Raw genomic sequence first — 56,490 nt, forward strand, 5'->3', positions numbered from 1 at the left:
CAGGCTGGTCTGGCTGCGAGACTCTCCTTGGATGTAAGCCATAACGAAAAATGCTCCGTATCTTTCGATACGGAGCATTTTCATTGAGCGCTGCGCAGATTGCTAGGTTTTCACACAGTCTGCGAAGCCGGTTTTTTTGTGCCTGCGATCTTAGAACGAAGCGTTCTGCAGACCGTCCAGGTAACGCTCGGTGTCCAGTGCCGCCATGCAGCCGGCGCCGGCCGAGGTGATGGCCTGACGGTAAACGTGGTCAGCCACGTCACCGGCGGCAAAGACACCTTCGACGCTGGTTGCGGTGGCATTGCCGTCACGGCCGCCCTGCACTACCAGATAACCGTCCTTGAGGGTCAACTGGCCTTCGAACAGCGAAGTGTTCGGCGTGTGGCCGATGGCGATGAACACGCCGTCGACTTTGATCTCGTCGAAGCTGCCATCGTTGTTCTTCAGACGCGCACCGGTCACGCCCATGTTGTCGCCCAGCACTTCGTCAAGGTTGGCGTTCAACTTGAGGATGATCTTGCCTTCGGCCACACGGGCGTTGAGCTTGTCGATCAGGATCTTCTCGGCGCGGAAGGTTTCACGGCGGTGGATCAGGGTCACAGTGCTGGCGATGTTGGCCAGGTACAGCGCCTCTTCAACAGCGGTGTTGCCGCCGCCAACCACTGCAACAGGCTTGTTGCGGTAGAAGAAACCGTCGCAGGTCGCGCAGGCCGAAACGCCTTTGCCCATGAACGCTTCTTCCGATGGCAGGCCCAGGTAACGAGCGCTGGCGCCGGTGGCGATGATCAGGGCGTCGCAAGTGTAGGTCGCGCTGTCGCCGGTCAGGCTGTAGGGCTTGGAAGCGAAATCAACGGCGTTGATGTGGTCGAACACGACCTCGGTTTCAAAACGCTCGGCGTGCTCGCGCATCCGCTCCATCAACACAGGACCGGTCAGGCCGTGGACGTCGCCCGGCCAGTTGTCGACTTCGGTGGTGGTGGTCAGTTGACCGCCGGCCTGCATGCCGGTGATCAGCAGTGGCTTGAGGTTGGCACGGGCCGCGTATACCGCAGCGCTGTAACCGGCAGGGCCGGAACCGAGAATAATCACTCGCGAATGACGGACTTCAGACATGACCTGCTCCTGTTGACCGGGCCGAAAAACTGGCACGGTTCGCCGGACTGCCGGCGGGAATAAAAAAGGACCGTGGAAAACCTTGGGGAAGGCTTGAGCTCGACAGTCCTGTAAAAAGTTGGGTGCAGCGTATCGAGGGGGGCAAGATTAAGGAAATACGGTTTAACAATCCAGCTCATAGGTGGTCTCTATGCCGACCCACTGACGAGATGGACGTCTTTGTTACAGTGAATGTCGATCGCTCTGCCGCGCTTTCGCACATCTTGCAAAGTCGGTAAGGTCGGCGCGTTTTCCCTTGCTCGGAGCCCCTTATGCCCGCCCCTGTTCTGTCCGGCCCGCAATACCTGCGCGAAGGCCTCAAACTGGTTCTCAGCCCGGGCCTGCGCCTGTTCGTGTTGTTGCCGCTGGCAATCAACCTGGTGCTGTTCGTCGGATTGATCTATCTGGCCGGCCATCAGTTCAGCCTGTGGGTCGATACGCTGATGCCGTCGCTGCCCGACTGGCTGAGTTTCCTCAGCTACATCCTCTGGCCGCTGTTCGTGGTGCTGGTGGCGTTGATGGTGTTCTTCACCTTCACTATGCTCGCCAACGTGATTGCCGCGCCCTTCAACGGCTTCCTCGCGGAAAAAGTCGAAGTGGTCGTGCGCGGCAGCGATGACTTCCCGGCGTTCAGCTGGGGCGAACTGATCGCGATGATCCCGCGCACCCTCGCCCGGGAAATGCGCAAGCTCGGCTACTTCCTGCCGCGGGCCATCGGCCTGTTCATCCTCTCGTTCATCCCGGTGGTGAACATCGTCGCCGCCCCCCTGTGGCTGCTGTTCGGCGTGTGGATGATGGCGATCCAGTACATCGACTACCCGGCGGACAACCACAAACTGGGCTGGAACGAAATGCTCGCCTGGCTGCGGCAGAAGCGCTGGCAGAGCATGAGTTTTGGCGGGATCGTTTACCTGGTGCTGCTGATTCCGGTGGTCAACATCCTGATGATGCCGGCCGCCGTGGCCGGTGCGACGCTGTTCTGGGTACGCGAGCGCGGGGCCGAGAATCTGGTGACGCAGCGCTGACCCCGTCACAAATCCATCATCCGACCGTCACAAGCGCGACATGGCCTCAGCCGACACTGAGGTCATGACGACAGCTCTACACATCACTCTGATCAGCGAAACCTTCCCGCCGGAAATCAACGGGGTGGCCAATACCCTTGGTCGCTTGTGCGATGGATTGCGCGCGCGCGGCCATCAAGTTGACCTCGTACGGCCGCGTCAGGGCTGTGATCCGCAACGCAGTGACGACGATGCTGTGTTGTTGTGTCGTGGCTGGCCGTTGCCGGGTTATCCGGGGCTGCAATGGGGCCAGTCGTCGATGCACAAACTGCTGCGGCGCTGGAAGCAACAGCGCCCGGACGTGCTGTACATCGCCACTGAAGGCCCGCTCGGTTTGTCGGCGTTACGGGCGGCGCGGCGTCTGGGGATTTGCGTGGTCAGCGGTTTCCACACCAATTTCCAGCAATACACCAGTCAGTACGGCCTCAGTCTCCTGACCCGGATGCTGACGCATTACCTGCGCTGGTTTCACAATCGTTCGGCGCTGACGCTTGTGCCCAGTGTCAGCCAGCGACTGGAGCTGGAGCGCCGGCATTTCGAGCGATTGGCGTTGTTGTCCAGAGGCGTGGACAGCCAGTTGTTCCACCCAACCAAACGCATGAACGCTTTGCGTGAGCAATGGGGGCTGGGTGAGCGTGACATTGCTGTGATTCATGTAGGAAGACTCGCGCCAGAAAAAAACCTCGGCTTGCTCAAACGCTGCTTTGAAAAGCTGCGCAGCACTTATCCACAGCGCAATCTGAAGCTGATCGTGGTCGGCGACGGGCCGCAACGTATGGCCCTGGAAAAAGATCTGCCCGAGGCAATTTTCTCTGGGGCGCAGCGCGGTGAAGCGTTGGCGGCGCACTATGCGTCCGGTGATGTGTTCCTGTTTCCGAGCCTGACGGAAACCTTTGGCAATGTGGTGCTCGAAGCACTGGCTTCAGGGCTTGGCGTGGTGGCTTACGATCAGGCTGCGGCGGCGCAGCATATTCGCCATGGCTATAACGGCGTACTGGCGATGCCGGGCGATGAAGAGGCGTTCTGTGATGCGGCGACGTGGTTGCTGGAGGCGCATGAGACATTGCGTTGCGTGCGCCTGAATGCACGGCAACATGCGAGTCGCCAAGGATGGGCGGCCGTGATCGAACAGTTTGAAAGTCACTTGCGTGGGGCATGCCAAGGGGAGCAGTTGGTGCCGAATGCGCCGACATTGCCTTGATTACCGCTGACTTTGAGCCGTCTTCGCGAGAAAGCCCGCTCCCACATTGGAATGCATTTCAATTGTGGGAGCGGGCTTGCTCGCGAAGGGGCCTATGAAGGCGCCCGTTAAACCAGCGTCATCAACGCCTCACGGCTGAACGGCAGAATCTCCTGCTCACGTCCTTCGCGCACTTTCTGCGCCCAGTCCGGGTCCACCAGCAGCGCACGGCCTACTGCCACCAGATCAAATTCCTCTTTATTCAAACGCTCCAGCAGGTTCTCCAGACTGGCCGGTTGGGCGACCTTGTCGGTGTTGACCATGAACTGCAGGAATTCGCCATCGAGCCCGACGCTGCCGACAGTGATGGTCGGTTTGCCCGTTAGCTTACGCGTCCAGCCTGCCAGGTTGAGCTCGGACCCGTCGAACTCCGGCTCCCAGAAACGCCGCGTCGAGCAGTGAAAAATATCCACACCCGCATCGGACAACGGCTTGAGAAACTCGCCCAACGCTTGCGGGGTTTGCACCAGACGTGCGGTGTAATCCTGCTGCTTCCACTGCGAGAAACGGAAGATGATCGGGAAACCTTCGCCGACCGCCGCGCGTACTGCCTGAACAAGTTCGATAGCGAAACGCGAACGGTTGGCCAGGCTGCCACCGTATTCGTCGGTGCGCTGGTTACTGCCTTCCCAAAAGAACTGGTCGACCAGATAGCCGTGGGCGCCGTGGATTTCCACGCCATCCATGCCGATGCGTTGTGCATCTTTGGCCGCCTGAGCGAAAGCGGCGATCACGTCCTGAATGTCTTGTTTGCTCATGCCGTGAACCACGACCTGACCGTCCTTGAGTTTTTCCGACGGACCGTAACCCGGCACGCTGGCGTCCGGCTCGGTGCCGATACGGCGTACGCTGCCGACGTGCCACAGTTGCGGAACAATCTTGCCGCCTTCAGCATGGACGGCGTCGACGACTTTTTTCCAGCCGGCCAATGCGGCCTCACCGTAGAAGTGCGGCACGTTCGGATAGCCGTTCGAGGCCTTGTGGCCGACGGTGGTGCCTTCGGTGATGATCAGGCCGACACCAGCGGCTGCGCGACGGCGGTAATACTCGATGACTTTGGAGTTCGGTACGCCGCCCGGAGAAAACGAACGGGTCATTGGCGCCATGACCACGCGGGTCGGCAGTTCGAGGGCACCGAGGTGGAACGGTTTGAACAGGGCTTGAACGGGCATCACAAGGCTCCACGAAAACATTATCGACAGGGCATAAGCCATATGACGGCGATAATATGAATAGTGACGCCAGCGCGGAAGCACTATTGATCTGAATGATTAAGGGTCAAAAGGCAGGCAAAAAAATCGCAGCGCGATGGCTGCGATTTTCAGGTTTCAGCTCAGCGCTTTTTCAATCGCATGAACAATGGTCGGATCGTCTGGCGCCGTGCGTGGCGAGAACCGGGCCAACACCCGGCCGTCCTTGCCGAGCAGGAACTTCTCGAAATTCCAGGTGATGTCACCGGGAAATTCCGCTCCCTCGCCCGCCAGCAGGCGGTAGAGCTGGTGACGATCGTGACCGTTGACTTCGAGCTTGCTCGACAACGGGAACGTCACGCCATAGTTGAGGCTGCAGAATTCCTGAATTTCCTGTTCGGTGCCTGGTTCCTGACCGGCAAACTGGTTGCACGGCAAGCCCAACACACTGAAGCCTTTGCTTTTGAACTGCTGGTAAAGGTTTTCCAGCGCCGCGTACTGTGGGGTCAAGCCGCATTTGGAGGCGACGTTGACCACCAGCACGACGAGGCCCTTGAAGGGCGCCAGCGGTAGCTCCTGACCATCCAGGGCTGTCAACTTAAGGTCGTGAAAAGCACTCATGACGAACTCCAGGATTCCCGTGTTCTACTCGAAACGGCCACTTGGCGAAGCTACCAAGGACAGCCGCGGACTAAAAAGGCGCCCGCAGGCGCCTCTCCAGTTCTCGAAAGCTTAGCGCAGAAAATCAGTGCTGATGGCCGCCTTCGCCATGGACGTGACCATGAGCGACTTCTTCCTGGCTGGCGTCACGGATAGCAACGATCTTCACTTTGAAGTTCAGGCGCTGACCGGCCAGTGGGTGGTTGCCGTCAACAGTCACATCGTCGCCGTCCAGGTCACGGATGGTCACGATCTGCATTTGGCCGTCCGGCGCCGAAGCGTGGAACTGCATGCCCACTTCCAGCTCGTCAACACCTTCGAACATGCTGCGGCTCAGTGTGCTGACCAGTTCGGCCGAGTATTCGCCGTAAGCGTCTTCAGGCTCAACGGAAACTTCCAGCTCGTCACCAACAGCTTTGCCTTCCAGGGCTTTTTCCAGGCCCGGGATGATGTTACCTGCGCCTTGCAGGTAGACCAGCGGAGCGCCGCCGGCGGAGCTGTCGATGACCTCACCAGCGTCGTTGGTCAGGGTATAGTCGATGGAGACAGCCTTATTGGCGGCGATCAGCATGGGGCGAGACCTTTTGCATAAGAATTTAGAAAGGCGAAGTTTAGCGAAGCAATCGCGCGAAAGCGAACACAACCCGGACAAACGGGATTCGACGATTACGGGCTTCCATCTGGACGAAGAGGATCACTGGGTGGTCGAGCTTTCCTGCGGCCACACTCAGCACCTGCGTCACCAGCCACCCTGGCAATCTCGGGCGTGGGTGCTGGATCCGGCGCAACGTATTGAAAAAATAGGCCAACCCTTTGCCTGCGGTTGGTGCGCACAAGGCTCGGTTAGCGATAACCTTGGCGACTGAATTTCGGCAGATCGTCAGAGAAAGATGATCGCCATTGCCATGCACCCTTAGAGAATTCGCATGCAAACTTTTTTTATCGCGCCCACCGATTTTGGCGTGGGTCTGACCTCCATAAGCCTCGGGCTGGTGCGCATGCTTGAGCGAGCCGGGTTGAAAGTCGGTTTCTTCAAGCCGATTGCCCAGCCGCACCCGGGCGACACCGGCCCTGAGCGCTCCACCGAACTGGTGGCCCGCACCCATGGTCTGAAACCGCCACAACCGTTGGGCCTGGCCCACGTTGAGCGGATGCTCGGCGACGGCCAGCTCGATGAGCTGCTCGAAGAAATCATCACCCTTTATCAGCAGGCAGCCGTCGGCAAGGACGTGCTGGTCGTGGAAGGCATGGTGCCGACCCGCAGCGCCAGTTACGCCGCGCGGGTGAATTTGCACCTGGCCAAAAGCCTCGATGCCGAGGTGATTCTGGTCTCGGCACCGGAAAACGAAGTGCTCGCCGAACTCTCCGGCCGTGTCGAATTGCAGGCGCAATTATTCGGCGGCCCGAAGGACCCGAAGGTTCTCGGCGTGATCCTCAACAAGGTCAAGACCGACGAGAGCATGGAGGCCTTCGCCGCACGTCTGAAGGAGCACTCGCCATTACTGCGCAACGGCGATTTCCGCTTGCTCGGCTGCATCCCGTTCCAGCCCGAACTCAACGCGCCACGCACCCGTGACGTGGCAGACCTGATGGGCGCGCAAGTGCTCAACGCCGGCGACTACGAAACCCGGCGCATGAGCAAAATCATCATTTGCGCGCGGACCATGCGCAACACCGTCGAGCTACTCAAGCCCGGCGTGCTGGTGGTGACGCCGGGCGACCGCGACGACATCATCCTGGCCGTCAGCCTCGCGGCGATCAACGGCGTGCCACTGGCCGGCCTGCTGCTGACCAGCGACACCCTGCCCGATCCGCGCATCATGGACTTGTGCCGTGGTGCCTTGCAGGCCGGTCTGCCGGTGTTGTCGGTGAGCACCGGCTCCTACGACACCGCCAACCTGCTCAATGGCCTGAACAAGGAAATCCCCATCGATGACCGCGAGCGTGCGGAAATCATCACCGACTTCGTCGCCAGTCATCTCGATGCCAACTGGCTGCACCAGCGCTGTGGCACGCCACGGGAAATGCGCCTGTCGCCAGCGGTGTTCCGCTATCAATTGATCCAGCGCGCCCAAGCCGCCAACAAGCGCATCGTCCTGCCCGAGGGTAGCGAGCCGTTCACCGTGCAGGCAGCGGCGATCTGCCAGGAGCGCGGCATTGCCCGTTGCGTGTTGCTGGCCAAACCCGAAGACGTCGAAGCCGTGGCCCGCGCCCAAGGCATCGTCTTGCCGCCAGGGCTGGAAATCCTCGACCCGGACCTGATCCGCGAGCGCTATGTCGAGCCGATGGTCGCCCTGCGCAAGACCAAAAGCCTCAACGCGCCGATGGCCGAACAACAATTGGAAGACACCGTGGTGATCGGCACCATGATGCTGGCACTGGATGAAGTCGACGGGCTGGTTTCCGGTGTCATCAACACCACCGCCAATACCATCCGCCCAGCCTTGCAACTGATTAAAACCGCGCCAGGCTGCACGCTGGTGTCGTCGGTGTTCTTCATGCTGTTCCCCGAAGAAGTGCTGGTCTACGGCGACTGCGTGATGAACCCGCACCCAAGCGCCGCCGAACTGGCCGAGATTGCCCTGCAAAGCGCTGACTCTGCCGCCGCGTTCGGCATCACCCCGCGCGTGGCGATGATCAGTTACTCCAGTGGCGAATCGGCCACAGGCGAGGAAGTCGAAAAAGTCCGCGAAGCCACCCTGCTCGCCCATGAGCAACAGCACTCGCTGCTGATCGACGGCCCGTTGCAATACGACGCCGCCGCCAACGAGAACGTGGCACGGCAACTGGCGCCTAACAGTCCGGTCGCCGGACGCGCCACGGTGTTCGTGTTCCCTGACCTGAATACCGGCAACACCACCCATAAAGCCGTACAGCGCAGCGCCGATTGCGTCAGCCTCGGCCCGATGCTGCAAGGCCTGCGCAAACCGGTGAACGACTTGCCACGCGGTGCACAGGTCGACGACATCGTCTACACCATCGCCCTCACGGCGATCCAAGCCGCCAACCGACCTATGGATGTGTAAATGCTGGACTTTCTACCTGCACCACTGCGCGGCGTGATCGCCTCGCTGCTGTTGGCGCTCAATACGATAGTGCTGTGCTCGTTTCTGTTCTGCGTGGCGCTGGTCAAGGCCTTGCCGTTCGCCGTCACTCAGCGCATTGCCGGCTGGCTGATGCGCCACACCCACCAAGCCTGGATCAGCAACAACAAAGGCTGGATGAACCTGGTGCGCCGCACGCGCTGGCACCTTAGCGGCCTGCAAGGTCTGGACTATCAACACTCGTACCTGATCACCAGCAACCACCAGAGCTGGGTCGATATTCTGGTGCTGCAATACGTCCTCAACCGGCGCATCCAGCCACTGAAGTTCTTCCTCAAGCAGGAGCTGATCTGGGTGCCGGTGATTGGTCTGGCCTGGTGGGCGCTGGGCTTTCCGTTCATGAAGCGCTACTCCAAGGCGTATCTGGAAAAGCACCCGGAGAAGAAAGGCAAAGACCTGGAAACCACCCGCAAGACCTGCGCGAAGTTTCGCAACAACCCGGTGGGAATTTTCAACTTCGTCGAAGGCACGCGCTTCACTGAAGGCAAGCATGCTCAACAGCAATCGCCGTTCAAATACCTGCTCAAGCCCAAGGCCGGCGGCATTGCGTTTGTGCTGGATGCGATGGGTGAACAGCTGGAGTCGATCGTCAACGTGACGATCCACTATCCGGCCGGACGTCCGGGTTTCTGGGACCTGCTGTGTGGGAATGTGCGGGATGTCGTGGTGCACTTTGAAGCGCTGAAGATCCCGCCGCAATTCATCGGCAAGAACTACGACCAGGACGGCGAATATCGCCTGCAGTTTCAAGGCTGGATCAATCAGCTGTGGCTGGACAAGGATGCGCTGCTGGAACAGATGCACCGCGAATATCCAGACCGCCATTGATTCCTGTGGGTGCGGGCTTGCTCGCGAATACGGTTTACCATTCAACGCTGATGCTGGCTGATCCACCGCTTTCGCGAGCAAGCCCGCTCCCACAGTTGACCGGGTTGGCACGAAATAAAAAGCCCGCCGATGATTGCTCATCGGCGGGCTTTTTGGTTTGCAGCTAACGCTTAAATCGCACCACGCTTGCGCAGCAGATCCAGCACTTGCTTGACGCTTTCTTCCAGCGACAGCGCCTGGGTGTCGATCACCAGATCAGCATTGAGCGGCACGTCATACGGGAAGGATTCGCCCGGAATGTTGTCGCCACCCGCCGCATACAACCCTTGCGGATCACGCTCGGCGCACACAGTCGGCGAAGCCTGGACGTAGACCGTCAGCAAACGTTCCTTGCCGATCAGGTCCTTGGCCTGCTCACGCCCCTCTTCGCTGGGTGCCACGAATGCCGCCAGCGTCAGCAGGCCCGCTTCGTTGAACTGACGCGCAACATGCGCGGCACGACGCCAGTTTTCGGTGCGACCGACGCGATCATGCGCCAGACCTTTGTTGAGGTCGTGACGCAGGTTCTGACCATCCAGTACAAACACCGCACGGCCCATGTCGAACAGCTTGCGCTCAACGGCGTACGCCAGCGTGCTCTTGCCCGCGCCCGACAAACCGCTGAACAACACGGTGGCCGGTTGCTGGCCGAAACGCTGAGCGCGTTCTTCGGTGGCAACATGGGCCAGTTTGCCGTGGTGCGTCGCGGTGCCGTGAGTCACGGGCTGCGCGACGATCATGCCGGCGCCGACGGTGCCGTTGGTCAAGCGGTCGATGACGATGAAGGCGCCAGTGGTGCGGTTGCTCTCGTAACCGTCGAGGGCGATCGGCGCGTCGAGCGCGATCTTCACCTTGCCGATTTCGTTGAGCTGCAACGCGCTCGCCGGGCCTTCTTCGAGGGTGTTCACATCCACTTTGTTGACGATGCTGGCGATGGAGCCCGGCACGTAACTGGTGGCGCGTTTGATGTCGTATTTCTTGCCCGGCAGCATCGGCTCTTCAGCCATCCACACCAGCATCGCTTCGAAGCTGTCGGTGACCGGCGGCACGTTGTCGGCATGCACCAGCAGATCGCCGCGAGAGATGTCGATTTCGTCTTCCATGGTCAGCGTCACGGCCTGACCGGGGCCTGCGTGCTCCAGCTCACCTTCGAAGGTGACGATGGATTTCACGCGGCTGCTCTTGCCCGACGGCAGCACCACGACTTCGTCACCCTTGTGCACGATGCCGCTGGCGAGCGTGCCGGCAAAACCACGGAAATTCAGGTTCGGACGGTTGACGTATTGCACCGGGAAACGCAGATCGGTGAAGTTACGGTCGCCCGCCACTTCCACGGTTTCGAGAATCTCCATCAGCGACTGGCCGGTGTACCACGGCGAACGCTCGGACTTGTTCACCACGTTGTCGCCCTTCAGGGCCGACATCGGCACGAAGTGCATGCTGGTAGGCTTCATCTTCAAGCCTTCGGCGAACTTCAGGTAGTCGGCCTTGATCGACTCGAACACGCCTTCATCGAAATCCTTGAGGTCCATCTTGTTGATGGCGACAACGATGTGCTTGATGCCCAGCAAGGACGCGATGAAGCTGTGGCGACGGGTCTGGGTCTGCACGCCGTAACGGGCGTCGACCAGGATGATCGCCAGGTCACAGGTGGACGCACCGGTGGCCATGTTGCGGGTGTACTGCTCATGGCCGGGGGTGTCGGCGATGATGAATTTGCGTTTGGCGGTGGAGAAATAGCGGTAGGCGACATCAATGGTGATGCCCTGCTCACGCTCGGCCTGCAGACCGTCGACCAGCAATGCCAGGTCGATATCGTCACCGGTGGTGCCGACTTTCTTCGAATCGCGGGTGATGGCTTCCAGGTGATCTTCGTAGATCATCTTGGAGTCGTGCAGCAGGCGCCCGATCAGGGTGCTCTTGCCGTCATCGACGTTACCGCAGGTCAAAAAGCGCAGCAGCTCTTTACGTTCGTGCTGGCCCAGGTAGGCGAGGATGTCCTCGCTGATCAAATCAGATACGTGCGACATGACAACCCCTTAGAAATAACCCTGACGTTTCTTGTCTTCCATGGAGCCGGCGCCATCGTGGTCGATGACACGGCCCTGGCGCTCGGAAGTTCGCGTCAGGAGCATTTCCTGAATGATGTCCGTCAGGCTTTCAGCCTCGGACTCCACCGCGCCCGTCAACGGGTAGCAGCCAAGGGTACGGAAACGCACTTTCTTTTTGACGATGCGCGCTTTGTCCTCATCGGACAGGTGCTCGAGGATTCGGTCGTCGTCGATCATGATCAGCGTGCCGTTCTTCTCGATCACTTCGCGCTCGGCGGCAAAGTACAGCGGCACAATCGGGATGCCTTCGAGGTAGATGTACTGCCAGATGTCCAGTTCGGTCCAGTTCGACAACGGGAACACGCGGATGGATTCGCCCTTGTTGACCTTGCCGTTGTAGACGTTCCACAGCTCTGGACGCTGGTTTTTCGGGTCCCAGCGGTGCTTGCTGTCGCGGAACGAGTACACGCGCTCTTTGGCGCGGGATTTCTCTTCATCACGACGGGCACCGCCGAACGCTGCGTCGAAACCATGCTTGTCGAGCGCCTGCTTCAGGCCCTCGGTTTTCATGATGTCGGTGTGCTTGGCGCTGCCGTGGGTGAACGGGTTGATGTTCTGCGCCACGCCGTCCGGGTTGATGTGGGTGATCAGGTCCAGGCCCAGTTCTTCGACCATCTTGTCGCGGAACTTGTACATCTCCTGGAATTTCCACCGGGTGTCGACGTGCATCACCGGAAACGGCAGTTTGCCCGGGAAGAACGCCTTGCGTGCCAGGTGCAGCATCACGGCGGAGTCTTTACCGATGGAGTACAGCATCACCGGGTTGTCGAACTCGGCGGCCACCTCGCGGATGATGTGGATGCTTTCCGCCTCCAGCTGTTTCAGATGCGTCAGTTTGTCGACCATGGCTACTCACGAAAGCTTTCTTATGAACGGCCAGCGGGCCGTGTTCGAGCGGGGAATCCTAGCACAGCGAGCTTCTTCTAATCAGGACGCCAACTAGATCGAAAGAGCATATGAATATGCCCACTCGTTTGGGCAGCAAGCGCTCTTCTGTGGGAGCGGGCTGGCTTGCGAAAGCGCAGGGTCAGTCGAAATCATTTTTGAATGACACACCGCATTCGCGAGCAAGCCCCCTCCCACCTTGGATCGATGTGATACGTCAGATCGGGTTCGGGCAATCGATGAAGATGTGTTCGAGGGCGAAGCGTTTGGCCAGGTAATCGCCCAGCGCCTGCACGCCGTAGCGTTCGGTTGCGTGATGACCGGCGGCGATGAAGCTGATGTCGTTTTCCCGGGCGCTGTGGAAAGTCTGCTCAGACGCTTCACCGCTGAGAAACAGATCGACACCCGCCGCCACCCCGTGATCGATATAACCCTGACCGCCTCCGGTGCACCAACCGACCCGACGGATCATCGCGCTGCCTTCGACCAGCAACGGCTCGCGCCCCATGACGTCCTGCACCTTGCGGGCGAAATCACGCGCAGTGACAGGTTCGTTCAGCGAGCCGACCAGACCGACGACTTTCAGATTGTCCGGATCCAGCGGGCCTTCAACGGTGATGTCCAACTGGCGCGCCAACTGCACGTTGTTGCCGACCTCGCAATGCAGATCCAGCGGCAAGTGGTAGGCGAGCAGGCTGATGTCGTGCTTGAGCAATGTCTTCAGGCGACGCTGTTTCATGCCAGTGACGCACGGGTTCTCGCCCTTCCAGAAGTAGCCGTGATGCACCAGCACCAGATCGGCTTCGGCCTCGACGGCGGCGTCGAGCAACGCCTGACTGGCGGTGACGCCGCTGACAATGCGCATCACCTGCGGACGGCCCTCGACCTGCAACCCGTTGGGGCAATAGTCGGCGATTTTTGCACTGCCCAGGTAACGATCGGCTTCTTCGACGAGGGTGCTGAGGGCGACGGCCATGAAAGACTCCTAAATATCCCGTTCAGAGGCGCGCGCGGCCTCGTATAATGCGCGACATTATGGGCGGTCTGACCCCGCCTGCAACTTTTCCAGGACGTGCTTAATGTTCAAGGCGCTACGTTTTATGGGCTGGCCGCTGTTGGCCGGTGTGCTTATCGCTCTGTTGATTATTCAGCGTTACCCGCAATGGGTCGGGCTGCCGAGCCTTGACGTCAACCTGCAACAGGCCCCGCAGACCACCAGCGTGCAGCAGGGGCCGGTGTCCTATGCGGACGCGGTGACCACTGCCGCACCGTCAGTGGTCAACCTGTACACCACCAAAGTCATCAACAAACCGGCGCATCCTTTGTTTGAGGATCCGCAGTTCCGCCGCTTCTTCGGTGACAACTCGCCCAAGCAGAAGCGCATGGAATCGAGCCTCGGTTCCGGCGTGATCATGAGCCCGGAAGGCTACATTCTGACCAACAACCACGTCACCAGCGGTGCCGATCAGATTGTCGTCGCGCTGAAGGATGGTCGCGAAACCCTCGCCCGTGTGATCGGCAGCGACCCGGAAACCGACCTCGCCGTATTGAAGATAGACTTGAAAAACCTGCCGTCGATTACCGTCGGGCGCTCCGACAACATCCGCATCGGCGACGTCGCGCTGGCCATCGGCAACCCGTTCGGCGTCGGCCAGACCGTGACCATGGGCATCATCAGCGCCACCGGGCGCAATCAGTTGGGCCTGAACAACTACGAAGACTTCATCCAGACCGACGCGGCGATCAACCCGGGCAACTCCGGCGGCGCGCTGGTCGATGCCAATGGCAACCTGACCGGCATCAACACGGCAATCTTCTCCAAATCCGGCGGCTCGCAGGGCATCGGTTTTGCCATCCCGGTAAAACTCGCGATGGAGGTGATGAAGTCGATCATCGAACACGGTCAGGTGATTCGTGGCTGGCTGGGCATTGAAGTGCAGCCGCTGACCCAGGAACTGGCGGAGTCGTTCGGTCTGTCAGGGCGCCCGGGGATTGTTGTCGCCGGTATCTTCCGTGACGGTCCGGCGCAGAAGGCCGGCCTGCAACTGGGCGACGTGATTCTGAGTATCGATGGCGAACCGGCCGGCGATGGTCGTCGCTCGATGAACCAGGTCGCGCGGATCAAACCCACCGACAAGGTGACGATTCAGGTGATGCGTAACGGCAAAGAACTCAAGCTCACCGCTGAAATCGGCCTGCGCCCACCACCGGCACCGGTGCAGGAAAAAGAACAGTAGGACTTTGTTCGCGCCGATGGCGCGAATAACAGACATTCTCAAAAGGCATGTTATATTGTTTCAATTTAGCCATTGGAACAACATAACATGTCGTCTCGAACAAAGGCCTCTCTACTGGGCCTGACTCTCGGTCTGCCCCTGGGTTTATTGGGCGATCCGGCCTTCGCCGAAGATCAGATTCCGCTGGAACTCGACGCCATCAGCGTCACCTCCGATTACGAATCCCCCACCGGCCCGGTCAAGGGCTACCGCGCCACACGCTCCTCCAGCGCGACCAAAACCGATACCGCGATCCGCGACATCCCCCAAGCCATCAGCGTGGTGCCCGCCAGCGTGCTCAAGGATCTGGGCAGCACCAGCGTCGAGCGCGCACTGGAGTTCGCCGGCGGTGTGTCGAAGCAAAACAACTTCGGCGGCCTGACCCTCTACGAATACAGCGTGCGCGGTTTCACCACGTCGGAGTTCTACAAGGACGGTTTCAGCGCCAATCGCGGTTATCCAAGCACGCCGGACGCGGCCAATATCGAGCGCATTGAAGTGCTCAAAGGCCCCGCCGCCAGCCTCTATGGCCGTGGTGATCCCGGCGGCACGGTAAACATCGTCACCAAGAAACCGCAGGCTGAAGCCTTTAGCACCCTGCAAACCAGCGCCGGCAGTTGGGATCGTTATCGCACCGCGCTGGACATCAACACGCCGCTGGATGATCAAGGCGATGTGCTGTCGCGCATCAACCTCGCGGTCGAAGACAACAATAGCTTTCGCGATCACGTCGACAGCCAGCGCGTATTCGTCGCGCCTTCGATCAGTTGGCAGTTGAACCCGGACACGTCGCTATTGGTAGAAAGCGAAATCGTCCGTCACAGCTCCACCTTCGATCGCGGCATTGTCGCGCCGAACAATACATCGAGTGGAGTGTCGCGCTCGACCTTCCTCGGTGAACCGAACGACGGCAACATCGACAACCACAACAACCTGCTGCAGGCCACGCTTGAGCATCACCTCAATGACAGCTGGAAACTACGCCTGGCCAGCCACTACAAGGAAGGCAAACTCTGGGGCTTCGCCTCCGAAAGTCGTGCGCTGAATGCCGACGGCCACACCGTCAACCGCCGTTACCGCGAGCGCGACAATAACTGGCATGACAGCATCACCCAACTGGAACTGCGCGGCCTGTTCGACCTCGGCCCCTGGCAGCACGAACTGCTGATCGGCACCGAATACGAAAACTATCGCAAGAACGAACGGGTCACGACCCTCGCCGGCAGCCCGTATGCCATCGACATCTACCGGCCGATCTACGGTCAGCCAAAACCCGATGGCGCACGCTCAGGCACTGACTTCTTCGAACACGTCGAAAGTCACGCACTGAACCTGCAGGATCAAATCGTCTTCACGGACAAACTGCGCGGGATGATCGGCGCGCGTTTCGAACATTTCGACCAACGCATCGACGATAAAACCCGCAGTGCCAGCAGCCGACAGAGTCACGATGCCCTCACCCAGCGCGCCGGCCTGCTCTATCAGTTGACGCCCGATACCGGCCTGTTCGCCAACGCCTCGACCTCCTTCAAACCGAACAACGGCCTCGACGCCGCCGGCAAATCCTTCGCCCCGGAAGAAGGCGTTGGCTACGAAATCGGCATCAAGAACGAACTGTTCGACGAACGTCTGAGCAGCACCCTCGCCTTCTTCCACATCGACAAGGAAAACGTCCTTGCCCTCGACCCGGGCACCGACACCAGCCGTGCGATGGGCAAGGCGCGTAGTCGTGGCTTCGATCTGCAAGTGACCGGGCAAGTCACCGATGCCGTAAGGGTGATCGGGGCATTTGCCTACATCGACGCCGAAGTGACCAAGGGCGACGCGGTGATTGCCACTGGCAGCCGAATTCTCGGCGTGGCCAAGCGCAGCGGCAGTTTGCTCGGTGTTTACGAATTTCAGGATGGTCACCTGCGCGGCTCGGACGTCGGCGCAGCGTTTACGTATGTCGGTGACCGCTCGGGTGAGTCAGGCAGTGACTTCGAATTACCGGCCTATCACACCGTCGATCTGCTGGCCCATTACAAGGCCAGCGACAACGTCACCGTTGGCCTGAACCTGAACAATCTGTTTGACGAAAAATACGACGAGCGCTCGTACAGCAACTACTGGGTCAACCCCGGCGAACCGCGCAATTTCACCGTCAGCCTGACACTCAACCTGTAAAAGGACGTCACCATGCAATACCGTAAAACCCTCCTGATCCTCGCCGCGCTGTTCGCCACACAAGCCACAGCCCATGGCCTGTGGACAGAACAACGCCGCGGCAACATCGAAGTGATCTACGGCCACGGCGCCGAAGACAATGCCTTCAAGGCCCAGAAAATCAGCGGCGCGTGGGCCTATGACGCGGGCGGCAAGATGATCCCGGTCAGCGTCGAGCGCCTTGCCGATCACGCCCGCCTGAAGCCGCTGAAAACGCCGGCGGTCATGGCGGTGGCGCTGAACAACGGGATGTGGTCACAAACGGCTGACAAGAAGTGGATCAACGAAGGTCGCAGCAAAGTGCCCGGTGCAATCGAAGCGACGCAGACGTTCAAATACAGCCTGGCGATTTATCAACCGGGAGCGAAGTTGCCCAAGCTCGATCAGATCAAACTGCTGATTTTGCCGGAGGTCGATCCGCTAACCGTCGGGCCGGGGAATTCATTGCCGGTACGGGTTTTGCTCGATGGCAAACCGGCAGCGGGCGTGAAGTTGATCGGAGATTATCGGAGCGCGCCGAATACGCTGAGCACCGAGACCGACAAGGACGGGCGCGCGCAGGTGTTGGTACGAAATGAGGGGTTGAATGTGATTGCCGCGCAGGTTGAGGTGCCGGTGAAGGACAGTGTTGATGTGAACAGTCGAGGGTTGTTCAGTTCGCTGACGTTTTTGGGGGAGCCACATCACGAGTAAGGCTCAGGATTCGCGGCGCTGCATTCGCGAGCAAGCCCGCTCCCACATTTGATCTGTGTCGTGCACAAATCCACTGTGGGAGCGGGCTTGCTCGCGAAAGCGGTTCAGAGGTCGCCGAGCCCGTCGATCAACGCCTGATTCTGCTCCGGCGTGCCGATGGAAATCCGCAGGAACTGCGCAATCCGCGCCTGCTTGAAGTGCCGCACGATCACGCCTTGCTCACGCAATTTGGCCGCCAGCCCTGCGGCGTCATGTTGCGGATGCCGGGCGAAGATGAAGTTCGCCGCCGACGGTAGCACCTCAAAGCCCTTGGCCCGCAACTGCGCAATCACCCATTCACGGCTCTCGATGACCAAGCGACACGTCTTGTCGAAATACTCGCGATCTTCGAACGCCGCTGCTGCACCGACATTCGCCAGACGATCGAGAGGATACGAGTTGAAGCTGTTCTTGATCCGCTCCAGCGCCTCGATCAGGTCCGGATGCCCCACCGCCAGACCGACCCGCAGGCCCGCCAGTGAACGGGATTTGGACAGGGTCTGCGTCACCAGCAGGTTCGGATAGCGACCCACCAGGCTGATGGCCGTCTCGCCGCCGAAATCGATATAAGCCTCATCGACCACCACCACCGAATCCGGGCTGGCCTTGAGGATTTGCTCGACCGCGTCCAGTGCCAGCAGGCAACCGGTCGGAGCGTTCGGATTGGGGAAAATGATCCCGCCGTTCGGCTTGGCGTAGTCCGCCGGATCGATCTGGAACTGCGCGTCCAGCGGCACCGCATCGAACTTGATGCCGTACAACCCGCAGTAAACCGGATAGAAGCTGTAGCTGATGTCCGGGAACAAGAGCGGCAGATCGTGTTGCAGCAAACCGTGGAAGATGTGCGCAAGCACTTCATCCGAACCGTTGCCCAGGAACACCTGATTGCTCTGCACGCCGTAGTAGTTGGCGACCGCGTTTTTCAGCAGGTCGCTGTTCGGGTCCGGGTACAGACGCAGGTTGTCGTTGAGCTCGGTCTGCATCGCCGCCAGGGCTTTTGGCGACGGGCCATAGGGGTTTTCATTGGTATTGAGCTTGACCAGTTTGGTCAGCTTCGGCTGTTCGCCCGGCACATAAGGCACCAGATCCTTGACGAACGGGCTCCAGAATTTACTCATGCTCAGTTCCCCTGCTTGTCGTCAATGATGCGGTATTCGGCGCTGCGCGCGTGGGCACTCAGCGATTCGCCACGGGCCAGCACGGATGCGGTTTTACCCAGCTCCGACGCGCCGGCCTCGGAGCAGAAGATGATCGACGAACGTTTCTGGAAGTCATACACGCCCAGCGGCGAGGAGAACCGCGCAGTGCCGGAGGTCGGCAATACATGATTGGGGCCCGCGCAGTAGTCGCCCAGGGCTTCGCTGGTGTGACGGCCCATGAAAATCGCACCCGCGTGGCGGATCTGCGGGAGCCAGGCTTGCGGGTCAGCGACCGACAACTCCAGGTGCTCCGGCGCGATACGGTTGGCGACTTCGATCGCCTGCGCCATGTCACGCACATGAATCAGCGCACCGCGACCATTGATCGAGGTTTCGATGATGGTCGCGCGATCCATGGTCGGCAGCAGTTTGTCGATGCTCGCGGCAACCTTGTCGAGGAACTCGGCGTCGGGGCTGACCAGAATCGCCTGGGCGTCTTCATCGTGTTCGGCTTGGGAAAACAGGTCCATGGCGATCCAGTCCGGATCGGTCTGACCGTCGCACACTACGAGAATTTCCGAAGGGCCGGCGATCATGTCGATACCGACCTGACCAAAAACGTGGCGCTTGGCTGTCGCTACATAGATGTTGCCCGGGCCGACCACTTTGTCGACCTGCGGCACGCTTTCGGTGCCATAGGCCAGCGCGGCAACGGCTTGTGCGCCGCCGATGGTGAACACCCGGTCGACGCCCGCGATGCACGCCGCTGCCAGCACCAGCTCGTTGATTTCACCACGCGGGGTCGGCACGACCATGACCACTTCGGTCACACCGGCGACCTTGGCCGGAATCGCGTTCATCAACACCGACGACGGGTACGACGCCTTGCCTCCCGGCACGTAGAGGCCTGCGCGATCGAGCGGCGTGACCTTCTGGCCCAGCACCGTGCCGTCGGCTTCGGTGTAGCTCCAGGAATCCTGCTTCTGTTTTTCGTGGTAGCTGCGCACCCGGGCTGCGGCTTTTTCCAGGGCTTCGCGTTGCGCCACGGTGATGCGGGTCAGGGCCAGTTCCAGGCGCTCGCGCGGCAGGATCAGGTCAGCCATCGAGGCCACTTCCAGACCGTCGAACTTCTGGGTGAACTCGACCAGCGCCGCGTCACCGCGCTCGCGCACAGCCTTGATGATGTCCAGCACGCGCTGATTGACCGAGTCGTCAGACACACTTTCCCAGCTCAGCAGATGATCCAGATGATGCGCGAAATCCGGATCAGCAGCGTTGAGTCGGCGAATTGCAGTCGGTGCGGTCATAGCGAGAGCCTCATAGGAATGGCAAAAACTCAGGCGCCCTAACTTAGCAGTCGTTTCCGCTTGGGCACCTGAGATTCTGGCTATGAGGCGGATAGACGGGCGCGGCTCAAGGTCGCGCTGGTAGATCAGCCGCGGTGTCGCGATTCCACTGCGTTGCGCAGGGTGTCGATCAACGCCTGGATGCGGGCGTGTTGCATTTTCATCGAAGCTTTGTTGACCACCAGACGCGAGCTGATCGTGGCGATCAGTTCCTGAGGTTCCAGGCCGTTGGCGCGCAGGGTGTTACCGGTGTCGACCACGTCGATGATCTTGTCGGCCAGACCGATCAGCGGTGCCAGTTCCATCGAGCCGTAAAGCTTGATGATGTCGACCTGACGGCCCTGCTCGGCGTAGTAACGCTTGGCGACGTTGACGAACTTGGTCGCCACGCGCAGACGGCCCTTGGGCTCGACCGCGCCGATCTTGCCGGCGGTCATCAGTTTGCACTGGGCAATCTGCAGATCCAGTGGCTCGTACAGGCCCTGGCCGGTGTATTCCATCAGCACGTCTTTACCGGCCACGCCGAGGTCGGCCGCGCCATGTTCGACATAAGTCGGCACGTCGGTGGCGCGCACGATCAGCAGGCGTACGTCTGCCTGCGTCGTGGGGATGATCAGCTTGCGGCTCTTGTCCGGATTCTCGGTCGGCACGATGCCCGCTTCAGCGAGAAGCGGCAGGGTGTCGTCAAGGATGCGGCCCTTGGACAGTGCGATGGTCAACATGGGAAACGTCAGTCCTTATCAAGGTACTCATGTCCGGTCGCAATCGGCGCCGGACACACATCGAGCCGGCAACCGGCTCGACTCAAAACGAATTCAACGGGCACATCCTTGTGCCCATGCAGCAGCTATTAGCCCGGAACGCGACGGATCTTGGCGCCCAGCATCTGCAGTTTTTCTTCGATGCACTCGTAACCACGGTCGATGTGGTAGATGCGGTCGATCAGGGTATCGCCTTCGGCAACGAGCGCCGAAATCACAAGGCTGGCCGAAGCACGCAGGTCGGTTGCCATCACTGGCGCGCCTTTGAGGACTTCAGTACCGGTGACGATGGCGGTGTTGCCTTCGACCTGGATCTTGGCGCCCATGCGGTGCAGTTCGTAGACGTGCATGAAGCGGTTTTCGAAGATCGTCTCGATCACTGCGCCAGTGCCTTCGGCAATGGCGTTGAGCGAGATGAACTGTGCCTGCATGTCAGTCGGGAACGCCGGGTACGGCGCAGTGCGCACATTGACCGCTTTCGGGCGCTTGCCATGCATGTTCAGCTCGATCCAGTCTTCACCGCTGGTGACCTCTGCGCCGGCTTCACGGAGTTTTTCCAAAACCGCCTCGAGGATGGTCGGATCGGTATCCTTGACCTTCACACGACCGCCGGTCACTGCAGCGGCCACCAGATAGGTGCCGGTTTCGATACGGTCAGGCATGACTTTGTAGAAACACGAACCCAGACGCTCGACGCCATCAATGGTGATGGTATCGGTGCCAGCACCGGAAACCTTGGCGCCCATGGCGTTGAGGAAGTTCGCCAGGTCCACCACTTCAGGCTCACGCGCGGCGTTCTGCAGCACGCTGCGGCCCTTGGCCAGAGCAGCAGCCATCATGATGTTTTCGGTACCGGTCACACTCACGGTATCGAAGAAAAAGCTCGCGCCGCGCAAGCCGCCTTCAGGCGCCTTGGCCTTGATGTAGCCACCTTCGACGTCGATTACCGCGCCCATGGCTTCCAGGCCACGGATGTGCAGGTCGACCGGACGCGAGCCGATGGCGCAACCGCCAGGCAGGGCGACTTCGGCTTCACCGAAACGGGCAACCATCGGGCCCAGCACCAGGATCGACGCACGCATGGTTTTCACCAGTTCGTACGGAGCGATCAGGGTCTTGATGGTGCGCGGGTCGATTTCGACGCTGAGTTTCTCGTCGATCACCGGCTCAATGCCCATGCGACCGAACAGCTCGATCATCGTGGTGATGTCGTGCAGGTGAGGCAGGTTGCCAACGGTCACCGGGCCATCGCACAGCAGGGTGGCTGCCAGGATCGGCAGGGCGGAGTTCTTTGCCCCGGAGATGCGGATTTCGCCATCAAGACGAACGCCGCCGGTAATAATCAGTTTATCCATAAGAATCTCGACGCCCTTAGGCTCAGGTGCGCTCGGCCCAGGCCGCGCTGCTGAAAAATTTCATAGTGACCGCATGGATGCTGCCATCGGTGATCCATGGGTTCAAATGGGCATAGATCTGCTGCTGACGCTTCACCGGGCTCAACGCCGCCAGTTCATCGCTAATCACGTTCAGCTGGAAATTGCAGCCTTCGCCCTCAACTTCTACCAACGTTCCGGGCAGCTTTCCTTCAAGGAAGCTCTTCACTTCTACGGCCTGCATGCTCAACCTCAATCGGCGCCCTGTGCGCACGGGTCGGACATCATACAAAAAAGCCCCGCGCCTGCGAACCCCGCATGGCAGGACTCTGACGGGGGGCTTCTTTATCGATGCGAATTCAGTGTAGCGCCAGCACTTCGGTCAGCTCGCTGACCTGAGCGATTTCGCGCATGTCATCGGGCAGTGCCCGGATGCTGACAGCCTTGCCGGCGGCTTGAGCATCGCGCATGAAGCACAGCAGCAACGACAAACCGACGCTGCTGGACTTCTTTACGCCCGAGCAGTCGATGACCAGCGACGAAGCCTTGCTGGACTTGATCAGCGCCTGCCCTTCCTTGCGCAGGTCAGGCCCGGTGCGGTAGTCCAGCACTCCGCTGAGCAAAAGCTCATCGACATCACTCATACGCACTGCCGCCTCTTTCATTGCGCTGGCTTCACGGCAGCTTTGTCGGTTTCTTCTTTGGCTTTGGCGACTTCACCGGCCCAACCGTTGATGGTCGCGTCCAGGTTGTTGCCATTGCGCTGCATCGCATCAGAGAACTGATCACGGAACAGCTTGCCAATGTTGATACCGTTGATGATCACGTTGCGCAGTTTCCACTCGCCGTTGATCTTCTCGAGCGTGTACTGCACTGGATAGATCGCGCCGTTGTTGCCTTTGACGGTCATGCCGACGCTGGTGCGATCGCCGGACTCGTCCTTGGCCGGATCAACAGTGATGCCCTGGTTGTTGTATTCAAGCAAGGCGTTGCCATAAAACTGGAACAGGCCTTTCTTGAAGTTTTCCTGGAACGTCTGCATCTGTGCCGGCGTCGCCTTGCGCGAATACTTGACCGTCATGATGCTTTTGGAAATGCCTTCGGCATCCACCACAGGGCCGACAATGGTGTTCAGCGCGGTATAGAAATCCTGCGGATCCTGTTTGTACTTTTCTTTATTGGCCGCCAGATCAGCCAACATCCGGTTCGTGGTGTCCTGAACCAGATCATGCGCCGACTGCGCCGCCACAGCAGTGCCCATCAATGGCAATGTCGCAAGCAGTACCAACAGTCCACGTCGCAAGGTAGAGATCATTCAAAAGCTCCTCATTTGGCGTCTTTGCTAACGGTATTGAGCAGGAATTTACCGATCAGGTCTTCCAGTACCAGTGACGACTGCGTGTCGTGAATGGTTCCACCATCCTTCAGACGGGTGTCTTCCCCGCCCACGCTGATACCGATGTACTTCTCGCCCAGCAGCCCAGCGGTCAGGATAGACGCGGTGGAGTCGGTCGGCAGATTGTCGACGTTTTTATCCACTTGCAGAGTCACCCGACCCGTGAAGCTGTCGTGATCCAGATCGATTGCCGTGACCTTGCCGATCGTGACGCCGGCCATGGTCACTTTGGCTCTGACCGTCAAACCGGCGATATTGTCAAAGTAGGCATAAAGTTTATAGGTGTCGGTGGTCGAAGTCGGAGACAGGCCACTGACCCGCAAAGCAAGCAGCAGCAAAGCCAGGATCCCTGCCAGCAGGAACAGGCCGACACCGATTTCCAGGGTGCGGTTTTGCATCAGAAATCTCCAAACATCAAAGCGGTCAGAATAAAGTCCAGGCCGAGCACTGCCAGCGAGGCAAACACTACGGTCTTGGTGGTGGCACGACTGATCCCCTCGGAAGTGGGCTCACAGTCATAGCCTTGGAATACGGCGATCCAGGTCACTACGAAGGCGAAAACGATACTTTTGATGACACCGTTGAGCACATCACTGGTGAAGTTCACGCTGTTCTGCATGTTCGCCCAATAGGAGCCTTCATACACGCCCAGCCAGTCGACAGCCACCCACGAGCCGCCCCAGATGCCCACCACGCTGAAAATCATCGCCAGCACCGGCAGGGAGATGAAACCGGCCCACAAACGCGGCGCGATAATGTACTTGAGCGGGTCGACACCGATCATTTCCAGGCTGGAAAGCTGTTCGGTGGATTTCATGTTGCCGATTTCTGCGGTCAATGCCGAACCGGCACGCCCGGCAAACAACAGCGCCGTCACCACCGGGCCCAGTTCACGCAGCAGGGTCAGAGCAACCATCTGCCCTACCGCCTGCTCCGAACCGTAGCTCGACAGAATGCTGAAACCCTGCAGCGCCAGCACCATGCCGATGAAGATACCGGAGACCACGATGATCACCAGCGACATGACGCCCACCGAATGCAACTGTTTGACCAGCAGGCCAAAACCGCCGCTGATGCCGCCACGACCGATCAAGGCGTGAAACAGGAACAGCGTTGCACGACCAAACACCGCAATGGCGTCGATCGCCGCTTCGCCGAACCGGCGTACGCGTTCTATTAATGAAATTCTGCGCATCAGCGCTTCCCCAGAAGATCTGCGCGGTAATCCGTCGCTGGAAAGTGGTACGGCACCGGGCCGTCAGGATCGCCCGTCATGAACTGACGAATACGCGGCTCGTGCGAGTTCATCAATTCGTCCGGCGTGCCCTGCCCCAGTACCTGACCGTCGCCGACTATATAGAGGTAGTCGGCAATGCTCGCGGTTTCGGCCAGATCGTGGGACACCACGATGCTGGTGATTCCCAGCGCATCATTGAGCAGACGGATCAAGCGTACCAACACACCCATGGCGATCGGGTCCTGGCCCACGAACGGCTCGTCGTACATGAGGATCTGTGGATCGAGCGCAATTGCGCGAGCCAGAGCCACGCGACGCTTCATGCCGCCAGACAGCTCATCGGGCATCAACTCGATGGCGCCACGCAAACCAACGGCCTGCAGCTTGAGCAGGACGATGTCGCGGATCATTTCTTCCGGCAATTGGGTATGAACGCGCAGGGGAAAAGCGACGTTCTCGAAAACATCGAGATCGGTGAACAGCGCACCGCTCTGGAACAGCACGCCCATGTGTTTGCGTGCATCGAACAGATCGCTGCGCGAAAGCTGCGGCAGGTTCTGACCGTTCACCCAGACTTCGCCACTGGAAGGACGCAACTGTGCGCCCATCAACCGCAGCAGGGTGGTCTTGCCACACCCGGAAGGCCCCATGATGCCGGTGACCTTGCCGCGCGGGATGCGGATATCGACGTTATTGAAAATGCTGCGCGCACCGCGCTTGAAGGAGACTCCCTTCAGCTCGACCGCGTAGGCGTTATCGGCACTCATCTAAACTCCTTGCGATGCAGCCTCTCACTCGGACGCCTGGCTCTACTTAAAAAGCACTTACATCCCGGGCAGGCCGAACTGGCGGCGAACTATATCACTGCAAAGGCCAAGCGCCCAAGGCTTGTACCGGGCTGTATTCAACGGTAAGGGGGAGACTGGAGGCCGTTTTGCCGGGTTTTGGTCGCGGGGAATGCTAAAGCACGACGAACTTGCGTGAGGCTTTGCAACATAACCGCTATAATCGCCGCCTTTTCATCGGGCTATACGATTTCTGACATGAGCCAATCCAGCGACCTGATTCAATCGGCACAACGCACCATCCGCCTCGAAATGGAAGCCGTAGAAGGCTTGTTGCCCCATATCGACGCCGATTTCGTACGCGCCTGCGAGATGATTCTGGCCAGCAAGGGCCGTGTGGTGGTGGTCGGCATGGGCAAGTCCGGACACGTCGGCAACAAGATTGCTGCGACCCTGGCCAGCACCGGCACCCCGGCTTTTTTCGTACATCCGGCCGAAGCCAGCCACGGCGACATGGGCATGATCACTCGCGATGACGTGATCCTGGCCCTCTCGAACTCCGGCTCGACCAACGAAATTGTCACCCTGCTGCCTTTGATCAAGCGTCTGGGCATCCAGTTGATCAGCGTGACCGGCAATCCGGCCTCGCCACTGGCGAAGGCTGCCGAGGTCAACCTCAACGTTCACGTCGAGCACGAAGCCTGCCCGCTGAACCTGGCGCCGACGTCCTCGACCACCGCTGCACTGGTCATGGGTGACGCCCTGGCCGTTGCATTGCTGGAAGCGCGCGGCTTTACCGCTGAAGATTTTGCTTTCTCTCACCCGGGCGGTGCGCTGGGTCGTCGTCTGTTGCTGAAAGTGGAAAACGTCATGCACAGCGGGCAAGAGCTGCCACAAGTGCAACGCGGCACTCTGCTCAAGGACGCTCTGATGGAAATGACCCGCAAGGGTCTGGGCATGACCGTGATTCTTGAAGCCGACGGCAAGCTCGCCGGGATTTTCACCGATGGCGATTTGCGCCGCACGCTGGATCGCAGCATCGACATCCGCAGCGCGACCATCGACCAGGTGATGACAGCCCACGGCAAGACCGCCCGACCCGAGATGCTCGCCGCCGAAGCCCTGAAAATCATGGAAGACCACCGAATCAACGCGCTGGTAGTTGTCGATGAGGAAGATCGCCCGGTCGGCGCCTTCAACCTCTCCGACCTGCTGCGCGCAGGAGTGATGTAATGAGCACCGATCTGCTGCAACGCGCAAAAGCGATCAAACTGGCGGTTTTCGACGTCGACGGCGTCCTTACCGACGGACGCCTGTACTTCCTTGAAGACGGCAGCGAGTTCAAGACGTTCAACACCCTCGACGGTCAAGGCATCAAAATGCTGATGAACGCTGGCGTGCAGACCGCCATCATCAGCGGCCGTAAAACGCCCGTGGTCGAGCGCCGAGCGAAAAACCTCGGCATCGCGCACCTGTTTCAGGGCCGCGAAGACAAATTGGTGGTTCTGGACGGTCTACTTGAGCAACTGGGCCTAAGCTATGAACAGGTCGCCTACCTCGGTGACGACCTGCCCGACCTGCCGGTGATCCGCCGCGCAGGCTTGGGCATGGCCGTGGCCAACGCCGCTGATTTCGTCCGCGAACACGCCCATGGTGTGACCCGGGCCCGCGGCGGCGAAGGTGCCGCCCGTGAATTCTGCGAACTGATCCTGCGCGCCCAGGGCCGCCTCGATGCGGCCAACGCCGCGTACCTGTGAGCCAAAAAATGTTCAGCAAAAAATTTCGTAACTTCCTGCTCTTCGCCTGTATAGCCGCGATATTCGCGGCGGTCGGCTATTGGAACATCAGCCCGGAACGCTTTCTCGACAAACCGCCAACCTCGTCGGTAGACACCCCTATCGACTGGTATGCGACCAACACGCATACCTTGCAATACCTTCCGGACGGCAAAGTGCAGTATGAAATGACGTCCGACAAGGCCGAACACGTCAAGGCGACCGACATCACGCTGGTGACCAAGCCCGACCTGAACATGTACCGCGGGACAGCGTTCCCATGGCACGTGACCAGTGAGCGCGGCGAAGTGAACTCGGGCGGCACCGAAGTCGAGTTGATCGACTCGGTACGCGTCAAGCGCACCGATAAAAAGAACCGCGACACCCTGATCACGTCGACTCGCATGACGGTGTTCCCGCAGCAGCAATATGCGCAGACCGCGCAACCCGTTAGAATCGACGGCGCTGGGGGTGTATCGACTGGCGTGGGAATGAAAGCGTATCTGAAGGAAAGCAGGATACACCTGCTATCGAACGTAAGAGGACAGTATGAGGCTCGTTAAAACCCTCCCTATTTTGCTCAGTCTGGGCGCAGCACTGGGAAGCGTGAGCGCCTGGGCTCTGCCGAACGATCAAGAGCAGCCGATCCGCATTCAGGCCGACGATGCCCAACTGGACGACAAGAATGGCGTTGCCACCTATAAAGGCGACGTGATCATCACTCAGGGCTCGATGAAGGTTACCGGCAACACCGTGACCATCACTCGCACTCAGGCCGGCGACATCGACGTGGTGACCTCGGTGGGCAACCTTGCCTACTTCGAGCAACTGCAAACCGCCGGCGACAAGAAACCCGTTCAAGGCTGGGGCGTAACGATCCAGTACCACGCAGCGCAGAACCGCGTCGTGCTGATCGACAAGGCCAAGGTTGTCGACAAGGACGACAACATCACCCAAGGCGAGAAAATCGTCTACGACACGGTGAAGAAACTGGCCAGTGCCGGCCGTGCCACCGGCAGCAAGGTCACCGAGTCGCGTCCGCGCATCGACATGGTGATCCAGCCGAAGAAGAAAACCGACGAGAAAACCCAGTAATGGCCACTCTGAAAGCTCAGCATCTGGCCAAGGCCTATAAAAGCCGCCAGGTCGTGCGTGACGTCAGCCTGTCGATCGACAGCGGCCAGATTGTTGGCCTGCTCGGCCCGAACGGTGCCGGCAAGACCACATGCTTCTACATGATTGTCGGCCTGGTACAGGCCGATCAGGGCCGCGTGCTGATCGACGATCTGGACGTCAGCCACCAGCCAATGCACGGTCGCGCAAAGGCAGGTATTGGCTATCTACCGCAAGAAGCCTCGATCTTCCGCAAGCTGTCGGTGGCCGACAACATCATGGCCATCCTCGAGACTCGCCAGGAGCTCGACAAGGCCGGCCGTCGCAAGGAGCTGGAAAGCCTGCTGCAGGAATTTCACATCAGCCACATCCGCGACAACCTGGGCATGAGCCTGTCCGGTGGTGAACGCCGCCGAGTGGAAATCGCGCGTGCTCTGGCAACCGCACCGAAATTCATCCTGCTCGACGAACCGTTCGCCGGTGTCGACCCGATCTCGGTCGGCGACATCAAGCAGATCATCCACCACCTCAAGGCCAAGGGCATCGGCGTACTGATCACCGACCACAACGTGCGTGAGACGCTGGATATCTGCGAAACCGCTTACATCGTCAACGACGGCCAGTTGATTGCCGAAGGCGACGCAGAAACCATCCTGGCCAACGATCTGGTCAAGGAAGTGTATCTGGGTCACGAGTTCCGCCTGTAAACGCGACAGCGCCCGGAGAGACGCGCGGGCGCTGTATCGATTCAAGCAGGATTTAATACGCTTTAATTGTTACAACGCTCTAGGCAAACACTTCAGTTTCAGGCATATAATTTGCTTAAGTTTGGCGCTTCGGCGCTCTGTAGTGGATGGCGCATGTGCGCCGGCGAATAAGGTGTTAAGCCCCTGCCATGAAACCATCGCTAGTCTTGAGAATGGGCCAGCAGCTGACGATGACACCGCAGCTGCAACAGGCCATCCGTCTGCTCCAATTGTCGACCCTGGATCTGCAACAGGAAATCCAGGAGGCCCTGGAATCCAATCCGATGCTCGAACGCCAGGAAGAAGGCGACGACTTCGATAACTCGGACCCTCTGGCCGACAACGCCGAGCAAAAGCCCAACACCGAAATTCAGGAACCGTCCTATCAGGAAACCGCTCCGACGGTGGACAATCTGGAAGATGGCGAATGGAGCGAGCGTATCCCCAACGAGCTTCCGGTCGACACGGCCTGGGAGGACGTCTACCAGACCAGTGCCAGCAGCCTGCCCAGCAGCGATGACGACGAATGGGACTTCACCACTCGCACCTCCGCCGGTGAAAGCCTGCAAAGCCACCTGCTGTGGCAGCTCAATCTCGCGCCGATGTCAGACACCGACCGACTGATCGCCGTCACCCTGGTCGACTGCATAAACAACCAGGGTTACCTGGACGAAACCCTCGAAGAAATCCTCGAAGCGTTCGACCCGGAACTGGACATCGAACTGGACGAAATCGAAGCCGTTCTGCACCGCATCCAGCAGTTTGAACCCGCTGGCATCGGCGCCCGCAACCTCGGCGAATGCCTGTTGCTGCAACTGCGCCAGTTGTCGGCGAAGACACCATGGCTGACTGAAGCGAAACGTCTGGTCACCGACTACATCGACTTGCTCGGCAGCCGCGATTACAACCAGTTGATGCGGCGCATGAAGCTCAAGGAAGATGAACTGCGTCAAGTCATCGAACTGGTGCAGAGCCTCAACCCGCGTCCGGGCTCTCAGATCGAATCCACTGAAGCCGAATACGTCGTCCCTGACGTCATTGTGCGCAAGGACAATGAACGCTGGCTGGTCGAACTGAATCAGGAATCAGTGCCCCGCCTGCGGGTCAACGCCCAGTATGCCGGCTTCGTAAGACGCGCCGATACCAGCGCCGACAACACTTTCATGCGCAACCAGTTGCAGGAAGCCCGCTGGTTCATCAAGAGCCTGCAAAGCCGCAACGAAACCCTGATGAAAGTGGCCACCCAGATCGTCGAGCATCAACGCGGCTTTCTGGAATACGGGGACGAAGCCATGAAGCCACTGGTGCTGCATGACATCGCCGAAGCGGTTGGCATGCACGAATCGACGATTTCCCGAGTGACCACGCAGAAATTCATGCATACCCCGCGCGGTATCTATGAACTGAAATACTTTTTCTCAAGCCACGTCAGCACCTCCGAAGGCGGTGAATGCTCGTCCACGGCGATCCGCGCGATCATCAAAAAACTGGTTGCTGCGGAAAATCAGAAAAAGCCGTTGAGTGACAGCAAGATCGCTGGTTTACTGGAGGCACAAGGCATTCAGGTGGCTCGCCGCACCGTCGCCAAGTACCGCGAGTCCCTCGGGATCGCGCCTTCGAGCGAACGCAAGCGGTTGATGTAAGCCACGTTACAGCGTTCCAGTGGCAGGCTATCCAGCCTGCCGCTTTATGCACTGGCAACGAAGGAGAAGCTGTATGCAAGTCAACATCAGTGGACACCAACTGGAAGTGACCGAACCTCTGCGCACCTACATCAACGAGAAACTCGAACGATTGGAGCGCCATTTCGACAAGATCACCAACGTACAAGTCACGATGTGTGTCGAAAAGCTCAAGCAGAAAATCGAAGCCACCTTGCATATTCCCGGCAGTGAAGTGGTCGCCAACGCGGAACATACCGATATGTACGCCGCGATCGACGCCCTGACCGACAAGCTGGATAAACAACTCAAAAAGCATAAGGAAAAGACCCAGAGCCTGCTCCAGGGCGCTACCGGTCGATAACCCCCCACTCCATGATCCGACTTGAAAATATCCTGACCCCCGGCCGTTCTCTTGTGAACGTGCCGGGCGGCAGTAAAAAGAAAGCCCTCGAACAAATTGCCAACCTGATCGCCCGCGAAGTGCCGGCGCTGGAGATGCAAGATGTCTTCGAGGCCCTGATTGCCCGTGAAAAACTCGGTTCCACCGGTTTTGGCAACGGCATCGCCATTCCTCACTGTCGCCTCAAGGGTTGCATTGAGCCTGTCAGCGCTCTGCTTCACCTCGACGCCCCTATCGATTTCGATGCGATCGACGGCGCCCCCGTTGATCTGTTGTTTGTACTGCTGGTCCCAGAAGCCGCTACCGATGCGCACCTGGAGTTACTGCGTCAAATCGCCAGCATGCTCGACCGCAAGGAAGTACGCGAAAGACTGCGCAGCGCTGCCGGCAGTGAAGCCTTGTACCAAGTGGTACTGGAAGAGCAGAACAGGCATTAATCATGCGCTTGATCATCGTCAGTGGCCGCTCCGGCTCGGGCAAAAGCACCGCACTGAATGTCCTTGAGGACAGCGGTTACTACTGCATCGACAACCTGCCGGCAGGCTTGTTGCCAGAACTGGCTGAACGCGCACTGATACACACCGAATTGGCACAACCGCTGGTGGCCGTGTCGATCGATGCGCGCAACCTGCCGAGCCATCTCTCGCGTTTCCCCGAGTTGCTGGAAGAAGTCCGCAGCCGCCACATCCAGTGCGATGTGCTTTATCTGGACGCCGACGAAGAAACCCTGCTCAAGCGTTTTTCGGAAACCCGCCGGCGTCATCCACTGAGCACCGCCAACCGCTCACTGGCCGAAGCGATCAGCGATGAAACCGCCCTGCTCGGCCCAATCGCCGATCTGGCCGACCTGAAGATCAACACCACCCACCTGAACCTGTACCAGTTGCGCGACACCATCAAGTTGCGCCTGCTCAATCAGCCTGAACCCGGAACAGCATTTCTCGTTGAGTCATTCGGCTTCAAACGCGGCATGCCGGTCGATGCAGACGTGGTGTTCGACGTGCGCTGCCTGCCCAACCCGTACTGGAAGCCAGAGCTGCGCGCGCAATCGGGTCTCGATGCGCCGGTGGCCGAATACCTGGCGGCGCAGCCGGAAGTCGAGGAAATGTTCCAGGACATTTACGCCTACCTGCACAAATGGCTGCCGCGTTTCGCCGCGAGCAATCGCGCCTACGTCACCATTGCCATCGGCTGCACCGGCGGGCATCACCGCTCCGTCTACCTGACCGAACGCCTGGGTCAGGCCCTGCACAAAACCCTGAAGAACGTCCAGGTTCGCCACCGCGACCTCACTTAAAGGATTCACACCGCGATGCCTGCTCTGGAAATCGAAATCATCAACAAACTGGGCTTGCACGCCCGGGCGTCGGCCAAGTTCGTCGGGGTTGCAGGTCAGTATCCGGATTGCACGATCAGAGTAGGCCGCACACCAGAAACGGTAGTGGATGGCAAAAGCATCATGGCGATGATGATGCTGGCTGCCGGCAAGGGCACAAAAATCTATTTGAGTACTGAAGGACATCAGGAACAAGAAGCGCTGGATGCGTTGGTGGCGTTGATCAACAACTTCTTCGACGAAGGTGGCTGATCGTCGAACAGTCAAAAAATCGCAGCCTCGGCAGTGCCAGGGGCCGGTATAAAAAAGGCGCGCCACCCAATCGGATGGCGCGCCTTTTTTGTGTCGCGGGCGGGGCTTAGCTGCCCGCCACCGTCATCCGTTCGATCAACACGGAACCTGTGCGAATATTGCTGCGCAGCTCCAGATCGTTACCGACCGCGACGATCTGCTTGAACATATCGCGCATGTTGCCAGCGATAGTCACTTCCTGCACCGCGAACTGGATTTCGCCGTTCTCGACCCAGAATCCCGCCGCCCCGCGCGAATAGTCACCCGTGACCATATTCAAACCATGGCCCATCAACTCGGTGACCAACAGCCCACGCCCCATGCGCCGCAGCAGTGCGGCCTGATCCTCATCGCCATGAGTGACAAACAGGTTGTGTACGCCGCCAGCGTTGGCCGTACTCGGCATACCGAGCTTGCGACCGGAATAGGTCCCAAGGATGTACGACACCAACTCACCTTTTTCGACAAACGGTTTGGCATAAGTCGCCAGGCCGTCACCGTCATACCAGGCGCTGCCCATGGCACGCATCAGATGCGGACGTTCGTCGATGGTCAGCCATTCCGGGAACAGTTTCTGCCCCAGCGTGCCTTCCAGGAACGACGATTTGCGATACAGACTGCCGCCGGATACCGCCGACAAGAAACTGCCAAACAAACCGCCTGCCAGTTCTGCAGAAAACAGCACCGGCACCTCGCAAGTCGGCACCGGACGCGCCCCCAGACGGCTCGCCGCCCGTTGTGCAGCGCGTTGGCCGATGCTTACCGGATCCGCCAGCAAAGTGCCCTGACGGTTCACGTCGTACCAGTAATCGCGCTGCATCTGGCCGTCGGCCTCGGCGATCATCACGCAACTCAGGCTGTGTCGCGTCGACGCGTAGCCACCAATGAAACCATGGCTGTTGCCGTAAACGCGGCAGCCTTGATGGGTGCTGAGGGTGGTGCCATCGGCATTCTTGATCCGCGCATCAGCATCAAATGCCGCCGCCTCACAGATCAAAGCCTTCTCGATGGCCTGCTCCGGCGTGATATCCCATTCGTGGAACAGATCGAAATCCTGCTGATCCCTGGCCATCAGCGCAGCATCAGCGAGGCCCGAAGCTTCGTCCTCGGAGGTGTGCCTGGCAATGGCGAGTGCGGCGGCAACGGTTTCGCGAATCGCCTCAGGCCCCGTGGCAGACGTGCTGGCAGAGCCCTTGCGCTGACCGACGTACAGCGTGATGCCAAAGCCCTGATCGCGGTTGAACTCGACAGTTTCGACTTCGCGCTGGCGGACCGATGTCGAAAGGCCCTGCTCCAGCGACACCGCCACTTCACAGGCACTGGCGCCCTGACGCTTGGCTTCGGCGATGATCTGCTCGACTTGTTCCTGCAGTGCCGGCAATGCCTGCGGGCCGACGCTTTGAACTGCACTCATGCTCATCTCCACTCAAATTCTGCTTTCGGCGGGGGCCATCGAGCGACCGGGCCGGACAAGCGGCCCCCGACTGGTTATCATGGCGGCGTTTCTTTGCGGACTGCCACCATGGTTGATTCTTACGACGACTCCCTCGATACGGGAGAAAAAAGCAAATCTCAGGTCAAACGCGAGCTGCATGCTCTGGTTGACCTCGGCGAGCGCCTTACAACACTCAAGCCTGACTTGATCGCAAAACTGCCGCTGACCGACGCCATGCGCCGGGCCTTGGCCGATGCGCCCAAGCACACCGCGAATATCGCGCGTAAGCGGCATTTGCAGTTCATCGGCAAACTGATGCGCGATCAGGACACTGACGCGATTCTGACTCTGCTCGATCAACTCGATGCCTCGACTCGTCAGTACAACGAGCGTTTCCACAATCTCGAACGCTGGCGTGATCGCCTGATCGCGGGCGACGATGCCGTGCTGGAGAAATTCGTCGTCGACTACCCGGACGCCGATCGCCAGCAACTGCGTTCCCTGATCCGTCAGGCTCAGCACGAGGTTGCGCAAAACAAACCTCCTGCTTCCAGCCGTAAAATCTTCAAATACATCCGTGAGCTGGACGAGACTCAACGCGGTCTGCGTTGATATTCGTCACTGGGTGGTCGCCCTGCGCGCCACCCAAAGCTCCATCTTTTCTTATGCGCCCGTGCCACCCACGGTGATCGCATCGATTTTCAGCGTTGGCTGTCCAACCCCCACCGGCACCGACTGTCCATCCTTGCCACACGTCCCCACACCGCTGTCCAGCGCCAGGTCGTTACCGACCATCGACACCCGGCTCATCGCCTCAGGGCCGTTGCCGATCAACGTCGCGCCTTTGACCGGCGCAGTGATCTTGCCGTCTTCGATCAGATAGGCCTCGCTGGTGGAGAACACGAACTTGCCACTGGTGATGTCGACCTGACCGCCACCGAGGTTGGCGCAATAGATGCCTTTCTTCACCGAAGCAATGATTTCTGCCGGGTCGCTTTCGCCGCCCAGCATGTAGGTGTTGGTCATCCGAGGCATCGGCAGATGTGCATAGGACTCACGACGCCCGTTACCGGTGCGGGCCACGCCCATCAGGCGTGCATTGAGCTTGTCCTGCATGTAACCCTTGAGTACGCCGTTTTCGATCAGCGTGGTGCACTCGGTCGGCGTGCCTTCGTCGTCGACGCTCAGCGAGCCGCGACGGCCGCTCAAGGTACCGTCATCGACAATGGTGCAGAGCTTTGAAGCAACCATTTCACCCATGCGGCCGCTATAGGCGGAACTGCCTTTGCGGTTGAAGTCGCCTTCCAGACCGTGGCCGACCGCTTCGTGCAGCAGCACGCCGGACCAGCCCGAACCCAGCACCACCGGCAAAGTGCCGGCCGGCGCCGGAATCGCTTCGAGGTTCACCAGCGCCTGACGCAGCGCTTCACGGGCATAGCCCATGGCGCGGTCTTCGGCGAGGAAATAACGGTAGTCGGTACGCCCGCCGCCGCCATGCCCGCCACGCTCGCGACGGCCGTTTTGCTCAACGATCACACTGACGTTGAAGCGCACCAGCGGTCGCACATCCGCCGCCAGACCGCCATCAGTGGAAGCCACCAGAATCCGCTCCCAGACCCCGGCCATGCTCACGCTGACTTGCTGGATACGCGGATCGAGTGCGCGGGTAGCCACGTCGATGCGCTTGAGCAGCTCGACCTTCTCGGCACGGCTCAGCACTTCCAGCGGATTGTCCGGCGCATACAGTTGCGCAACGTCTTGGCTGGTAAATGCCTGCACCGTGCCGTTCTGCCCGGCGCGGGAGATCGAACGGGCCGCTCGCGCCGCAGCGCCGAGGGCTTCAAGGGTGATCGCGTTGCTGTAGGCGAAACCGGTTTTCTCACCGGACTGCGCCCGCACACCCACACCCTGATCAAGGTTGAAGCTGCCTTCCTTGACGATGCCATCTTCCAGCGCCCAAGACTCGGAGATCTGACCCTGGAAATACAGGTCGGCGGCATCGATGCCCGGGCCGGCCAGATCGCCAAGCACGCCTTGCAGGCTTTCGATCGTCACGCCGCCGGGCGCCAACAGGTGATCACTGACTGAGGACAACAACTCGCTCATAGGTTTACGCCTTAAATTCGTGTTCTGAGGCAGGCCGCTGTGCGCCCTGCGAGAAAAACCGCCGATGACTCGTCACCGGCATCCGCGCCCTGATGGACGCTTGTTCATCGCTATCGCGTTCGGCCAACAACACCGCTTCGCCTTGATCCTGATGCGCCAGCACGCGGCCCCACGGGTCGATGATCGCCGCGTGACCGAAGGTTTCCCGCGGCCCCGGATGTATCCCGCCCTGCGCTGCCGCCAGCACATAACATTGAGTCTCGATGGCCCGCGCGCGAATCAGCACATCCCAATGCGCCGCACCGGTCACCGCGGTGAAGGCTGACGGTGCGGTAATCAACTCGGCACCGGCCGCGCGCAATTCGCTGTACAACTCCGGGAAGCGCAGGTCGTAACACACTGTCAGACCGACTCGGCCGACCGGCGTGTCCGCCACCACCACGCTACTGCCATAAGCATAGTCATCGGATTCGCGGTAACGGCCGCGATTGTCCGCTACATCGACATCGAACAGATGCAACTTGTCATACCGTGCAACGATTTCGCCCTGATCGTTGACCAGCAGCGAGCAGGCATGTGGCTTGGCCTCCGGCTGATCCAATGGCGGCAACGGCAACGTACCGGCCACTATCCATAACCTGAGGTCACGGGCGGTCTGTTTCAACCACGGCAGGATAGGCCCTTCGCCCAATGCTTCGGCTCGACCGATGTCGGCGATGTCGCGACGGCCCATGGCGGCGAAGTTTTCCGGCAACACGGCCAGCCTCGCGCCACCGGCCGCCGCCTGTTCGAGCAGGCGTCGGGCCTGGGCCAGATTGGCCTGCACGTCACTCTGGCTGACCATTTGAATGACCGCTAAAGACATGGCGAACTCCGCAAGAGGTAAGCGGCCATGCTACTCCATCGGTTCAGGGACTGGCTGTTCAAAAAGGCTTGTCGAACGTGATTTTCGGGTCTTTCCATGGACCTTTGACGGTGTATTTCACGCTGGCGAAGCGCGCCACACGATCACCGATCAGCTTGTCGATCAGGAACAGCGCACCACCGATCGCCGGTGCGCCAACGATGAGTGCGGCAATCGGCAGGTTGTTGGTCACCGGCAAGGTCACCAACAACCTGGCATCAACCTGATCGGCGACCAGATCCAGCGTACCGTCCAGTTCGAAGGTACTCGAAGGCCCGGTCAAACGAATTGGTTCGCGGGTCACATACACACCGTTGTTCGCCACCAGTAATCCTTTGACGCGGTCGTAGCTCAAGCCTTTGCCGAACAAGTCGGAGAAATCCAGACGCAATCGACGGCCGATAGCGTTGAAGTTGAGCAAACCAAACACCCGCAATGCCTGTGTTCCGCCCTCCACTTCGACAAACTGGCCCTTGTTCAGCGACGCATCCAGAGTGCCGGAAAAACGCTTGGTCGCCAGCCACGCGGGCGAGCCCGGCCAGCGGCCATCGACATCCATATGGAATTCTTCACTGGTCACACTCGGCGCAAAGCCCCAACCCTTGAGGACATCGGCAAGGTTCTTGCCGCTAATCCGGCCTTTGAACCAGCTATTGGTCGCACCCGGCGCGCCCTCCCAACCGCCATTGCCCTGCAACAGGATGCCTTTGAGGCCCATGTCGAGGTTATTCAGCGCGATGCCTTTGCCGGTCGGTCGCACCTTGAGCGACCAGCCACCGACCAGGTCCTGGCCCAGGAACAGTTGATTGATGGTGATATCCAGCGCGGGGATTTTCGCAGGATCAACCGAGGCCAGCGGATCAGGAGAGTTCTCGTCGGCCTGCTCCTTCGGATCCGGTGCCGGCAAACGCACATACTGAAGGTTGACCCCAATCGGCGTGTTTTTCGCGTCGGCAAGGCTGGCAGAGCCTTTGACCTGCTGACTGTCGAGCGCCAGGTTCCACGCCGCGGATTTACGATCGACCTGCACCGAGGCCTGATCCAGCGTGGTACCGAACGCCGTCAACTTGCCGACCTTGAAGTCAGCGCTACTGAGCAGTTGCTTGGCACTGCCACCCGGGTCCTGCCCGGCGTACTTGTTGAGCAGATCCTGCCACGGCGCGATATCAAGTTCCGACAGCACACCACGAATTCGCAAGCCCTTGGCGCTCGGCAGCACGGCTTCGCCTGCACCGAGGAACAGTTCACCGCGTCCCTCGGCGAATTGGGTCGGCGGCGCGGCAAAGGTGAAATTGGCCAGTTGACCGTAATTGACCCAGTAACGCCGCTCCTGCCCCTGCAGGGTCATGCGCAACTCCGTGTCACGACCGACATCCGCCGCCATGCCGAACGGTGCCGGCAGATCGACCGCGACGCCTTTCATTCCGGAGCTGACCATCAACTGGCTGTTGGCGCCGTCCAGGTTCAGTTGCAACTGATAGGGAATCGTCCCGGACACTGGCAACGGCTGTGTCACACCCAGCCAGTCGGTGAGTTTCTTGACCTCGACCTGCCCCGATGCCGCGACCCGGGTTTTGAGTTTGCCAGGACTACCGTCGGCAAAAATTTGCGCGGTGACCGGTTTATCGAACGCTCGCGCCGCAATGTTCTGACCACTGAGGCCTTTGGCGCTGTCGAAACGGAAATCACCCTTGAGTTGAGTCAGTTCCAGCTTCGGCTCGGCCAGTTTCAGCCGCGCATTGGCAGTCGTGAAGTCGACCAGGATTTTCGGCTGATCGCCGCCCTTGTCCAGCGGGATGTCCAGTTTGAGTTTGCCCTGCAGGTCGCCCGCACCTTCCCAGCCGGCGAACGTTTCACCCGTGCCAATCGGTGCGTCTTGAAGAATCTTCAGTCCATCCCCCAAACCGCCGGCAAATGCCCCATCAAGGAACATATGCGTATGTTGTCCGGCAGGCACATGGGGAATATTGACGAAAACGTCGCTGATCCGGGTGTCGAGCAATTGGCCCTCGCTGGCCAGAATTCGCACACCACTGTCCTCAATGAACACATCGCCACTGACCTTGCTCACATGCGGCCAGCCGGGCTGGAAGGCCAGTTCGGCGTCATGCACCTTGAAGAACAGACTGATGCTGCGGTCGGCGTCCCCGGCGTTCTTGCTCAGAGACCCTTGATACTGGAAGAAGCCCTGATCCACCGCGCCTTTGAGGATTGCCGTGCGCAACCATTCGTCGAGTGCCGGGCTGAGGACTTGCGGCAAGTACTTGGCGGTGTAGCGACCGTCGCCATCGACCAGACCGACCCGCAGGTCCATGTAGTCTTCCTGGCTGTGATCAAAATGCAGGCGGATCAGGAAGTCGCCGGCAATCTTGCCTTCTTCGCCCAGTACCTTCAGGTACGGCGCGATCAAAGTGAAACCGTCCTTGTCGAGCTTCCAGGTCAGTCGGGCGTTGGCCTGAATGTACTGCCAGGGTTTGGCGAAAATCGGATCCAGGTGCAGGACGAAATCCTTGCTGTCCATGCGCAACTCGCCACCGTCGAGGTTGCCCGTCAGGCTACCGCTGACATTTCGTGCCGCCGGCGCGCCGTGATAGGCATCGAAACCGACGCTGTCGAGGTTGGCAGCGAAGCCGAACTTTGTACCGTCAGTGGCATTCGGACGGAAATCCAGCAGCACGTTGCGCAGCACGCCGGTCACTTTCAGGCGCTCGACCACCGTGGCAACCTCCTGCGGTAGCGGGCCCAATGCGTTGAGGAGCGGCGTGATCGGTGTCAGATCGAGACGATCGGCCTGCAAATGCCAGCGTTCGTCGACCTTGTCGGTAGCGCGTGTCTGCTGGAGTTGCACGCGAGATTCCCAGCGGGTTTCACCGAAGTTCATCGCCAGCGAATCGAGAGTGACGGTGGCGCCATCGGCGCTGTTTTCGTAGTAGGCATTGAGCGCCAGATTGTTGATCTGGATCGGCTTGCGCTCGGCGTAAGCGCCATTGAGTTGCGGGGCATTCAAACGCAGCGCCGCACTTTGCAAAGTGCCTTCAGCCCAGTTCACCCAAAGCTCGCCGCCGGCCTTGATCTCGGAGAAATTCCATTGCCGGGTCAGGCGCTCGGGCAGCCACTTCGACCAGTCACTTTGCGGCAGACTGACGTAGCCTTCCAGGGCGCTGTCCTGCCATTGGCCCGCGCGAATCCGCGTGCGCAGGCTCAGCGCGACCGGTTGACCATCAGGCAATGTCAAGCGTGCGTCGAGGCGTTGACGACTGGCACCGGTTTTCAGATTGAGACCAACATAGGTGAGGGTCATCGGCGCGTGATCCAGTGGCTGCAGGGTCACTTGGCTATCGAGGACAGACAACTGCCGAATCATTTGCGAGCGATTGAACAGTTGCTCCGCATCCAGTGGCTGATCCTTTTGCACCGGCAAGCCTTCCAGCGCCCAACTGCCGTCCTGCGCTTCCTTGAGGCTGATTTTCAGACCATTGAGTTCCAGATGGGCAATACGCACTTCACGAGCCAGCAGACTGGCCCAAAGATCCGGCACCACCCGCACCCGATCGAGGCGCAAGGCATTGGCGCCGTCACCGACCATCACATCATGGGCCAGCAGGATCGGCGCAAATCCCTTCCAGTTACCCTCCAGTTCACCGATCTGAAGTGGCATACCGAGGGCGGTGCTGGCTTTGTCTTCGATCTCGGCGCGGTATTCGGCCACCAGCGGCGTCAGTTCGCGGCCAAGGCTGACATACAACGCCATCAACACCAGAACCAACGCGCACAGGCTCAGCCCCCATCGGGTGAGTGCGGCCAGAATACGTGTCAGACGGTCCATGTCAGTTGGCTCCCATGGCAAAAAAACTGCGAAAAGCTGAGGCCAGCCGCTGTTGAAAAAGGGTGATGCAGGAATTCAGAGCAGCACCACGTCGTATTGTTCCTGGGAATACATGGTTTCCACCTGGAAGCGTATGGTGCGGCCGATAAACCCTTCAAGCTCGGCGACGTTACCTGATTCTTCATCAAGCAAACGATCCACCACTTTCTGGTTCGCCAACACGCGATAACCCTCGGCCTGATAGGCCCGGGCTTCACGAAGGATCTCGCGGAAAATCTCGTAACAGATGGTCTCAGGCGTCTTTAACTTGCCGCGCCCCTGACAACTGCTGCACGGTTCGCACAGCACTTGCTCAAGACTTTCGCGGGTGCGCTTGCGAGTCATCTGCACCAGGCCCAACTCGGTGATGCCGATGATGTTGGTCTTGGCGTGATCACGCTCCAGTTGTTTCTCCAGCGTGCGCAATACCTGGCGTTGGTGCTCTTCATCTTCCATGTCGATGAAGTCAATGATGATGATCCCGCCCATATTGCGCAGGCGCATCTGCCGGGCAATCGCGGTGGCCGCCTCGAGATTGGTCTTGAAGATGGTTTCTTCGAGATTGCGATGGCCGACGAACGCGCCCGTGTTGACGTCGATGGTGGTCATGGCCTCGGCCGGATCGACTACCAGATAACCGCCGGACTTGAGCGGAGCCTTGCGTTCAAGGGCTTTCTGGATTTCGTCTTCGACACCGTACAGGTCGAAAATCGGGCGTTCGCCCGGATAGTGTTCCAGACGATCGGCGATTTCCGGCATGAGTTCGGCGACGAACTGCGTGGTTTTCTGGAAGGTTTCCCGAGAATCAATGCGGATTTTCTCGATCTTCGGGTTAACCAGATCACGCAACGTGCGCAGGGCCAGACCGAGGTCTTCGTAGATCACGCTTGGCGCTGCGATGGTTTTGATCTGTTCGTTGATCTGATCCCACAGGCGTCGCAGGTAGCGGATGTCCATGAGGATTTCATCGGCGCCGGCACCTTCGGCGGCGGTACGCAGAATGAAGCCGCCGGCCTCTTTGATGCCTTCTTTGGCCACGCAGTCGCTGACCACCTGCTTGAGCCGCTCGCGCTCGGCCTCCTCTTCGATTTTCAGGGAAATACCGACGTGAGCGGTGCGCGGCATGTACACCAGATAGCGCGACGGAATCGACAGTTGCGTGGTCAGACGCGCGCCTTTGGAGCCGATCGGGTCCTTGGTGACTTGTACAACCAGACTCTGGCCTTCGTGCACAAGCGCGCTGATGCTCTCCACCGCCGGGCCTTCACGCACGGAGATTTCGGCTGCGTGAATGAACGCTGCACGATCCAGGCCGATGTCAACGAACGCAGCCTGCATACCCGGCAGCACCCGGACAATCTTGCCTTTATAGATATTGCCGACGATCCCGCGTTTTTGCGTGCGCTCGACATGGACTTCTTGCAGCACACCGTTTTCGACCACCGCCACGCGCGACTCCATCGGCGTGATGTTGATCAGAATCTCTTCACTCATGGCAGGATCTCGTTCAGGCATGTTCACGATAATGGCCGCATCTGGATTCATACGACGCTCATTGCGCGTTCAGGTTTTGCCAACAGGGTATGCCGAAATGGCCCAACAGTTCTGCGGTTTCGCAAACAGGCAACCCGACCACCGCCGAATAGCTGCCATTGAGCCCCGCGACAAACACCGCACCGAGCCCCTGAATGCCGTAACCTCCGGCCTTGTCCCGGGGTTCGCCGCTGGCCCAATAGGCGCCAGCCTCTTCACCGCTGATCGGACGGAACCGCACCAGACTGCGCACCACCCGCGACTCGCAATGCAGGTCTTCAAGCACCGCGATGGCGGTCAGCACTTCATGCTCCTTGCCGGACAACAGCATCAGCATGGCGCATGCGTCAGCTTCGTCCACCGGTTTGCCGAGAATTTTGCCGTTGAACACCACGGCGGTGTCGGCCCCCAGGACACAGCATGCCAGGTCGGACGCGAGCGTACGACGCCCGGCCTCGGCCTTGCCGCGTGCCAGGCGCTCAACGTATGCCGAAGGCGATTCTTCAGGGAGAGGGGTTTCATCAATGTCCGCGCTGATGGCGTGGAACGGAACGCCGATCTGCGTGAGCAACTCACGCCGACGCGGCGATCCAGAGGCGAGGTAAAGCGGCTTCATCAAAACATCTCCCTGTTCAGTGCCTTGCTTCACCGGATCAATTGATTTTGTAGCGCCGGCTCAATCCACGCAAAGCAAAGCTGATCCAAGGCCAAAGCAAGGCGCTGACCAGTGCCGGCAGCAGCAACGCCAGGGTCGGCTGGCGGTTGCCAGTCAAAGCGCTGAGCCACAACTGGACGAGTTGCGCGAGGCCGAAAATCACCAGGATAACCAGACACTGCTGCCACATCGGGAACATTCGCAGGCGCTGTTGCAATGACAACACCAGGAAAGTGATCAACGTGAGGATGAGCGCGTTTTGCCCAAGCAACGTGCCGTAGAGCACGTCTTCAGCCAGCCCCAGACAGAACGCGGTGACCATGCCGACCATATGCGGCATGTACAGCGCCCAGAATGTCAGGAGCAAGGCCAGCCAAAGCGGGCGAAGAATTTCCATGAATTGCGGTAGCGGCGACACGCTGAGCAGCATACCGATGAGAAATGTCAGCCAGACGATCCAGCCGTTTCGCGATGCGGTAGCCCCGACCATTACTCTTGTCTCCCGGTGGTGGCCGGCGCGGCGACAGGCGGTTTGGCCGCTGGCCGGGCAGCAGGTTGGTTCGCAGGTGGTTTTGCAGCGGCGGGCGGTTTGTTCGCAGGTGGTTTCACGGGGGTAGCACCGGCAGCGGCGGCGGGCGTTGCAGGTGTGGCGGCTGGCGTTGCAGCCGCTGCGGGTGCGGTTTTCGGCACAGTCGCCGGCATCATTGGGCCACCGCCCTGCGCATCCAGATCCTCCTGCGCTTGCGCTGCATCGTTGGCGCGCTCTTCGGCGGTGCGATTGTCGCTGAATACCAGCAGCATGTAGCGGCTACGATTGAGCGCTGCCGTCGGCACCGCACGGACGATGGCAAACGGCTGGCCGGAATCGTGAATCACTTCTTTCACGGTTGCGACCGGATAGCCCGCCGGGAAGCGCTGGCCGAGACCGGAACTGACCAGCAGATCGCCTTCCTTGATGTCGGCGGTATCCGCCACATGACGCAGTTCCAGGCGTTCCGGGTTGCCGGTGCCGCTGGCAATCGCCCGCAGACCGTTACGGTTTACCTGCACGGGAATGCTGTGAGTGGTGTCGGTCAACAGCAATACACGGGAGGTGTAAGGCATCAACTCGACCACCTGCCCCATCAGACCACGCGCATCGAGCACCGGCTGACCGAGGACCACACCGTCGCGCTCACCTTTATTGATGATGATGCGATGGGTGAAGGGATTGGGGTCCATGCCGATCAACTCGGCCACTTCGACCTTTTCGTTGACCAGCGCGGAGGAATTGAGCAACTCGCGCAGCCGAACGTTCTGCTCGGTGAGGGCCGCTAGCTTTTGCATGCGACCCTGCAGCAGCAGGTTTTCGGTTTTGAGTTTTTCGTTTTCGGCGACAAGCTCGGTGCGGCTGCCGAACTGGCTGGCGACACCTTCCCACAAGCGACCGGGCAGGTCAGTGATCCAGTAAGCGTCCATCAGCACCAGCGACATCTGGCTGCGTGCAGGCTTGAGCAGACTGAAACGCGCATCGACCACCATCAGTGCGACCGAGAGCACGGCCAGCACCAGCAGGCGAACGCCCAACGAAGGGCCCTTGGCGAAAAGCGGTTTAATAAGCCGCTCCTCCCAGGCAAATGTTCTGTTTATTCATACGGCATCAAACCGGCCTGGATGAAGACTGACAGAAGATAAACGCCAACAGGCAGCACTGCAAAGTGCTGCCTGCGCGCTCACCCACGTATTGCAATCGGCGACTTATTCGCTGGAGAGCAGATCCATGGTGTGCTTATCCATCATTTCCAATGCACGGCCACCGCCGCGAGCAACACAGGTCAGCGGATCTTCGGCAACGATCACCGGCAGACCGGTTTCCTGAGCCAGCAACTTGTCGAGGTCACGCAGCAGCGCGCCACCACCGGTCAGCACCAGGCCGCGCTCGGCGATGTCGGAAGCCAGTTCCGGCGGCGATTGCTCCAGCGCGCTTTTCACGGCCTGAACGATGGTTGCCAGGGACTCTTGCAGAGCTTCCAGCACTTCATTGGAGTTCAGGGTGAATGCGCGTGGAACGCCTTCGGCCAGGTTGCGACCGCGAACATCGACTTCGCGAATTTCGCCACCCGGGTAGGCCGTACCGATTTCCTGCTTGATGCGCTCAGCGGTGGATTCACCGATCAGGCTGCCGTAGTTACGGCGCACGTAGGTGATGATCGCTTCGTCGAAGCGGTCGCCGCCAACGCGCACGGATTCGGCATAGACCACGCCGTTCAGAGAGATCAGTGCGATTTCAGTGGTACCACCACCGATATCCACGACCATCGAGCCGCGAGCCTCTTCTACCGGCAGGCCGGCACCGATCGCAGCAGCCATTGGCTCTTCGATCAGGAACACTTCACGGGCACCGGCGCCAAGGGCCGATTCACGGATGGCGCGACGCTCAACTTGGGTGGATTTGCATGGAACGCAGATCAGTACACGAGGACTAGGCTGCAGAAAGCTGTTTTCGTGAACCTTGTTGATAAAGTATTGCAGCATCTTTTCGCAGACGCTGAAGTCGGCAATTACGCCGTCCTTCATCGGACGAATGGCAGCAATGTTGCCCGGTGTACGGCCGAGCATGCGCTTGGCCTCGGTGCCGACAGCAACGACACTTTTCTGGTTACCGTGTGTCCGAATGGCCACAACCGATGGTTCATTCAGGACGATACCGCGCTCGCGCACGTAAATAAGGGTGTTGGCAGTGCCCAGGTCAATGGAAAGATCGCTGGAAAACATGCCACGCAGTTTCTTGAACATGGGAAAGGGACCCTAGGCAACGCGTGGGTAAAAAAGTGCGGCAAACTCTAACAACGACAGGGATTTTGGGCAAGGCGCCAATATGTTAAATTGGCCGCTTTTCTGTGCACCAAGCCCCACAATCGCGGCCTTATGACCGTAGAAGTGCGGTAGTGTTCCGACAATCTAACACACGGACGCCGTCCGTTCTGTTTTCCACTGGAGAATCCCGATGGCGCTAGAACGCTCCGACGTGGAAAAAATCGCTCATCTGGCCTGTCTTGGCCTTAATGATGCCGATCTTCCGCACATTACTTCCGCCCTCAACAGCATTCTCGGGCTGGTCGACGAAATGCAGGCCGTCAATACCGACGGTATCGAGCCTTTGGCCCACCCGCTGGAAGCCAGTCAGCGCCTGCGCGCCGACGTCGTGACCGAAAGCAATCATCGCGAGGCCTATCAGTCCATCGCACCAGCGGTCGAAAACGGCCTGTATCTGGTTCCGAAAGTCATCGACTAAAGGGAAAGAGCCTGCAATGCATCAAATGACTCTGGCCGAGATCGCCCGCGGTCTCGCCGATAAAAAGTTTTCCTCCGAAGAGCTGACCAAAGTCCTGCTGGCGCGTATCACCCAGCTCGATCCTCAGCTCAACAGTTTCATCAGCCTCACCGAAGAGCTGGCGCTGGAGCAGGCGAAAGCCGCCGATGCCCGCCGTGCCAACGGTGAGAGCGGCGCCCTGCTCGGTGCGCCGATCGCTCACAAAGACCTGTTCTGCACTCAGGGCATTCGCACCAGCTGCGGCTCGAAGATGCTCGACAACTTCAAAGCGCCCTACGACGCCACCGTGGTTGCGAAACTGGCGGCTGCCGGCGCCGTGACCCTGGGCAAGACCAACATGGACGAATTCGCCATGGGTTCGGCCAACGAGTCGAGCTGGTACGGCGCGGTGAAAAACCCGTGGGATCTGGAACACGTGCCGGGCGGTTCGTCCGGTGGTTCGGCGGCGGCAGTTGCCGCTCGTCTGCTGCCTGCGGCCACGGCCACTGACACTGGGGGCTCGATCCGTCAGCCAGCTGCATTCACCAACCTCACCGGCCTGAAACCGACCTACGGTCGTGTTTCGCGCTGGGGCATGATCGCTTACGCTTCCAGCCTCGATCAGGGCGGCCCGTTGGCGCGCACTGCCGAAGACTGCGCTATTTTGTTGCAAGGCATGGCCGGCTTCGATCAGAACGACTCCACCAGCATCGATGAGCCCGTGCCGGATTACTCCGCCAGCCTCAATACGTCGCTGCAAGGCCTGCGCATCGGCGTGCCGAAGGAATACTTCAGCGCCGGTCTCGACCCGCGCATTGCCGAGCTGATCCACAACAGCATCAAAGAGTTGCAGAAGCTCGGTGCCGTGATCAAGGACATCAGCCTGCCGAACATGCAGCACGCGATTCCTGCGTACTACGTGATCGCGCCGGCAGAGGCCTCCTCCAACCTGTCGCGTTTCGACGGCGTGCGTTTCGGCCACCGTTGCGAGCACCCGAAAGACCTGATCGACCTGTACAAGCGCTCCCGTGGCGAAGGTTTCGGTACCGAAGTGCAGCGCCGGATCATGGTCGGTGCCTACGCACTGTCCGCCGGTTACTACGATGCCTACTACCTCAAAGCGCAGAAGATCCGTCGCCTGGTGAAGAACGATTTCATGGCGGCCTTCAACGAGGTCGACATCATCCTCGGCCCGACCACGCCGAACCCGGCCTGGAAACTTGGCGCCAAGAACAGCGACCCGGTCGCGGCTTATCTGGAAGACGTCTACACCATCACCGCCAACCTCGCGGGCTTGCCGGGCCTGTCGATGCCGGCCGGTTTTGTCGACGGTCTGCCAGTGGGCGTGCAGTTGCTCGCGCCGTATTTCCAGGAAGGCCGTTTGCTCAACGTTGCGCACCAGTATCAGTTGAACACCGACTGGCACACTCGCACCCCAACCGGCTTCTGAGGAGACACACATGCAATGGGAAGTCGTGATCGGGCTGGAGATTCACACTCAGCTCACCACCCGGTCGAAAATCTTTTCCGGTAGTTCCACCACGTTTGGCTCCGAGCCGAACACGCAGGCCAGCCTGATCGACCTGGGCATGCCCGGCGTATTGCCGGTGCTGAACCAGGAAGCCGTGCGCATGGCCGTGATGTTTGGTCTGGCGATTGACGCCCAGATCGGTCAACACAACGTGTTCGCCCGTAAAAACTACTTCTACCCTGACCTGCCGAAGGGCTACCAGATCAGCCAGATGGAATTGCCGATCGTCGGCAAGGGCCATCTGGACATCGCGCTGGAAGACGGCACGGTCAAACGTGTCGGCATCACCCGCGCGCACCTGGAAGAAGACGCCGGCAAGAGCCTGCACGAAGAATTCAACGGTGCCACCGGCATCGACCTGAACCGTGCCGGCACGCCGCTGCTGGAAATCGTTTCCGAGCCGGACATGCGCAGCGCCAAGGAAGCCGTGGCTTACGTCAAGGCAATCCACGCGCTGGTCCGTTATCTGGGCATCTGCGACGGCAACATGGCCGAAGGTTCGCTGCGTTGCGACTGCAACGTGTCGATCCGTCCGAAAGGCCAGGTTGAGTTCGGCACACGCTGCGAGATCAAGAACGTCAACTCGTTTCGTTTCATCGAGAAGGCGATCAACTCCGAGATCCAGCGTCAGATCGAGCTGATCGAAGACGGCGGCAAAGTGATCCAGCAGACCCGTCTGTACGATCCGAACAAGGACGAAACCCGTCCGATGCGTTCGAAAGAGGAAGCCAACGACTACCGTTACTTCCCCGATCCGGATCTGTTGCCGGTGGTCATCGAAGAGTCGTTCCTCGGCGAGGTGCGCGCCACCCTGCCGGAACTGCCACCGCAAAAACGCGAGCGCTTCCAGAGCCAGTTCGGTCTGTCGGCCTACGACGCCAACGTGCTGGCCACCAGCCGTGAGCAAGCGGACTACTTCGAGAAAGTTGCAGCCATCGGCGGCGACGCCAAACTGGCGGCGAACTGGGTGATGGTCGAGTTGGGCAGCCTGCTCAACAAACAAGGCCTGGACATCGACGAGTCGCCGGTTTCCGCTGAACTGTTGGGCGGAATGTTGCAGCGCATCAAGGACAACACCATCTCCGGCAAAATCGCCAAGGTAGTGTTCGAAGCGATGGCCAACGGTGAAGGCAGCGCTGACGAGATCATCGAAAAGCGCGGCCTCAAGCAAGTGACCGACAGCGGCGCGATCTCGGCAGTGCTGGACGAAATGCTCGCGGCCAACGCCGAGCAGGTCGAGCAATACCGCGCGGCAGACGAAGCCAAGCGCGGCAAGATGTTCGGCTTCTTCGTCGGCCAGGCCATGAAAGCCTCCAAGGGCAAGGCCAACCCGCAGCAAGTGAACGAACTGCTCAAAAGCAAGCTCGAAGGCTGATGCAAACGGAGCCAGAACGTAGGTCTGGCTCCATCCCCTGTGGGAGCGGGCTTGCTCGCGAAAGCGGTCTGACAGTCAGCAAAGCTGTTGAATGTGACCCCCTCGTCGCACCGCCGCCCCCACATTTGTTTTGTGGAGCCTTTGAATGAAACGTCTGCTCGGCGCCTTCACCCTGCTCTCTATACTGGCCGGTTGCGCCAGCACCGACATCATCGACCCGCACGGTTACGACCAGACCGGCGTCGCCTCCTATTACGGTGCCAGACACCACGGAAAACGGACCGCCAGTGGCGAGCCGTTCAACCAGAATGCCCTGACCGCCGCCCATCGCCAGCTCCCCTTTGGCACCCGGGTGAAGGTCACCAACCTGAAAAACGATGAATCGGTCGTAGTCCGCATCAACGATCGCGGCCCGCATACCCGTGGGCGGTTGATCGATGTGTCTCGCGAGGCAGCCGAACAACTCGGTATGCTGCGCAGCGGCACCGCACGGGTTCGCGTGCAGGCCCTCGACAACTGATGGAGCACCGACCATTTTCGCACTGACCGACCTACCACTGCTCAGCGTGATCGAACTGCTTGCCGGGCTGTGCCTGCTGATCTTCGGCGCCGAACTGATGGTGCGTGCAGCCGTACGCCTGGCCGCGCGACTGAATGTACGGCCACTGATCATCGGTCTGACCCTTGTTGCCCTGGGTAGTAGCGCACCGCAGATGGCGGTGAGTCTGCAAGCCACGCTGGCACACAACTCCGACATTGCCGTCGGTAGTGTGGTCGGCAGCAGCATCTTCAACATCCTCGTGACCCTCGGTTTGTCGGCGCTGATCATTCCGCTGCGCGTGTCGCGACAATTGGTGCGCCTGGACATTCCGCTGATGATCGGCGCCTGCCTGCTGGTGTTTGTTCTGGCCTGGAATGGGGAAATCGGTCGTTTCGACGGCATCCTGCTACTGGGCGCCCTGGCGCTTTACCTGGGTTTACTGCTGCGCCAGTCACGGCATTCGACACGACCGCACTCGGAACACGGCGAAGCAACACAGGCGTCCTGGATCGGCAGTTCGCTGATGATCATCGTCGGACTGGCGATGCTGGTATTCGCCGGACACCTGCTGTTAGGCGCTGCCATTGAGGTGGCGACCGATCTTGGTTTTTCCGAACGCGTCATTGGCCTGACCGTGGTCGCCGTAGGCACCTCGCTGCCGGAACTCGCCACGTCGCTGATCGCGGCATTGCGCGGGCAACGGGACATCGCGGCAGGCAACGTGATCGGCGCCAACCTGTTCAACCTGCTCGGTGTACTCGGCTTCACCGCGCTGATCGCGCCGACGCCGTTGTCGGTCTCGCCCAATGCGCTGGATTTCGACCTGCCGGTGATGCTCGGCGTCGCCGTGCTGAGCCTGCCAGTGTTCTATTCCGGCTACCGGGTGACCCGCGCCGAAGGTCTGTTGCTGCTCGGTTTGTATCTGGCGTACGGGTTGCATGTGGTGTCGTTCACCACCGGCATGCCACTGGCCGGCAAACTCGAGCGGCTGATGCTGTTTTACGTTTTGCCGACGCTGCTGACGTTTTTGCTGTTCACGTCAGTCATCGCTTGGCGACGCCAACACCACAAGAGGGATGTGCCATGACCGATTCGAAGCAATCCGGGGTTGAAATCCGCCGCCAGGTAATGGGCGATGCATTCGTTGATCGCGCGCTGGGCAACGCCACCGAGTTCACCCAGCCGCTGCAGGACTTCGTCAATGAACATGCCTGGGGTGGCGTGTGGAATCGCGAAGGTTTACCGCTCAAAACCCGCAGTTTGATCACCCTTGCCGCGCTGACGGCGTTGAAGTGCCCGCAAGAGTTGAAAGGTCACGTACGCGGCGCGTTGAACAATGGCTGCACGGTCGAAGAGATTCGCGAGGCGTTGCTGCATTGCGCAGTGTATGCCGGCGTGCCGGCGGCGATTGACGCGTTTCGCGCGGCGCAGGAGGTGATCGACAGTTACCGGAAACCTGAGTGACCGGACTGACGTCTTCGCCGGCAAGCCCGCTCCCACAGGGGCAAGCATTGCAAATGTGGGCGATTGCAGGTTGCCCAACGCCCCTTTGAATCTCAGGTCAGATCCACCCACCCCACTGCAAAATGAAGATCCCGAAATTGGTGGTCACCGCTGCCATCAACGTGGTCAGCACGATGATCGCTGCCGCGAGTTCATGATTGCCCTGTGCCGCCCGGGCCATGACAAAACTGGCCGCCGCCGTCGGGCTGCCAAAATAAAGAAACAGAATCCCCAACTCCGGCCCGCGGAACCCCCACAGCCAGGCACCGACCGTTGCCAGCAGCGGCAGACTGATCATCTTCACCAGACTCGAACTCAGCGCCATGCTGCCGCTCTTGCGCAACGCCGCCAGCGATAGCGTGCCGCCAATACAGATCAACGCCAGCGGTAAGGTGGTCTGCGCCAGATACTGACCCGAGGTTTCCAGCCACCCCGGCAGACTGATCTTGAAATAGGCAAACGGCGCTGCCGCAATCACGCTGATGATCAGCGGATTGCTGAACACGCTTTTACAGATGCTCCACGGATCGGACTTGATCACCGGGCTGTACACCGCCAGCACAATGGTCGAGAGCGTGTTGTAAAACAGGATCACCAACGCGGCGAGAATCGCCCCGAGGGAAATCCCGTAGTCGCCATACATACTGGCGGCGAGTGCCAGACCGATGACGCCGTTATTGCCGCGAAATGCGCCTTGGGTATAGATACCGCGATCTTCACGCGGGCATCTGAAAATCGCCCAGCCCCAGGCAATGGCGAAGCAGGCCAGGGTGGCGAGCGAGAAGTAGATCAGCAACGCCGGTTGCAACGCGGCGTGCAGGTCAGCATGCAAAATGCCGAGGAACAGCAACGCCGGCATGGAAACGTTGAACACCAGTGCCGACGCGGTATGGATGAAATTGTCGTTGATCCAGTCGATGCGCTTGAGCAGCACACCGAGAAACAGCATGGCAAATACCGGCGCGGTGATGTTCAGGGTTTCGAGGAAAATAGCCAGCATGCCGCAGAGCCTTGGGTGAGCGTCGTTAGGGGCCTAATGATAAGCCACAAGTTCTCCGGCGTCTGTGAGTCACTCTTCGCGAGCAAGCCCTCTCCCACATTTGAAATGCATTTCCCTGTGGGAGCGGGCTTGCTCGCGAAGAACGATGACGCGGTCTCAGGTAATCGGCGCCGGATTGAACAACGTAATGTCGTTGTGCAGCTTGTGCTTCTCCGCCCACGTCTGCTGCTTGCCACTCGCCACGTCCAGGTAGTAGTGGAACAACTCCCAACCCAACTCCTCGATGGACGCCCGCCCGGTGGCAATCCGCCCGGCATCAATGTCGATCAAGTCAGGCCAGCGCTGCGCCAACTCGGTACGCGTCGAGACCTTCACCACCGGCGCCATCGCCAGCCCATAAGGCGTACCGCGCCCAGTGGTGAACACATGCAGGTTCATCCCTGCCGCCAACTGCAATGTGCCGCAGACAAAATCACTGGCCGGGGTCGCACAGAAAATCAAACCCTTGTGCTTGAAGCGCTCGCCCGGGCCAAGGACGCCATTGATCGCGCTGCTGCCGGATTTGACGATTGAGCCCAAGGACTTCTCGACAATGTTCGACAGCCCGCCCTTCTTGTTGCCCGGCGTGGTATTGGCGCTGCGATCCGCTTCACCCTTGGCCAGATACCGGTCGTACCAGTCCATTTCGCGGACCAGTTCCTCGGCGATCGCCTTGGTCTTGGCCCGGGACGTCAGCAGATAAATCGCATCACGCACTTCGGTGACTTCAGAAAACATCACCGTCGCCCCCGCCCGCAGCAGCAAGTCCGAGGCATACCCCAACGCCGGGTTGGCGGTGATGCCGGAGAACGCATCGCTGCCGCCGCACTGCATGCCGAGGATCAGTTCGGACGCCGGCACGGTTTCCCGGCGGCGCTGATCGAGCTTCTTCAGACGGACTTCGGCCAACGCCATGATCTGCTCGATCATCTCGGTAAAACCGTGACTGGAATCCTGCAAGCGATACAGCCAGGGATCACTGAGATCAACCGAAGCGTCGTCTTCGTGCATGACCTGCCCGGCCTGCAATTTCTCGCAGCCCAGGCTGATCACCAACGCCTCGCCCCCCAGGTTCGGGTTGCGCGCCAGATTGCGCACCGTGCGAATCGGGATGTACGCGTCGGTGGCGGTGATCGCCACGCCGCAGCCGTAACTGTGGGTCAGTGCGACCACGTCATCGACGTGCGGGTACTTGGGCAGCAGCTCATCCTTGATGCGTTTCACCGCGTGATCAAGCACGCCGGTCACGCACTGCACGGTGGTGGTGATCCCGAGAATATTGCGCGTGCCAACAGTGCCGTCAGCGTTGCGATACCCCTCGAAAGTGAAGCCTTCGAGCGGCGCCTGAGCGTCCGGCACCTCGGTGGACAGCGGCAAACTGTCCAGCGGCGGCGCGGTCGGCATGCGCAGTTGATCTTCCTTGACCCAACTGCCACGGGGGATCGGCTGCAATGCGTAGCCAATGATCTGGCCGTAGCGAATCACGTGCCCGCCCTCGGGAATGTCTTGCAGCGTGACCTTGTGGCTCTGCGGCACAAAATCCACCGTCACCAGGCCATCCGGAAACTCAGTACCGGCCGGTACCCCTTGGTCATTGACCACAATCACTACATTGTCCCGCTCGTGCAGGCGGATGTAGCGCGGCGAGTCGGAATGTTCAATCAACTGCATGACGCCGCTCCTCAGGAATGCGCTTGAGACAATTTACCCGTGGTTTCAGAACCACCCTGGGTGGGTGGCTCTTTGAGCACCACACGTTTGATCGGGCCGACGATGACCAGATAGCTGAACACCGCCACCAAGGCGTTGGCACCGACGAACACCAGCGCCCATTTGAACGAACCGGTGGAGCTGATGATGTAGCCGATCACGATCGGCGTGGTGATCGAAGCAATGTTGCCGAAGGTGTTGAACAGCCCACCGCTCAGACCGGCGATCTGTTTTGGCGACGTGTCGGATACCACCGCCCAGCCCAGTGCGCCAACGCCCTTACCGAAGAAGGCCAGCGCCATGAAGCCAACGACCATCCATTCAACATCAACATAGTTGCAAGCGACGATGCTGCTGGACACCAGCAGGCCGGCAATGATTGGCGCCTTGCGGGCGAAGGTCAGCGAGTGGCCCTTGCGCAGCAGGTGATCGGAAATCAACCCGCCCAGCACGCCGCCGATAAAACCACAGATGGCGGGCAACGAGGCAATGAAACCGGCCTTGAGAATGGTCATGCCACGCTCTTGCACCAGATACACCGGGAACCAGGTCAGGAAGAAATAGGTGATGCCGTTGATGCAGTACTGGCCCAGGTACACGCCAAGCATCATGCGATTGGTCAGCAGTTGGCGGATGTAGTCCCACTTCGGGCCGTCAGCCTTTTTGCCTTTGTTCTGATCCATATCGACCATGCCGCCGTTGTCGGCGATGAACGTTACTTCCGCTTCGTTGGCCATCGGGTGTTGGCGCGGGCTGTGGATAACCTTCAGCCAGATCAGCGAGAAGACGATGCCGAACACGCCCATGACAATGAACACATGCTCCCAGCCGTAGGAATAGACAATCCAGCCCATCAGCGGCGCGAACAGCACCGTGGCAAAGTATTGCGCCGAGTTGAAGATCGCCGAAGCAGTGCCGCGTTCAGCGGTCGGAAACCACGCCGCCACAATGCGTGCGTTGCCGGGGAAGGATGGCGCCTCAGCCAGCCCGACCAAAAAGCGCAGCATGAACAGCGCGACGATGGCCGTGGACATGCCGAACTCACCGACAAAGCCTTGCAGCACGGTGAACAGCGACCAGGTGAAAATGCTCAGGGCATAGACTTTTTTCGAGCCGAAGCGATCGAGCAGCCAGCCGCCGGGAATTTGCCCGGCCACGTAGGCCCAACCGAATGCAGAGAAGATGTAACCGAGGGTGACCGCGTCGATACCGAGGTCTTTTTGCAGGCTGGAACCGGCGATAGCGATAGTTGCGCGGTCGGCGTAGTTGATCGTGGTCACCAGAAACAGCATGAGCAGGATCAAATAGCGGACGTGAGTCGGCTTGGACGATTGCATGTAGATGTACTCCCACTGATTATTTTTATGCGCGGGTGAATCTTGTTGGGTCTGTCTTTTGTGGGAGCTGGCCGGCCAGCTCCCATAGATCAGGAACCGATGTAGCTGGTCTTCACGACCGTGTAAAACTCTTGCGCATAGCGGCCTTGCTCACGAGATCCATAGGATGAACCTTTACGCCCGCCGAACGGAACGTGGTAATCCACGCCGGCCGTCGGCAGGTTGACCATCACCATCCCGGCCTGGGAGTGACGCTTGAAGTGGTTGGCGTACTTGAGCGACGTGGTGGCGATACCCGCCGACAGGCCGAATTCAGTGTCATTGGCCATCGCCAGCGCAGCATCGTAATCAGCCACGCGCACGATGTTGGCCACCGGGCCGAAAATCTCTTCACGGCTGATACGCATCGACGCTTCACTGTCGGCAAACAGCGTCGGGGCGAGGAAGTAGCCTTCGGTATCGCACGTCACCAAACCACCGCCGCTGACCAGACGAGCACCCTCGGACTGGCCGATGTCGATGTACTTCATGTCCTGTTCAAGCTGCGCTTGCGAGACGACCGGGCCAATATCGGTGCCGGATTTCAGCGCATGGCCGACCTTGATCGACTTCATGCGCTCGGCCATGGCTTGCACGAACTGGTCGTGAATGCCGGCGGTAACGATCAAGCGGCTCGATGCGGTGCAACGTTGGCCGGTGGAGTAGAACGCGCTCTGCACCGACAACTCGACCGCTTGCTTGAGGTCGGCGTCGTCGAGAATGATCTGCGGGTTCTTGCCGCCCATTTCCAGCTGAACCTTGGCCTGACGCGAGACG

General features: G+C 59.7%; 55 protein-coding genes (1 of these 55 only partly in view). 25 read left to right on the forward strand and 30 right to left on the reverse strand.

From position 1 onward, the window contains the following. Window positions 1-150 precede the first annotated feature (150 nt). The gene (gene trxB, locus AACY50_RS22880; RefSeq protein WP_221730013.1) at window positions 151-1,113 is read right to left on the reverse strand and encodes a thioredoxin-disulfide reductase; all 963 of its coding nucleotides are present in this window, start codon (window positions 1,111-1,113) and stop codon (window positions 151-153) included. 311 nt (window positions 1,114-1,424) lie between these two features. On the opposite strand from trxB, the gene cysZ reads away from it, so the two are divergent. Then, window positions 1,425-2,177, forward strand: coding sequence for a sulfate transporter CysZ (cysZ, locus tag AACY50_RS22885; protein WP_339431772.1), 753 nt, complete (start codon window positions 1,425-1,427; stop codon window positions 2,175-2,177). A gap of 40 nt (window positions 2,178-2,217) precedes the next feature. After that, window positions 2,218-3,417, forward strand: coding sequence for a glycosyltransferase family 4 protein (locus tag AACY50_RS22890; protein ID WP_339431771.1), 1,200 nt, complete (start codon window positions 2,218-2,220; stop codon window positions 3,415-3,417). A gap of 107 nt (window positions 3,418-3,524) precedes the next feature. Here the strand turns inward: AACY50_RS22890 and AACY50_RS22895 are convergent, their stop codons facing one another. From AACY50_RS22895 to AACY50_RS22905, 3 genes are all read right to left on the reverse strand, one after another. Beyond that, a complete protein-coding gene (locus AACY50_RS22895) occupies window positions 3,525-4,628 on the reverse strand; it encodes an NADH:flavin oxidoreductase (RefSeq protein WP_339431770.1) in 1,104 nt (367 codons plus the stop codon). 156 nt (window positions 4,629-4,784) lie between these two features. Then, window positions 4,785-5,267: a glutathione peroxidase gene (locus tag AACY50_RS22900; RefSeq protein ID WP_339539217.1), complete on the reverse strand. Its 483-nt coding sequence runs from the start codon at window positions 5,265-5,267 to the stop codon at window positions 4,785-4,787. 124 nt (window positions 5,268-5,391) lie between these two features. Then, on the reverse strand, window positions 5,392-5,877 hold the full coding sequence (locus AACY50_RS22905) for an FKBP-type peptidyl-prolyl cis-trans isomerase (RefSeq protein ID WP_339431769.1): 486 nt from the start codon (window positions 5,875-5,877) through the stop codon (window positions 5,392-5,394). Here AACY50_RS22905 and AACY50_RS22910 point away from each other — a divergent pair. Genes AACY50_RS22910 through AACY50_RS22920 form a run of 3 tightly spaced genes read left to right on the forward strand, consistent with a single transcriptional unit; the run spans window position 5,846 to window position 9,238 of the window. Continuing rightward, window positions 5,846-6,172: a DUF3565 domain-containing protein gene (locus AACY50_RS22910; RefSeq protein WP_339431768.1), complete on the forward strand. Its 327-nt coding sequence runs from the start codon at window positions 5,846-5,848 to the stop codon at window positions 6,170-6,172. The two genes, AACY50_RS22905 and AACY50_RS22910, sit on opposite strands and share 32 nt — an antisense overlap. Window positions 6,173-6,232: 60 nt before the next feature. Further along, window positions 6,233-8,332 carry a phosphate acetyltransferase gene (gene pta / locus AACY50_RS22915; protein ID WP_339431767.1) on the forward strand — a complete coding sequence of 700 codons (2,100 nt, stop codon included), beginning with the start codon at window positions 6,233-6,235 and terminating at the stop codon, window positions 8,330-8,332. Next, window positions 8,333-9,238, forward strand: coding sequence for an acyltransferase (locus tag AACY50_RS22920; RefSeq protein WP_339431766.1), 906 nt, complete (start codon window positions 8,333-8,335; stop codon window positions 9,236-9,238). It abuts the gene before it with no gap. Between the two features lie 170 nt (window positions 9,239-9,408). Here the strand turns inward: AACY50_RS22920 and cysN are convergent, their stop codons facing one another. From cysN to AACY50_RS22935, 3 genes are all read right to left on the reverse strand, one after another. Further along, window positions 9,409-11,307, reverse strand: a complete 1,899-nt coding sequence (cysN, locus tag AACY50_RS22925; protein WP_339431765.1) for a sulfate adenylyltransferase subunit CysN — start codon at window positions 11,305-11,307, stop codon at window positions 9,409-9,411. A gap of 9 nt (window positions 11,308-11,316) precedes the next feature. Further along, on the reverse strand, window positions 11,317-12,234 hold the full coding sequence (gene cysD / locus AACY50_RS22930; RefSeq protein WP_098967227.1) for a sulfate adenylyltransferase subunit CysD: 918 nt from the start codon (window positions 12,232-12,234) through the stop codon (window positions 11,317-11,319). 256 nt (window positions 12,235-12,490) lie between these two features. Further along, complete coding sequence (locus tag AACY50_RS22935) at window positions 12,491-13,249, reverse strand: Nif3-like dinuclear metal center hexameric protein (protein WP_339431764.1); 759 nt, start codon at window positions 13,247-13,249, stop codon at window positions 12,491-12,493. Window positions 13,250-13,352: 103 nt separating this feature from the next. Here AACY50_RS22935 and algW point away from each other — a divergent pair, with 103 nt between their 5' ends. From algW to AACY50_RS22950, 3 genes are all read left to right on the forward strand, one after another. Then, complete coding sequence (gene algW / locus AACY50_RS22940; protein WP_221730023.1) at window positions 13,353-14,510, forward strand: Do family serine endopeptidase AlgW; 1,158 nt, start codon at window positions 13,353-13,355, stop codon at window positions 14,508-14,510. Window positions 14,511-14,597: 87 nt separating this feature from the next. After that, entirely contained in the window at window positions 14,598-16,715 is a 2,118-nt protein-coding gene (locus AACY50_RS22945; RefSeq protein WP_339431763.1) for a TonB-dependent siderophore receptor, read from the forward strand. 12 nt (window positions 16,716-16,727) lie between these two features. Then, window positions 16,728-17,447, forward strand: coding sequence for a DUF4198 domain-containing protein (locus AACY50_RS22950; RefSeq protein WP_339431762.1), 720 nt, complete (start codon window positions 16,728-16,730; stop codon window positions 17,445-17,447). 104 nt (window positions 17,448-17,551) lie between these two features. Here the strand turns inward: AACY50_RS22950 and hisC are convergent, their stop codons facing one another. The 10 genes from hisC to AACY50_RS23000 form a co-directional block, all read right to left on the reverse strand. Next, a complete protein-coding gene (hisC, locus tag AACY50_RS22955) occupies window positions 17,552-18,604 on the reverse strand; it encodes a histidinol-phosphate transaminase (protein ID WP_339539218.1) in 1,053 nt (350 codons plus the stop codon). A gap of 2 nt (window positions 18,605-18,606) precedes the next feature. Next, the gene (gene hisD / locus AACY50_RS22960; RefSeq protein WP_339431760.1) at window positions 18,607-19,932 is read right to left on the reverse strand and encodes a histidinol dehydrogenase; all 1,326 of its coding nucleotides are present in this window, start codon (window positions 19,930-19,932) and stop codon (window positions 18,607-18,609) included. Window positions 19,933-20,057: 125 nt separating this feature from the next. Then, complete coding sequence (gene hisG, locus AACY50_RS22965) at window positions 20,058-20,693, reverse strand: ATP phosphoribosyltransferase (RefSeq protein WP_221730028.1); 636 nt, start codon at window positions 20,691-20,693, stop codon at window positions 20,058-20,060. Between the two features lie 128 nt (window positions 20,694-20,821). Further along, on the reverse strand, window positions 20,822-22,087 hold the full coding sequence (gene murA / locus AACY50_RS22970; RefSeq protein ID WP_045122295.1) for a UDP-N-acetylglucosamine 1-carboxyvinyltransferase: 1,266 nt from the start codon (window positions 22,085-22,087) through the stop codon (window positions 20,822-20,824). Between the two features lie 22 nt (window positions 22,088-22,109). Further along, a complete protein-coding gene (locus AACY50_RS22975) occupies window positions 22,110-22,349 on the reverse strand; it encodes a BolA family protein (protein ID WP_007912386.1) in 240 nt (79 codons plus the stop codon). Window positions 22,350-22,464: 115 nt separating this feature from the next. Further along, entirely contained in the window at window positions 22,465-22,770 is a 306-nt protein-coding gene (locus AACY50_RS22980) for an STAS domain-containing protein (RefSeq protein WP_339431759.1), read from the reverse strand. Then, window positions 22,767-23,420 carry an MlaC/ttg2D family ABC transporter substrate-binding protein gene (locus tag AACY50_RS22985; RefSeq protein ID WP_339466226.1) on the reverse strand — a complete coding sequence of 218 codons (654 nt, stop codon included), beginning with the start codon at window positions 23,418-23,420 and terminating at the stop codon, window positions 22,767-22,769. Before AACY50_RS22985 ends, AACY50_RS22980 begins: the two co-directional genes overlap by 4 nt. Before the next feature lie 11 nt (window positions 23,421-23,431). Next, window positions 23,432-23,899, reverse strand: coding sequence for an outer membrane lipid asymmetry maintenance protein MlaD (mlaD, locus tag AACY50_RS22990; RefSeq protein ID WP_339431757.1), 468 nt, complete (start codon window positions 23,897-23,899; stop codon window positions 23,432-23,434). Further along, the gene (mlaE, locus tag AACY50_RS22995) at window positions 23,899-24,696 is read right to left on the reverse strand and encodes a lipid asymmetry maintenance ABC transporter permease subunit MlaE (protein ID WP_221730031.1); all 798 of its coding nucleotides are present in this window, start codon (window positions 24,694-24,696) and stop codon (window positions 23,899-23,901) included. Before mlaE ends, mlaD begins: the two co-directional genes overlap by 1 nt. Then, on the reverse strand, window positions 24,696-25,505 hold the full coding sequence (locus AACY50_RS23000) for an ATP-binding cassette domain-containing protein (RefSeq protein ID WP_339431755.1): 810 nt from the start codon (window positions 25,503-25,505) through the stop codon (window positions 24,696-24,698). The genes mlaE and AACY50_RS23000 overlap by 1 nt, the downstream gene beginning before the upstream one ends. A gap of 276 nt (window positions 25,506-25,781) precedes the next feature. Here AACY50_RS23000 and AACY50_RS23005 point away from each other — a divergent pair, with 276 nt between their 5' ends. From AACY50_RS23005 to AACY50_RS23050, 10 genes are all read left to right on the forward strand, one after another. Next, the gene (locus AACY50_RS23005; protein WP_339431754.1) at window positions 25,782-26,756 is read left to right on the forward strand and encodes a KpsF/GutQ family sugar-phosphate isomerase; all 975 of its coding nucleotides are present in this window, start codon (window positions 25,782-25,784) and stop codon (window positions 26,754-26,756) included. Next, on the forward strand, window positions 26,756-27,280 hold the full coding sequence (locus tag AACY50_RS23010; protein WP_339431753.1) for a KdsC family phosphatase: 525 nt from the start codon (window positions 26,756-26,758) through the stop codon (window positions 27,278-27,280). Before AACY50_RS23005 ends, AACY50_RS23010 begins: the two co-directional genes overlap by 1 nt. Window positions 27,281-27,288: 8 nt before the next feature. Next, entirely contained in the window at window positions 27,289-27,861 is a 573-nt protein-coding gene (lptC, locus tag AACY50_RS23015) for an LPS export ABC transporter periplasmic protein LptC (RefSeq protein ID WP_339539219.1), read from the forward strand. Next, window positions 27,848-28,393 (forward strand): lipopolysaccharide transport periplasmic protein LptA, encoded by a 546-nt coding sequence (gene lptA, locus AACY50_RS23020; RefSeq protein WP_339431751.1) that lies wholly within the window; start codon window positions 27,848-27,850, stop codon window positions 28,391-28,393. Before lptC ends, lptA begins: the two co-directional genes overlap by 14 nt. Then, window positions 28,393-29,118: an LPS export ABC transporter ATP-binding protein gene (lptB, locus tag AACY50_RS23025; protein ID WP_008085069.1), complete on the forward strand. Its 726-nt coding sequence runs from the start codon at window positions 28,393-28,395 to the stop codon at window positions 29,116-29,118. The genes lptA and lptB overlap by 1 nt, the downstream gene beginning before the upstream one ends. A 188-nt stretch (window positions 29,119-29,306) precedes the next feature. After that, complete coding sequence (locus AACY50_RS23030; protein ID WP_339431750.1) at window positions 29,307-30,800, forward strand: RNA polymerase factor sigma-54; 1,494 nt, start codon at window positions 29,307-29,309, stop codon at window positions 30,798-30,800. A gap of 73 nt (window positions 30,801-30,873) precedes the next feature. Next, window positions 30,874-31,182, forward strand: coding sequence for a ribosome hibernation-promoting factor, HPF/YfiA family (hpf, locus tag AACY50_RS23035; RefSeq protein WP_187676780.1), 309 nt, complete (start codon window positions 30,874-30,876; stop codon window positions 31,180-31,182). An 11-nt stretch (window positions 31,183-31,193) separates the two neighbouring features. After that, the gene (gene ptsN, locus AACY50_RS23040) at window positions 31,194-31,658 is read left to right on the forward strand and encodes a PTS IIA-like nitrogen regulatory protein PtsN (protein WP_339431749.1); all 465 of its coding nucleotides are present in this window, start codon (window positions 31,194-31,196) and stop codon (window positions 31,656-31,658) included. 2 nt (window positions 31,659-31,660) lie between these two features. Beyond that, entirely contained in the window at window positions 31,661-32,518 is an 858-nt protein-coding gene (gene rapZ, locus AACY50_RS23045) for an RNase adapter RapZ (RefSeq protein ID WP_221730039.1), read from the forward strand. A gap of 15 nt (window positions 32,519-32,533) precedes the next feature. Beyond that, entirely contained in the window at window positions 32,534-32,809 is a 276-nt protein-coding gene (locus AACY50_RS23050) for an HPr family phosphocarrier protein (protein ID WP_339431748.1), read from the forward strand. Between the two features lie 106 nt (window positions 32,810-32,915). Here AACY50_RS23050 and pmbA read toward each other — a convergent pair whose 3' ends face one another. Beyond that, entirely contained in the window at window positions 32,916-34,262 is a 1,347-nt protein-coding gene (pmbA, locus tag AACY50_RS23055) for a metalloprotease PmbA (RefSeq protein WP_401161623.1), read from the reverse strand. A 108-nt stretch (window positions 34,263-34,370) separates the two neighbouring features. On the opposite strand from pmbA, the gene yjgA reads away from it, so the two are divergent. Further along, window positions 34,371-34,895, forward strand: a complete 525-nt coding sequence (gene yjgA, locus AACY50_RS23060; RefSeq protein WP_221730042.1) for a ribosome biogenesis factor YjgA — start codon at window positions 34,371-34,373, stop codon at window positions 34,893-34,895. A 51-nt stretch (window positions 34,896-34,946) separates the two neighbouring features. On the opposite strand, the gene tldD is transcribed toward yjgA, so the two are convergent. The 8 genes from tldD to mreB form a co-directional block, all read right to left on the reverse strand. Further along, a complete protein-coding gene (gene tldD, locus AACY50_RS23065; protein ID WP_016771693.1) occupies window positions 34,947-36,389 on the reverse strand; it encodes a metalloprotease TldD in 1,443 nt (480 codons plus the stop codon). A gap of 4 nt (window positions 36,390-36,393) precedes the next feature. Then, window positions 36,394-37,254 carry a carbon-nitrogen hydrolase family protein gene (locus tag AACY50_RS23070; protein ID WP_339431746.1) on the reverse strand — a complete coding sequence of 287 codons (861 nt, stop codon included), beginning with the start codon at window positions 37,252-37,254 and terminating at the stop codon, window positions 36,394-36,396. Window positions 37,255-37,312: 58 nt separating this feature from the next. After that, window positions 37,313-41,119: a YhdP family protein gene (locus tag AACY50_RS23075; protein WP_339539220.1), complete on the reverse strand. Its 3,807-nt coding sequence runs from the start codon at window positions 41,117-41,119 to the stop codon at window positions 37,313-37,315. Window positions 41,120-41,194: 75 nt separating this feature from the next. Continuing rightward, window positions 41,195-42,652 (reverse strand): ribonuclease G, encoded by a 1,458-nt coding sequence (rng, locus tag AACY50_RS23080; protein WP_339539221.1) that lies wholly within the window; start codon window positions 42,650-42,652, stop codon window positions 41,195-41,197. 58 nt (window positions 42,653-42,710) lie between these two features. Beyond that, complete coding sequence (locus AACY50_RS23085; RefSeq protein ID WP_339431743.1) at window positions 42,711-43,307, reverse strand: Maf family protein; 597 nt, start codon at window positions 43,305-43,307, stop codon at window positions 42,711-42,713. Between the two features lie 37 nt (window positions 43,308-43,344). Then, a complete protein-coding gene (gene mreD, locus AACY50_RS23090) occupies window positions 43,345-43,836 on the reverse strand; it encodes a rod shape-determining protein MreD (protein WP_339431742.1) in 492 nt (163 codons plus the stop codon). Continuing rightward, complete coding sequence (mreC, locus tag AACY50_RS23095) at window positions 43,836-44,942, reverse strand: rod shape-determining protein MreC (RefSeq protein ID WP_339431776.1); 1,107 nt, start codon at window positions 44,940-44,942, stop codon at window positions 43,836-43,838. Before mreC ends, mreD begins: the two co-directional genes overlap by 1 nt. Before the next feature lie 141 nt (window positions 44,943-45,083). Beyond that, on the reverse strand, window positions 45,084-46,121 hold the full coding sequence (mreB, locus tag AACY50_RS23100) for a rod shape-determining protein MreB (RefSeq protein WP_015093487.1): 1,038 nt from the start codon (window positions 46,119-46,121) through the stop codon (window positions 45,084-45,086). Between the two features lie 211 nt (window positions 46,122-46,332). On the opposite strand from mreB, the gene gatC reads away from it, so the two are divergent. The 6 genes from gatC (at window position 46,333) to AACY50_RS23130 (ending at window position 51,549) form a co-directional block, all read left to right on the forward strand. Further along, a complete protein-coding gene (gatC, locus tag AACY50_RS23105; RefSeq protein ID WP_007915356.1) occupies window positions 46,333-46,620 on the forward strand; it encodes an Asp-tRNA(Asn)/Glu-tRNA(Gln) amidotransferase subunit GatC in 288 nt (95 codons plus the stop codon). A gap of 16 nt (window positions 46,621-46,636) precedes the next feature. Further along, a complete protein-coding gene (gene gatA, locus AACY50_RS23110; RefSeq protein WP_339539222.1) occupies window positions 46,637-48,088 on the forward strand; it encodes an Asp-tRNA(Asn)/Glu-tRNA(Gln) amidotransferase subunit GatA in 1,452 nt (483 codons plus the stop codon). A 10-nt stretch (window positions 48,089-48,098) separates the two neighbouring features. After that, a complete protein-coding gene (gene gatB, locus AACY50_RS23115) occupies window positions 48,099-49,544 on the forward strand; it encodes an Asp-tRNA(Asn)/Glu-tRNA(Gln) amidotransferase subunit GatB (RefSeq protein WP_339431740.1) in 1,446 nt (481 codons plus the stop codon). A gap of 145 nt (window positions 49,545-49,689) precedes the next feature. Then, window positions 49,690-50,064 (forward strand): septal ring lytic transglycosylase RlpA family protein, encoded by a 375-nt coding sequence (locus tag AACY50_RS23120; RefSeq protein ID WP_339431739.1) that lies wholly within the window; start codon window positions 49,690-49,692, stop codon window positions 50,062-50,064. A 46-nt stretch (window positions 50,065-50,110) separates the two neighbouring features. Next, window positions 50,111-51,172 (forward strand): calcium/sodium antiporter, encoded by a 1,062-nt coding sequence (locus AACY50_RS23125; protein ID WP_339539223.1) that lies wholly within the window; start codon window positions 50,111-50,113, stop codon window positions 51,170-51,172. Then, window positions 51,169-51,549, forward strand: a complete 381-nt coding sequence (locus AACY50_RS23130) for a carboxymuconolactone decarboxylase family protein (RefSeq protein WP_221730050.1) — start codon at window positions 51,169-51,171, stop codon at window positions 51,547-51,549. The genes AACY50_RS23125 and AACY50_RS23130 overlap by 4 nt, the downstream gene beginning before the upstream one ends. A gap of 97 nt (window positions 51,550-51,646) precedes the next feature. On the opposite strand, the gene AACY50_RS23135 is transcribed toward AACY50_RS23130, so the two are convergent. The 4 genes from AACY50_RS23135 to AACY50_RS23150 form a co-directional block, all read right to left on the reverse strand. Then, window positions 51,647-52,588 (reverse strand): AEC family transporter, encoded by a 942-nt coding sequence (locus tag AACY50_RS23135; protein ID WP_339507701.1) that lies wholly within the window; start codon window positions 52,586-52,588, stop codon window positions 51,647-51,649. A 156-nt stretch (window positions 52,589-52,744) separates the two neighbouring features. Next, window positions 52,745-54,298, reverse strand: coding sequence for a galactarate dehydratase (gene garD / locus AACY50_RS23140; protein WP_339431736.1), 1,554 nt, complete (start codon window positions 54,296-54,298; stop codon window positions 52,745-52,747). 11 nt (window positions 54,299-54,309) lie between these two features. Next, the gene (locus AACY50_RS23145) at window positions 54,310-55,674 is read right to left on the reverse strand and encodes an MFS transporter (protein ID WP_339431735.1); all 1,365 of its coding nucleotides are present in this window, start codon (window positions 55,672-55,674) and stop codon (window positions 54,310-54,312) included. A gap of 89 nt (window positions 55,675-55,763) precedes the next feature. Continuing rightward, window positions 55,764-56,490: the 3' portion of an aldehyde dehydrogenase family protein gene (locus AACY50_RS23150; protein ID WP_339539224.1), read on the reverse strand. 719 nt of this gene lie beyond the right edge of the window; the window shows 727 of its 1,446 coding nt (coding positions 720-1,446); its start codon lies beyond the right edge, outside the window; its stop codon occupies window positions 55,764-55,766.

Origin of the sequence: Pseudomonas sp. RA_15y_Pfl2_54 (genome assembly GCF_963971015.1) — a bacterium.
Classification (GTDB): Bacteria; Pseudomonadota; Gammaproteobacteria; order Pseudomonadales; family Pseudomonadaceae; genus Aquipseudomonas; species Aquipseudomonas baetica_A.

What these genes read in the sequence shown, in the direction of transcription:
- trxB (WP_221730013.1), bottom strand. Translation starts at nt 1,113, where the DNA reads ATGTCTGAAGTCCGTCATTCGCGAGTGATTATTCTCGGTTCCGGCCCT.
- cysZ (WP_339431772.1), top strand. Translation starts at nt 1,425, where the DNA reads ATGCCCGCCCCTGTTCTGTCCGGCCCGCAATACCTGCGCGAAGGCCTC.
- AACY50_RS22890 (WP_339431771.1), top strand. Translation starts at nt 2,218, where the DNA reads ATGGCCTCAGCCGACACTGAGGTCATGACGACAGCTCTACACATCACT.
- AACY50_RS22895 (WP_339431770.1), bottom strand. Translation starts at nt 4,628, where the DNA reads ATGCCCGTTCAAGCCCTGTTCAAACCGTTCCACCTCGGTGCCCTCGAA.
- AACY50_RS22900 (WP_339539217.1), bottom strand. Translation starts at nt 5,267, where the DNA reads ATGAGTGCTTTTCACGACCTTAAGTTGACAGCCCTGGATGGTCAGGAG.
- AACY50_RS22910 (WP_339431768.1), top strand. Translation starts at nt 5,846, where the DNA reads ATGGAGACAGCCTTATTGGCGGCGATCAGCATGGGGCGAGACCTTTTG.
- AACY50_RS22905 (WP_339431769.1), bottom strand. Translation starts at nt 5,877, where the DNA reads ATGCTGATCGCCGCCAATAAGGCTGTCTCCATCGACTATACCCTGACC.
- pta (WP_339431767.1), top strand. Translation starts at nt 6,233, where the DNA reads ATGCAAACTTTTTTTATCGCGCCCACCGATTTTGGCGTGGGTCTGACC.
- AACY50_RS22920 (WP_339431766.1), top strand. Translation starts at nt 8,333, where the DNA reads ATGCTGGACTTTCTACCTGCACCACTGCGCGGCGTGATCGCCTCGCTG.
- cysN (WP_339431765.1), bottom strand. Translation starts at nt 11,307, where the DNA reads ATGTCGCACGTATCTGATTTGATCAGCGAGGACATCCTCGCCTACCTG.
- cysD (WP_098967227.1), bottom strand. Translation starts at nt 12,234, where the DNA reads ATGGTCGACAAACTGACGCATCTGAAACAGCTGGAGGCGGAAAGCATC.
- AACY50_RS22935 (WP_339431764.1), bottom strand. Translation starts at nt 13,249, where the DNA reads ATGGCCGTCGCCCTCAGCACCCTCGTCGAAGAAGCCGATCGTTACCTG.
- algW (WP_221730023.1), top strand. Translation starts at nt 13,353, where the DNA reads ATGTTCAAGGCGCTACGTTTTATGGGCTGGCCGCTGTTGGCCGGTGTG.
- AACY50_RS22945 (WP_339431763.1), top strand. Translation starts at nt 14,598, where the DNA reads ATGTCGTCTCGAACAAAGGCCTCTCTACTGGGCCTGACTCTCGGTCTG.
- AACY50_RS22950 (WP_339431762.1), top strand. Translation starts at nt 16,728, where the DNA reads ATGCAATACCGTAAAACCCTCCTGATCCTCGCCGCGCTGTTCGCCACA.
- hisC (WP_339539218.1), bottom strand. Translation starts at nt 18,604, where the DNA reads ATGAGTAAATTCTGGAGCCCGTTCGTCAAGGATCTGGTGCCTTATGTG.
- hisD (WP_339431760.1), bottom strand. Translation starts at nt 19,932, where the DNA reads ATGACCGCACCGACTGCAATTCGCCGACTCAACGCTGCTGATCCGGAT.
- hisG (WP_221730028.1), bottom strand. Translation starts at nt 20,693, where the DNA reads ATGTTGACCATCGCACTGTCCAAGGGCCGCATCCTTGACGACACCCTG.
- murA (WP_045122295.1), bottom strand. Translation starts at nt 22,087, where the DNA reads ATGGATAAACTGATTATTACCGGCGGCGTTCGTCTTGATGGCGAAATC.
- AACY50_RS22975 (WP_007912386.1), bottom strand. Translation starts at nt 22,349, where the DNA reads ATGCAGGCCGTAGAAGTGAAGAGCTTCCTTGAAGGAAAGCTGCCCGGA.
- AACY50_RS22980 (WP_339431759.1), bottom strand. Translation starts at nt 22,770, where the DNA reads ATGAAAGAGGCGGCAGTGCGTATGAGTGATGTCGATGAGCTTTTGCTC.
- AACY50_RS22985 (WP_339466226.1), bottom strand. Translation starts at nt 23,420, where the DNA reads ATGATCTCTACCTTGCGACGTGGACTGTTGGTACTGCTTGCGACATTG.
- mlaD (WP_339431757.1), bottom strand. Translation starts at nt 23,899, where the DNA reads ATGCAAAACCGCACCCTGGAAATCGGTGTCGGCCTGTTCCTGCTGGCA.
- mlaE (WP_221730031.1), bottom strand. Translation starts at nt 24,696, where the DNA reads ATGCGCAGAATTTCATTAATAGAACGCGTACGCCGGTTCGGCGAAGCG.
- AACY50_RS23000 (WP_339431755.1), bottom strand. Translation starts at nt 25,505, where the DNA reads ATGAGTGCCGATAACGCCTACGCGGTCGAGCTGAAGGGAGTCTCCTTC.
- AACY50_RS23005 (WP_339431754.1), top strand. Translation starts at nt 25,782, where the DNA reads ATGAGCCAATCCAGCGACCTGATTCAATCGGCACAACGCACCATCCGC.
- AACY50_RS23010 (WP_339431753.1), top strand. Translation starts at nt 26,756, where the DNA reads ATGAGCACCGATCTGCTGCAACGCGCAAAAGCGATCAAACTGGCGGTT.
- lptC (WP_339539219.1), top strand. Translation starts at nt 27,289, where the DNA reads ATGTTCAGCAAAAAATTTCGTAACTTCCTGCTCTTCGCCTGTATAGCC.
- lptA (WP_339431751.1), top strand. Translation starts at nt 27,848, where the DNA reads ATGAGGCTCGTTAAAACCCTCCCTATTTTGCTCAGTCTGGGCGCAGCA.
- lptB (WP_008085069.1), top strand. Translation starts at nt 28,393, where the DNA reads ATGGCCACTCTGAAAGCTCAGCATCTGGCCAAGGCCTATAAAAGCCGC.
- AACY50_RS23030 (WP_339431750.1), top strand. Translation starts at nt 29,307, where the DNA reads ATGAAACCATCGCTAGTCTTGAGAATGGGCCAGCAGCTGACGATGACA.
- hpf (WP_187676780.1), top strand. Translation starts at nt 30,874, where the DNA reads ATGCAAGTCAACATCAGTGGACACCAACTGGAAGTGACCGAACCTCTG.
- ptsN (WP_339431749.1), top strand. Translation starts at nt 31,194, where the DNA reads ATGATCCGACTTGAAAATATCCTGACCCCCGGCCGTTCTCTTGTGAAC.
- rapZ (WP_221730039.1), top strand. Translation starts at nt 31,661, where the DNA reads ATGCGCTTGATCATCGTCAGTGGCCGCTCCGGCTCGGGCAAAAGCACC.
- AACY50_RS23050 (WP_339431748.1), top strand. Translation starts at nt 32,534, where the DNA reads ATGCCTGCTCTGGAAATCGAAATCATCAACAAACTGGGCTTGCACGCC.
- pmbA (WP_401161623.1), bottom strand. Translation starts at nt 34,262, where the DNA reads ATGAGTGCAGTTCAAAGCGTCGGCCCGCAGGCATTGCCGGCACTGCAG.
- yjgA (WP_221730042.1), top strand. Translation starts at nt 34,371, where the DNA reads ATGGTTGATTCTTACGACGACTCCCTCGATACGGGAGAAAAAAGCAAA.
- tldD (WP_016771693.1), bottom strand. Translation starts at nt 36,389, where the DNA reads ATGAGCGAGTTGTTGTCCTCAGTCAGTGATCACCTGTTGGCGCCCGGC.
- AACY50_RS23070 (WP_339431746.1), bottom strand. Translation starts at nt 37,254, where the DNA reads ATGTCTTTAGCGGTCATTCAAATGGTCAGCCAGAGTGACGTGCAGGCC.
- AACY50_RS23075 (WP_339539220.1), bottom strand. Translation starts at nt 41,119, where the DNA reads ATGGACCGTCTGACACGTATTCTGGCCGCACTCACCCGATGGGGGCTG.
- rng (WP_339539221.1), bottom strand. Translation starts at nt 42,652, where the DNA reads ATGAGTGAAGAGATTCTGATCAACATCACGCCGATGGAGTCGCGCGTG.
- AACY50_RS23085 (WP_339431743.1), bottom strand. Translation starts at nt 43,307, where the DNA reads ATGAAGCCGCTTTACCTCGCCTCTGGATCGCCGCGTCGGCGTGAGTTG.
- mreD (WP_339431742.1), bottom strand. Translation starts at nt 43,836, where the DNA reads ATGGTCGGGGCTACCGCATCGCGAAACGGCTGGATCGTCTGGCTGACA.
- mreB (WP_015093487.1), bottom strand. Translation starts at nt 46,121, where the DNA reads ATGTTCAAGAAACTGCGTGGCATGTTTTCCAGCGATCTTTCCATTGAC.
- gatC (WP_007915356.1), top strand. Translation starts at nt 46,333, where the DNA reads ATGGCGCTAGAACGCTCCGACGTGGAAAAAATCGCTCATCTGGCCTGT.
- gatA (WP_339539222.1), top strand. Translation starts at nt 46,637, where the DNA reads ATGCATCAAATGACTCTGGCCGAGATCGCCCGCGGTCTCGCCGATAAA.
- gatB (WP_339431740.1), top strand. Translation starts at nt 48,099, where the DNA reads ATGCAATGGGAAGTCGTGATCGGGCTGGAGATTCACACTCAGCTCACC.
- AACY50_RS23120 (WP_339431739.1), top strand. Translation starts at nt 49,690, where the DNA reads ATGAAACGTCTGCTCGGCGCCTTCACCCTGCTCTCTATACTGGCCGGT.
- AACY50_RS23130 (WP_221730050.1), top strand. Translation starts at nt 51,169, where the DNA reads ATGACCGATTCGAAGCAATCCGGGGTTGAAATCCGCCGCCAGGTAATG.
- AACY50_RS23135 (WP_339507701.1), bottom strand. Translation starts at nt 52,588, where the DNA reads ATGCTGGCTATTTTCCTCGAAACCCTGAACATCACCGCGCCGGTATTT.
- garD (WP_339431736.1), bottom strand. Translation starts at nt 54,298, where the DNA reads ATGCAGTTGATTGAACATTCCGACTCGCCGCGCTACATCCGCCTGCAC.
- AACY50_RS23145 (WP_339431735.1), bottom strand. Translation starts at nt 55,674, where the DNA reads ATGCAATCGTCCAAGCCGACTCACGTCCGCTATTTGATCCTGCTCATG.